The organism is Streptomyces sp. NPDC057963 (assembly GCF_042887155.1).
Classification (GTDB): Bacteria; Actinomycetota; Actinomycetes; order Streptomycetales; family Streptomycetaceae; genus Streptomyces.
Genome location: NZ_JBHVPX010000039.1, coordinates 1 through 41,338, shown reverse-complemented (window position 1 = coordinate 41,338; position 41,338 = coordinate 1). Strand labels below are relative to the sequence as shown.

The 41,338-nt window shown below is 71.6% G+C and carries 6 protein-coding genes and 3 pseudogenes; 5 read left to right on the top strand and 4 right to left on the bottom strand.

Annotated elements, in window-relative coordinates; genetic code table 11:
• The 4 genes from ACFVT1_RS38960 to ACFVT1_RS38945 form a co-directional block, all read left to right on the top strand.
• Positions 1 to 2,514, top strand: a 2,514-nt coding sequence (locus ACFVT1_RS38960) for an SDR family NAD(P)-dependent oxidoreductase (protein WP_389804987.1), incomplete at its 5' end; no start/stop codon positions are given.
• Between the two features lie 31 nt (positions 2,515 to 2,545).
• On the top strand, positions 2,546 to 19,666 hold the full coding sequence (locus ACFVT1_RS38955; RefSeq protein ID WP_389804994.1) for a type I polyketide synthase: 17,121 nt from the start codon (positions 2,546 to 2,548) through the stop codon (positions 19,664 to 19,666).
• Positions 19,667 to 19,684: 18 nt separating this feature from the next.
• On the top strand, positions 19,685 to 36,991 hold the full coding sequence (locus tag ACFVT1_RS38950; RefSeq protein ID WP_389804992.1) for an SDR family NAD(P)-dependent oxidoreductase: 17,307 nt from the start codon (positions 19,685 to 19,687) through the stop codon (positions 36,989 to 36,991).
• Between the two features lie 163 nt (positions 36,992 to 37,154).
• A complete protein-coding gene (locus ACFVT1_RS38945) occupies positions 37,155 to 37,685 on the top strand; it encodes a carboxymuconolactone decarboxylase family protein (protein WP_389804984.1) in 531 nt (176 codons plus the stop codon).
• Between the two features lie 64 nt (positions 37,686 to 37,749).
• Here the strand turns inward: ACFVT1_RS38945 and ACFVT1_RS38940 are convergent, their stop codons facing one another.
• The 3 genes and pseudogenes from ACFVT1_RS38940 to ACFVT1_RS38930 all read right to left on the bottom strand — a co-directional run.
• On the bottom strand, positions 37,750 to 38,937 hold the full coding sequence (locus tag ACFVT1_RS38940) for a LuxR C-terminal-related transcriptional regulator (RefSeq protein ID WP_389804982.1): 1,188 nt from the start codon (positions 38,935 to 38,937) through the stop codon (positions 37,750 to 37,752).
• An 856-nt stretch (positions 38,938 to 39,793) separates the two neighbouring features.
• Positions 39,794 to 40,125 (bottom strand): annotated as a pseudogene (locus ACFVT1_RS38935) (IS5/IS1182 family transposase); the annotation flags it as partial.
• Between the two features lie 37 nt (positions 40,126 to 40,162).
• Positions 40,163 to 40,501, bottom strand: a pseudogene (locus tag ACFVT1_RS38930) (transposase); the annotation flags it as partial.
• A 192-nt stretch (positions 40,502 to 40,693) separates the two neighbouring features.
• Here ACFVT1_RS38930 and ACFVT1_RS38925 point away from each other — a divergent pair.
• Positions 40,694 to 40,787: pseudogene (locus ACFVT1_RS38925) on the top strand (IS5/IS1182 family transposase); the annotation flags it as partial.
• Positions 40,788 to 40,956: 169 nt separating this feature from the next.
• Here ACFVT1_RS38925 and ACFVT1_RS38920 read toward each other — a convergent pair.
• Positions 40,957 to 41,127: a hypothetical protein gene (locus tag ACFVT1_RS38920; RefSeq protein ID WP_389804989.1), complete on the bottom strand. Its 171-nt coding sequence runs from the start codon at positions 41,125 to 41,127 to the stop codon at positions 40,957 to 40,959.
• Positions 41,128 to 41,338: the final 211 nt, after the last annotated feature.

Genomic DNA, 41,338 nt, shown 5'->3' with positions numbered 1-41,338 from the left:
GGCCGGGGTGTCCGGGCGCGGCGGATCGCGGTGGACTATGCGTCGCATTCGTCTGTGGTGGAGCGGGTCGAGGAGCGGTTGTTGACGGATTTGGTATCGATCGTTCCGCGGTCGTCGGCTGTTCCGGTGTTCTCTTCGGTGACGGGTGGCGTGATGGACACCGTGGAGTGGGATGCCGGGTACTGGTACCGGAACCTGCGGACGACGGTGCGGTTCGAGGAGGCGCTCACGGCGGCGTTGGATGCCGGTGACCGTGTGGTGCTGGAGGTGAGTCCGCATCCGGTCCTGGTGCCCGCGGTGCAGGACATCGTCGACGAGCGGGAAGGCGCGGTGCCCGTTGCGGGCACGCTGCGGCGCGGCGAAGGATCCCTGCACCGCATGGTCACCGCGGTCGCCCAGGCCTCCACCTGCGGCCTGGTGGTGGACTGGACCAAGGTGTTCGCGGGCCGGGACGCCGTGCGGGTGCCGCTGCCCACGTACGCGTTCCAGCACGAGCGCTACTGGCCCGATCCCGAACCGCTTGCCGCGCCGGTCGCGGTGGATCCGGCCGACGAGCGGTTCTGGGCCTCGGTGGAACAGCAGGACGTGCGGTCAGTGGCCGAGACGCTCGGGCTGGACAGCGGCGTGGTCGCGGCCATGGTGCCGGCGCTGGCGTCGTGGCGCGCCCGCCGCCGGGACGAGCACGCGGCCGACGGCTGGCGTTACCGGGAGACGTGGAAACCACTTGGTGGCAGCCACTTCCAGGTGACCTCCGGACGCCGGCTGGTCGTGGTCCCGGCCGGGAAGAGCGATGACGCCTGGGTGAGTGACGTGGTTGCCGTGCTCGGCGCGGACACTCTCGTGCTGGAGCACAGCGACGATGCGGCGTTGAGGGGCAGGCTGCGGGCCGCGCTCGACGCCGATGTCCCGGTGACCGCCGTGCTGTCCCTCACCGCAGCGCTGGAACCGGACACGACCACCGCGCTCGCGGGCACCATCGCCCTCCTGCGGGCACTGCGCGACACCGGTGCGCCGCCACTGTGGGTGGCGACTCGGGGCGCGGTGTCGGTCGGCGGCCAGGATCCGGTGACGGCTCCGGGGCAGGGCGCCGCGTGGGGCCTGGGCCGCGTTGCCGCGCTGGACCAGCCCGGTTTGTGGGGCGGTCTGATCGACCTGCCCGAGATTCTGGACACGCGCAGCGCGCGCCTGGTCACCGCGGTGATATCGGGCACCTCGGGTGAGGACCAGGTGGCCGTGCGCGCGTCGGGGTTGTTCGGCCGGCGGCTGGTCCACGCGCCGGCACCCCGGTCCCGCGCCGGGTCGTGGACGACCTCGGGGACGGCGCTGATCACCGGTGGCACCGGCGGGCTGGGCGCGTACGTGGCCCGGTGGCTGGTGGAGCGGGGCAGTGACCACGTCGTGCTGGTGAGCCGGCATGGCCCCGACGCCGAGGGCATGAAACAGCTGCGGCTGGAACTGGAGGCCGCCGGCGCCGACGTGACGGTGGTGGCGTGCGACGTGGCCGACCGGGCGGCGCTGGCCGACGTGCTCGCCGCCATTCCCGAAGACCGTCCATTGCGGACCGTCGTGCACGCCGCGGGTGTCGTGGGCGAAACGGCACCACTGCCGTCGATGACCCGGGACCAGCTCGAATGGCCGGTGCGGGTCAAGGTGGACGGCGCACGGCATCTGGACGAGCTGACCCGGGACCTGGACCTCGACGCGTTCGTGCTGTTTTCCTCCGGCGCGGCGGCGTGGGGCAGTGGAGGGCAGGCGGGTTACGCCGCAGGCAACGCCTTCCTCGACGCGCTGGCGCTGCACCGCCGTTCGCAGGGCCGGACCGCGACATCGGTCTCTTGGGGGGCATGGGACCAGGTCGGCATGCTGAGCGGTTCGGGTGTGGCACAACGGGACCAGCTGACCGCACTGGGCGTGGTGCCGATGCGCCCCGAGCTCGCGATCACCGAGTTGGAGCACGCCGTGCGGGAGGGCGAGACCTCGCTCGTGGTCACGGACATGGACTGGGCGCGGTTCGCGCCGGTGTTCACCGCGATGCGACCGAGTGCGCTCCTGTCGGACCTGCCGGAGGTCCGGGCGGCGCTGAACGGTAGCGGGCAGGACGCCGAAGCACCCGGCGGGTGGCGAGGCCGGCTGACCGGTCTGTCCGAGGCGGACCGTGAGCGGGCGGTGCTGGAGCTGGTTCGCGGTTCCGCCGCGGTCGTGCTCGGACACGGCTCGGGCACGCAGGTTCCGCGGGAGAAACCCTTCAGCGAGCTGGGTTTCGACTCGCTGACCGCGGTCGAGCTGCGGAACCTGCTGCAATCGGAATCGGGTGTCGCGCTGCCCGCCAGTGTGGCCTTCGATTATCCGACGGCGGCCCGGCTGGCCCATTACCTCAGCGGCGTCCTGGAGCTGGGTGCGGCTGTGGAAGCCGAAGTCGTCGCGGAGCCGCCGGCACTGCCGGACGAAGACGAGACGGCCCTGCTCGCCGCGAACGCGGACGACCTCATCGACCTCGCGCTGCGCGAAGACTGACCGGAACCGGGAGCTCACGATGACTGCGTCTGTGGACAGGCTGACGGAGGCCCTGCGCGCTTCACTGCTGGCCAACAAAAGGCTGAAGCAGGAGAACAAAGCCCTGACCGAGGCGGCGCACGACCCGGTCGTCCTCGTCGGGATGGCGTGCCGGTTCCCGGGCGGTGTGCGGGGGCCGGAGGACCTGTGGCGGCTGGTCGCGAACGGGGCCGAGGGCATCGGCCCGTTCCCCCTGGACCGAAGCTGGGACCTCGATGCCCTGCTGGGCACCGACGGCCCCGGTTCCGGGATCTCGGCGACGGGCGAGGGCGGGTTCCTCGAGGGGCCGGGTGACTTCGACGCGGCGTTCTTCCGGATGTCGCCGCGGGAGGCGCTGGCGACCGATCCGCAGCAGCGGCTGTTGCTGGAGGTCTCGTGGGAGGCGCTGGAACGCGCCGGGATCGATCCCTCGTCGCTGGCCGGGAGCCGGACCGGGGTGTTCGCCGGCGTCTACCAGTCCGGTTACAACGAGCTTCTCTCGCGTGCCGACGAGCAGTTGCGCGGTCACCAGATCACCGGTGGCGCGCCGAGCGTGATCTCCGGCCGGGTCTCCTACACCCTCGGACTGGAGGGCCCCGCGGTGAGTGTGGACACCGGCTGCTCCTCGTCCCTGGTCTCGATGCACCTGGCCGCCCAGGCACTGAGGGCGGGGGAGTGCACGCTGGCGCTGGCCGGCGGGGTCGCGGTGATGGCCGCGTCCGACGCGTTCGTCGGGTTCACGGCGCAGGGCGGCCTCGCCACCGACGGCCGGTGCAAGTCCTTCGCCGACGCCGCCGACGGCACGGGATGGTCGGAGGGTGTCGGGATCGTGGTGATGGAGCGGCTGTCCGCCGCCCGCCGCCATGGCCATGAGGTGCTGGCGGTGTTCCGTTCGAGCGCGATCAACCAGGACGGTGCCTCCAACGGCCTGACCGCGCCGAACGGGCCGTCGCAGCAACGCGTGATCCGGCAGGCGCTGACCGCCGCCGGTCTGTCCGCTTCGGACATCGACGCGGTGGAAGCCCACGGCACAGGGACGAGGCTGGGTGACCCGATCGAGGCGCAGGCGCTGCTGGCGACCTACGGTCAGGACCGCCCCGAGGGACGGCCGCTGTGGCTCGGCTCGCTGAAGTCCAACATCGGCCACACCCAGGCGGCCGCCGGTGTCGGTGGCGTGATCAAGATGGTCATGGCGCTGCGGCACGGAGTGCTGCCGAAAACGCTGCACGTGGACGCGCCGACCACGCAGGTCGACTGGGCGCAAGGCGACGTCCGGCTGCTGACGGAGTCGATGCCGTGGCCGGACACAGACCACCCTCGGCGGGCCGGGGTGTCCTCGTTCGGCGTCAGCGGCACCAATGCGCATGTGATCCTCGAAGCGCCCACCGACGCCGGCTCGCCCGCCGCGGCCCCGTCCGGCCCCGGTGTTTTCGGCGCCACAGGCGTGGTGCCGTGGATTCTGTCGGGGAAGACCGAAGACGCCGTGCGCGCTCAGGCGGCGAAATTGCTGGCGCATCTGGAAGCGGATCCGGCGCCGGGTCCGGTCGACGTGGGTTGGTCGCTGGTCACCACGCGGGCGATGTTCGAGCACCGCGCCGTGCTGCTGGGCACCGAGCGCGACGAACTGCTGACCGGGCTGAGGGCTGTAGCGTCCGGTGAATCCGCTCCGGGCACGACGCTGGGCGCAGCGGCCGAGGACAACCAACTGGGCGTGTTGTTGACGGGGCAGGGTGCGCAGCGGGTGGGGATGGCGCGTGGGCTCTATGGGGAGTCGCCGGTGTTCGCGGCGGCGTTGGACGGGGTTCTCGCGGAGTTGGATCCGTTGCTGAGTCGGCCGTTGCGTGAGGTGATGTGGGGCGACGACGTCGAGTTGATCCACGAGACGGGGTGGGCGCAGCCTGCGTTGTTCGCGGTCGAGGCGGCGTTGTTCGAGGTGCTGCGGGCGTTCGGGATGATCCCGGACTATCTGCTGGGACATTCGATCGGTGAGGTTACGGCGGCTTACGTCGCCGGGGTGTGGTCGTTGGCCGATGCGTGTCGGGTGGTGGCGGCGCGGGCGCGGTTGATGCAGGCGCTGCCTTCGGGCGGGGCGATGGCAGCGATTTCGTTGCCGGAGGCCGAAGTTGTCGAGTTGCTGCCGGAGAGCGTGTCGGTCGCGGCGGTCAACACCGCGGATTCGGTGGTGATCTCCGGTCCGCGCGAAGCCGTGGACGGTGTCGTCGAGGTCGTGTCCGGGCAGGGACATCGGGTGTCGCGGCTGCGGGTGTCGCACGCGTTCCATTCGTCGTTGATGGAGCCGATGCTGGCGGAGTTCCAGCAGGTTCTGGAGTCGGTGAGCTTCGCGCCGCCGCGGATTCCGGTGGTGTCGAACCTGACCGGGGTCCGGGCGACGGCTGAGCAGTTGTGCTCGCCGGAGTACTGGGTGCGGCAGGTGCGGTCGGCGGTGCGCTTCGCCGACGGCGTGCGGTGGCTGGGCGAACAGGGTGTGACGGCGCTGGTCGAGCTCGGGCCGGACGGTGTGCTGTCGGGCCTGGCGCGGCAGAGCTGCCCGCCGGAGACGGTCGTCGTGCCGTTGCTGCGCCGCGAACAGGGTGACGTGCCGACCCTGGCGTCGGCGTTGGCCCACCTGTGCGCGCAGGGCGTCGAAGTGGACTGGGCCACGCTGTTCGCCGGCCGTGACATCACGCGGGTGCCGCTGCCGACCTACGCCTTCCAGCACCAGCGGTACTGGCACACCTCCAGCGGTTCGGCCGACGTGTCGGCGGTCGGCCTGACGGCAGCGGAGCATCCGCTGCTGGGGGCGATGCTGCCGTTGCCACAGACGGACGGGCTCGTGTTCACCAGCCGGCTCTCGGTGCGCACCCACCCCTGGTTCGCGGATCACATGGTGCGTGGTGCCGTGGTGTTCCCCGGTGCCGGTCTCGTGGAGCTGGTCATCCGAGCCGGCGACAGCGCCGGCTGTGACCGGCTCGACGAGCTGGTGCTGGAGACTCCGCTCGTCCTGCCCGCGCAAGGCGGAGCTCAGCTTCAGGTCGTCGTCGGCGAGGACGATGCGCACCGGCGCGCTGTCGCGGTGTACGCCCGGCCGGACGGCGAAGAGACCTGGACCCGGCACGCCACAGGCACCGTGAGTTCGGCCGCGACCGGGCCCGCGGACGACGCTCTGTTCGACGTGCTCGGTCGGCAGTGGCCCCCGGCGGGCGCGGTGCCACTGGACACCGAGCGGTTCTATGAGCGGCTCGGCGGCGGTGAGTTCGCCTACGGACCGGCGTTCCGGGGTCTGCACGAGGCATGGCGGGACGGCGACCGGATCCTCGCCGAGATCGAGCTGCCCGAGCCCGGCCGCGGTTCGGCGGAGTCGTTCGGAATCCACCCCGCTCTGCTGGATGCGGCATTGCACGCGATGGCCTTCGCGGACCTGGAGTCGGCCGGGGTCGGCTGGCTGCCGTTCAGCTTCGCCGACGTCGTGCTGCGGGCCTCGGGCGCCTCGCGGTTGCGGGTGGCGCTGACCCGGACGGGTTCGGACGAGGTCACCATCGCGGTCGCGGACGACACCGGGGCGCCCGTGCTGTCCGTCGGGTCGCTCGCCGTGCGGCCGCTGGCCGCCGGCAGCCTCGCCGCCGGTGATGTCGGCACTCTGCTGAAGCCGGAGTGGACCGCGATCACCGGCACCGCCGCCGCGGTGGACGAGTGGCTGGTCGCGGATTCCGCCGACGTGACCGCCGTGGCGGCCGGAGCCGAGCCCCAGGCGGTGGTGCTGGCGGTTTCCGGCGACCCGGAGGCAGTGGTCGCTTCCACACACGAGCTGACGGGCCACGTGCTGCGGCAACTGCAGCAGTGGCTGTCGGACGACCGGTTCGCCTCGATCCCGCTGGTGGTCGCGACCTCGGGTGCGATCGCCGCGGAGCGGGAGCCGGTGCGCGACCTGGCCGCCGCGGCGGTGTGGGGCCTGGTGCGGTCGGCGCAGACGGAGCACCCCGGCCGCTTCGTCCTGCTCGACGCCGACTGCGCCGTGGACGCCGACGTGCTGGGTCAGGTCCTGGCCGCCGACGAGCCGCAGCTCGCGGTGCGGAAAGGGCAGCTCCTCGCGGCCCGGCTGACGAGAACCGGACCGGCCGACGAGCTGGCCGCGCCGCGGGACAGGCCGTGGCGGCTGGAGTCCACCGAGAAGGGCATGCTGGAGAACCTCGCGTTGCTGCCGTGCCCCGAAGCGGCTGAGCCGCTGGAGAGCGGGCAGGTCCGGATCCGGGTGCACGCGGCCGGCCTGAACTTTCGCGATGTGCTCAACGCGCTGGGGATGTACCCCGGCAAGGCGGGACCGCTGGGCGGCGAGGCGGCGGGCGTGGTCACCGAGATCGGCACCGGTGTGACCGGCCTGCGCGTGGGCGACCGCGTGATGGGCCTGGTCCCCGGCGGGTTCGGGCGCGTCGCGGTGACCGATCACCGGCTCCTGACGGTGGTGCCGGACGGATGGTCGTTCACCACGGCCGCCTCCGTGCCGATCGCGTTCCTCACGGCCTACTACGGCCTGGCCGATCTCGCGGGTCTTCGCACCGGAGAGTCGGTCCTGGTGCACGCGGGTGCCGGTGGTGTGGGTCTGGCGGCGATCCAGGTCGCGCGGCACCTCGGTGCGGAGGTCTACACCACTGCGAGCGAGGGCAAGTGGGACGTCCTGCGTGAGTGGGGTGTTCGGCCGGAACGCCTCGCGTCCTCGCGGGATCTGGGCTTTCGCGAGGCTTTCCGCACCGCCACCGCCGGACGGGGCGTCGACGTCGTGCTCAACTCCCTGGCGGGGGAGTTCGTGGACGCCTCGCTGGACGTGCTCGCGTCCGGCGGCCGGTTCGTGGAGATGGGCAAGACCGACGTCCGCTCGGCCGAGAGCCTCACGGACCGGTACCCCGGCCGGAGCTACCACGCCTTCGACCTGAGCGACGCCGGCGCCGAGCGCGTCCAGCGCATGCTGCGGGAACTCGTCGACCTGTTCGAAGCCGGCGTCCTGCGGCCGCTGCCGGTGACCACGTGGGACGTGCGGCAGGCGCCGGAGGCGTTCCGGTTCATGAGCCAGGCCAGGCACGTCGGCAAGTTGGTACTGACCGTGCCGCACGGGCCGGACGCCGCGGGCACCGTGGTGATCACTGGTGGCACCGGCGCTCTGGGCGCTGTGGTGGCGCGGCATCTGGTCGGCGAGCACGGTGTCCGGCACCTGATGCTGCTGAGCCGCCGTGGCCCGGATGCCCCGGGAGCAGCGGAGCTGGTGGCCGAGCTGGCCCGCCACGGCGCCGAGGTCACGGTGGCCGCGTGCGACGTGACGGATCGGCGGGCGTTGGCGGACGCGCTCGCGTCCGTCACCCCGGAGCATCCGCTGACCGGGGTGGTGCACACAGCGGGGGTGGTCGACGACGGGGTGCTCGGCTCCCTGTCACAGGACCAGGTGGACCGGGTCCTGTCGCCGAAGGTCGACGCGGCCTGGCACCTGCACGAGCTGACCCGGGACCTGGATCTGTCGCTGTTCCTGGTGTTCTCGTCGCTCAGCGGGGTGCTCGGCAGCGGCGGCCAGGCGAACTACGCGGCGGGCAACTCGTTCCTGGACGCACTGATGCAGCGGCGGCGGGACCTCGGGCTGCCCGGACTGTCGATGGCGTGGGGGCCGTGGACCACCGAGATCGGCATGGCCGGCGCCTTGTCGCGGACCGACCTCCAGCGGCTCGCGCGTTCGGCGATGCCACCACTGACCACGGAGCAGGGCATGGACCTGTTCGACCGGGCGGCGCGTTCCGCGCAGCCGGTACTGGGACTCGCCCGCCTGAATCTGCCGGCACTGCGCAAGCAGCAGGACCTGCCCGTGTGGCGCACGCTGGCGGGCGGGCGCAGGCGCGCCGCGAACCGCCGCTCCACCGGCAGGGGACTGGGCGGGCAGCTCGCGTCGATGTCCACAGCGGACCGTGAGCGGGCGCTGGCCGAGCTGGTCCGCGAGTCCACCGCCACGGTGCTGGGACACAGCTCGGGTGCCGGGATCGATCCGGCCCGGCTCTTCAGCGACCTGGGGTTCGACTCGCTGACCGCCGTCGAGCTGCGGAACCTGATCCAGGCCAGGACCGGGATCGCCCTGGTGGCCGGCGTGGTGTTCGACCACCCGACCGTCACCCGGCTCGCCGGGCACCTGGCGGACCGGTTCGGCGACTCGCGCACGACGGGGCCGACCGCCGTGCCGGAGCCGGTGTCCGGGTCCGCCGACCCGATCGTGCTGGTCGGGATGGCGTGCCGGCTCCCGGGCGGGGTCACGGGTCCGGACGACCTCTGGCGGCTCGTCAGTGAGGCGGGGGACGGGATCGGCCCGTTCCCGGTCGATCGCGGCTGGGACCTGAACGAGCTGGTGGGCCCGGACAGGACCGGTATGTCGGCCACCGGCGAGGGCGGCTTCCTCACGGGCGCCGACGAGTTCGACGCGCCGTTCTTCCGGATCTCGCCCCGCGAGGCGGTGGCGACGGACCCGCAGCAGCGGTTGCTGCTGGAGGTCTCGTGGGAGGCGCTCGAGCAGGCGGGCATCCTCCCGGAAACGCTGGCGGGCAGCCGGACGGGGGTGTTCACCGGCGCCTACCAGATGGGCTACGGCGAACTGGTCGCCCGTTCCGACGACCAGCTGCGGGGACACCAGATCACCGGCGGCGCGACAAGCGTGATCTCGGGCCGGGTCGCCTACACGCTCGGTCTTGAGGGGCCGGCGGTGAGCGTGGACACGGCGTGCTCCTCGTCACTGGTCGCCATGCACCTGGCGGCGCAGGCTCTGCGCGCCGGTGAGTGCTCACTCGCGCTCGCCGGTGGTGTCACGGTGATGGCCACGCCGGAGGCGTTCGTCGGGTTCACGATGCAGGGCGGGCTGTCCGCGGACGGTCGGTGCAGGTCCTTCGCCGAGACCGCGAACGGGACCGGCTGGTCCGAAGGCGTGGGCGTGGTGGTGATGGAGCGGCTGTCGGACGCCCGCCGCAACGGTCATGAGGTGCTCGCGGTTTTCCGTTCGAGCGCGGTGAATCAGGACGGTGCGTCGAACGGTTTGACGGCGCCGAACGGTCCGTCTCAGCAGCGGGTGATCCGGCAGGCGCTCGCCGCGGCCGGCCTGTCCGCTTCGGACGTGGACGTGGTCGAGGCGCACGGCACCGGGACGCGGCTGGGTGATCCGATCGAGGCCGACGCGCTGCTGGCGACGTACGGTCAGGATCGGCCGGAAGACCGTCCGTTGTGGCTGGGCTCGTTGAAGTCGAACATCGGGCACGCGCAGGCGGCCGCGGGTGTCGCGGGTGTGATCAAGATGGTGTTGGCGCTGCGCCACGGAGTGCTGCCGAAGACCCTGCACGCCGAGCGGCCGACCACGCAGGTGGACTGGGCGCGGGGCGACGTGCGGCTGCTGACCGACGCCGTCCCGTGGCAGGAGAACGGGCATCCGCGCCGGGCCGGGGTGTCGTCGTTCGGCGTCAGCGGCACGAACGCCCACGTCATCCTTGAGGCCCCGGCCGAAACCGGCGCGCCGCACGAGGCCGCGCCGGGTACCGGTGTGGTCGGTGCCGGCGGTGTGGTGCCGTGGGTGCTGTCGGGCCGGTCGGACGAGGCGGTGCGGGCGCAGGCCGCCCGGTTGCTGGAGTACGTGGAGGGCGCTCCCTCGGTGCGTCCCGTCGACGTGGGCTGGTCGCTGGTCACCTCGCGTACCGCGTTCGACCACCGGGCCGTGGTGGTGGGCGGCGACCGGGAGGAGCTGATCAGCGGAATGCGTGCGGTCGCCGGCGGTGCGCCCGGTGTCGTGCAGGGCACGGCTCGGAGCGGGCACCGGCTGGGTGCGCTGTTCACGGGGCAGGGTGCGCAGCGGGTCGGCATGGTGCGTGGGCTCTACGAGGAGTCGCCGGTGTTCGTAGCGGCGTTGGACGAGGTCTGTGCGGAGCTGGATCCGTTGTTGGACCGGCCGTTGTGTGAGGTGATGTGGGGCGAGGACGCGGAGCTGATCAACGAGACGGGGTGGGCGCAGCCGGCGTTGTTCGCGGTCGAGGCGGCGTTGTTCGAGGTGCTGCGCGCGTTCGGCGTGACCCCTGGCTATCTGCTGGGACATTCGATCGGTGAGGTCACGGCGGCTTACGTCGCCGGGGTGTGGTCGTTGGCCGATGCGTGCCGGGTGGTGGCGGCGCGGGCGCGGTTGATGCAGGCGCTGCCGTCCGGCGGGGCGATGGCCGCGGTCGGGATGTCCGAGGCGGAGATCGCCGGACTGCTGCCGGAGACAGTGTCGGTGGCGGCGGTCAACACCGCGGATTCGGTCGTGGTGTCGGGGCCGCAGGCCGATGTCGACCAGGTGCTGAGCCTGGCTGCGGAGTGCGATGCCCGGGTGTCGCGGCTGCGGGTGTCGCACGCGTTCCACTCGTCGTTGATGGATCCGATGCTGGACAAGTTCCGACGGGTTTTGGAGTCGGTGTGCTTCGAGTCACCGCGGATTCCGGTGGTGTCGAACGTGACGGGGGTGCGGGCGTCCGACGAAGAGCTGTGTTCGCCGGAGTACTGGGTGCGGCAGGTGCGGTCGGCGGTGCGCTTCGCCGACGGCGTGCGGTGGCTGGGCGAGCAGGGTGTCACCACGATGGTCGAGCTGGGCCCGGATGGTGCGCTCTCCGGGTTGGCGCAGGACAGTTCGGCTGTGGCCGCCGTGCCGATGCTGCGTCGGCAGAAGTTCGGCGGGCAGTGCGACTCGGGCCTGGTGCTGTCGGCGATCGGGCAGTTGTCTGCCCACGGTGTGGCAGTGGACTGGACTACGGCGTTCGCCGGTCGTGGCGCTGTCCGGGTTCCACTGCCGACGTACGCCTTTCAGCACCAGCGGTACTGGCCCGACACGGTGCGGGCCGCCCGGGAACCGTCCGAGGACCAGGCGGACCGGCGGTTCTGGGCGTCGGTCGAACACCAGGACGTGCAAGGCCTGGCCGCGACGCTGGGACTCGACGGCGGTGTCGTGGCGCCGGTCGTGCCCGCGCTGGCTTCGTGGCGGGCCCGCCGGCACGAACAGTCCCTTGTGAACGGCTGGCGCTACCGCGAGGTGTGGAAACGGCTGGCCGTCGCGGGAGCGCCGACGACCGGACAGTGGTTGGTCGTGGTCCCGGAAGGCGCGCGCGACGACGCCTGGGCGGCGGAGGTGGCGCACGCCCTGGGCGCGAGCACACTCGTGCTCGACCACAGCGGGGCCGAGCTGACCGAGCGGCTGAAGGAAGCCGGTGAGTCCGCTGCCGGAGTGACCGGTGTGGTGTCGTTGGCCGCCGTCCTGGAGCCGGGCATTACCGCCGGACTGGCGGCGACGACCTCGTTGCTGCGAGCCGTGCTGGACAGCGGCCTCGCCGCCCGGATCTGGGTGGTGACCCGCGGCGCGATGTCCGTCGGGCCCCACGACCCGGTGATCGCCCCGGCACAGGGCGGGGTGTGGGGCCTGGGCCGGGTCGCTGCACTTGAACTGCCCGCGCTGTGGGGCGGGCTGGCTGATCTGCCCGAGGTGCTCGACCCGCGCAGCGCGCGCTGGCTGGCCGCCGCACTGCCGGGGACGACCGGCGAGGACCAGATCGCGGTGCGTTCGGCAGGTGTGTTCGGTCGCCGGCTCGTTCACGCGCCGGTGGCCGGATCCGGTGCGCCGTCGTGGACGACGTCCGGGACGGCGCTGGTCACCGGGGGCACCGGTGAGCTGGGTGCGTACGCGGCGCGATGGCTGGTCGAGCGCGGCGCGGAGCACGTCGTGCTCGTGAGCCGCCGTGGTCTCGACGCCGAGGGCGCGGACGCGCTGCGGCTGGAGCTGGAGGTCGCCGGCGCCCGGGTCACCGTCGCCGCTTGCGACGTGACGGACCGGCAAGCGCTGGCCGAGGTGATGGCGGGCATCCCGGAGGAGTGGCCACTGCGGACTGTCGTGCACGCGGCCGGTGTCGTGAGCGAAGACTGTGCGCTCACCTCGGCGACCGCCGACGACCTCGACCAGCAGGTACGGGCCAAGGTCCACGGCGCGCACAACTTGGATGAGTTCACCCGCGAGCTGGAGCTCGACGCGTTCGTGCTGTTCTGCTCCGGTGCAGGCGTCTGGGGCAGCGGCGGGCAGGCCGGATTCGCGGCGGCCAACGCGTACCTGGACTCGCTGGCCCGCCACCGCAGGGCGGCGGGACGCACCGCAACCGCGATCGCGTGGGGTTCGTGGGACCAGGTCGGGGCGCTGAGCGATCCAGGTGCCGCGCAACGCGAGCAGCTCCGCCTGCTCGGGGTCGTGCCGATGCGGCCTGAGCTGGCAGTCGCCGCGTTGCAGCGTGCGGTGCACGACGACGAGACCGCGATCGTCATCGCGGACCTGGACTGGGCGCGGTTCGCGCCCGTGTTCACCGCGGCGCGGTCGAGCGCCTTGCTGTCCGGGCTCCCGGAGGCCGAAGCGGCACTGACCACAACGCGGGACGACACCGCGATCTCCGGAGAACTGCGGGACCGGCTCGCCGGACTGTCCGAGGCGGACCGCCGAGAGGTGCTGCTCGGCCTCGTCCGTGACTCGTCCGCGGCCGTGCTGGGCCACGGGTCGAGCGCGGAGATCGAGAGCGACCAGCCGTTCAGCGAGCTGGGCTTCGACTCGCTGACGGCGGTGGAGCTGCGCAACCGGTTGCAGGCGGCGACCGGGGTCGCGCTGCCCGCGAGCCTGGTGTTCGACTACCCCACAGCGAATCGCCTCGTGGACCACCTCGCCGGCCGGTTCGGCGTGACGGAATCGGCCCAACCGTCGGTCGTGCCGGCGTCGGTGCCGGTCGCCGACGATCCGATCGTGCTGGTGGGCATGGCGTGCCGGTTCCCGGGCGGGGTGTCGAGCCCGGATGCGCTCTGGCGGCTGGTGGCCGACGGGGCGGACGGCATCACGCCGTTCCCGGTCGACCGTGGCTGGGACCTGGACACGCTGGTGGGCACGGACAGTCCCGGCTCCGGGACGTCGGCGACGGGTGAGGGCGGATTCCTCGACGAGGTCGCCGACTTCGACGCGGCGTTCTTCCGGATCTCCCCGCGGGAGGCGCTGGCCACGGATCCGCAGCAGCGGCTGCTGCTCGAAGTGTCCTGGGAGGCGTTGGAGCAGGCGGGAATCGATCCGACCTCGCTGGCGGGCAGCCCGACCGGGGTGTTCGCCGGCGCCTACCAGTCCGGGTATCTCGAGCTGGTTTCCCGGGCCGACGAGCAGCTGCGGGGCCATGCGCTCACCGGTGGTGCGGGCAGTGTGATCTCCGGGCGGATCGCCTACACGCTGGGCTTGGAAGGTCCCGCGGTGAGTGTGGACACGGCGTGTTCCTCGTCGCTGGTGGCAATGCACCTGGCGGCGCAGGCATTGCGCGCCGGCGAGTGCTCACTGGCGTTGGCCGGCGGGGTGACGGTCATGGCGGCGGCGGACACCTTCGTCGGGTTCAGCATCCAGGGCGGCCTGGCCGTGGACGGCCGATGCAAGTCGTTCTCGGACGACGCGGACGGTACCGGGTGGTCCGAGGGTGTCGGTGTGGTGGTGCTGGAGCGGATGTCGGACGCGCGCCGTAACGGTCACGAGGTGCTGGCGGTGCTGCGGTCGAGTGCGGTGAATCAGGACGGTGCGTCGAACGGTTTGACGGCGCCGAACGGGCCGTCACAGCAACGCGTGATCCGCCAGGCGTTGGCTGCGGCCGGTCTGTCCGCTTCGGACGTGGACGTGGTCGAGGCGCACGGCACCGGGACGAAGCTGGGTGATCCGATCGAGGCGCAGGCGGTACTGGCGACCTACGGTCAGGACCGGCCAGAGGATCAGCCGTTGTGGCTGGGCTCGTTGAAGTCGAACATCGGGCACATGCAGGCCGCCGCAGGAGTGGGCGGTGTGATCAAGATGGTGCTGGCGCTGCGGCACGGCGTGTTGCCGAAGACGCTCCACCTCGCCGAGCCGACCAGCCAGGTGGACTGGTCCGAGGGCAACGTGCGGCTGCTCGCCGAGGCGATGCCGTGGCCGGAGCACGACCATCCGCGCCGGGCCGGGGTGTCCTCGTTCGGCGTGAGCGGGACCAACGCACACCTGATCCTCGAAGCCCCCGCCGACTCGCCCGCGCACCCGGCCGCCGCCGGCGCCGACGGGGTGGTGCCCTGGGTGCTCTCGGGCAGGACCGAGGAAGCGGTGCGGGCGCAGGTGGAGCGACTACTGGAGTTCGTCGAGGCGGATCCCGCACTGCGTCCGGTGGACGTCGGGCACTCGCTCGTCGGCTCGAGGGCCGCGTTCGACCATCGGGTCGTCGTGGTGGGCGGTGATCGGGACGAACTCGTCGCCGGGCTGCGCGCCGCTGCTGCCGGTGAGCCCGCGCCGGCCGTGGTGCGGGGGACCGCGCGGACCGGGAACCAGGCCGTGTTCGTGTTCCCCGGCCAAGGCGCGCAGTGGCTCGGCATGGCGCAGGACCTGTACACGGAGTCCCCGGTGTTCGCCGAGTCGATGTGGGAGTGCGCGAGGGCCTTGGATCCGTTCGTGGACTGGTCGCTGGAGCAGGCGCTCGGTGACGAGGCGGCGTTGGAGCGCGTGGATGTGGTGCAGCCGGTGCTGTGGGCGGTGATGGTGTCGCTGGCCGCGGTGTGGCGGTCGTTCGGCGTCGAGCCCGCGGCCGTGGTGGGCCACTCCCAGGGCGAGATCGCGGCGGCGTGTGTGGCTGGTGGTTTGTCGCTGGCGGATGGGGCGCGGGTGGTGGCGTTGCGCAGCCGGGCGATCGCGGACACACTCGCCGGGGGCGGCGGGATGGTGGCCCTGCCGTTGTCCGCTGCCCGTGCCGAGGAGCTGCTCGCGGAGCGGCCGGGAATCTCGGTGGCGGCGGTCAACGGGCCCGCGTCGGTCGTCGTCGCCGGAGGCGCGGAGGCCATGGACCGGCTGTTGGCCGACTGCCGGGACGAGGAGATCCAGGCGCGCAGGATCGCCGTCGACTACGCCTCGCACTCGTCGTCGGTGGAGCGGATCGAGCAGCGGTTGCTGACCGATCTCGCGCCGATCACGCCGGAGTCTTCCGCGATCCCGGTCTACTCCTCGGTGACCGGCGAGGTGACGGACACGGCCGGCTGGGACGCCGGGTACTGGTACCGGAACCTGCGCAACACCGTGCGGTTCGAGGAAGCGCTCTCCGCGGCGCTGGCGGCCGGGTACGGCGCGGTGATCGAGGTGAGTCCGCATCCGGTGCTGGTGCCCGCGGTGCAGGACATCGTCGACGAGCGCGGGGCCGCGGTGGCTGTGGTGGGCACGTTGCGCCGCGACGAAGGGACTCCACAGCGGATGGTGCTCGCGGTGGCGCAGGCATATGCGCACGGTGTGGCAGTGGACTGGACCCCTGCGTTCACCGGCCGGGGTGCGGCGCGGGTCGCGTTGCCGACGTACGCGTTCCAGCACCAGCGGTACTGGCCCGAGCTCGCGAGTGGCCCGGCCGACGTGTCGGCGGCGGGGCTGACCGCCGCGGAGCATCCGCTGCTGGGCGCGGTGGTGCCTTCGCCCGACTCGGACGCGGTGGTGTTCACCAGCCGCCTGTCGGTGCGGACGCACCCGTGGTTGGCTGATCACGCGGTGCGGGAGTCGGTGGTGTTCCCGGGAACCGGTTTTGTGGAGCTCGTCATCCGGGCCGGCGACAGCGTCGGGTGCGACCGCCTCGACGAGCTGGTCCTGGAGGCGCCGCTGGTGCTGCCCGCCCACGGCGGCGTGCAGATGCAGGTGGTGGTCGGCGACAGCGAGGACGAGGCGCTGCGGCGGAGTGTGGCCGTCTACGCGCGCCCCGACGGAGAAGATGCCTGGATCCGCCACGCCACCGGGTTCGTGGGCGCCGTCCCGCCGGGAGGCGGTGGACACGACCTGTTCGGCATCCTCGAGCGGACCTGGCCTCCGGCCGGCGTGACACACGTGGACACCGAGGGGTTCTACGAGCAGCTGCGCGAAGGCGGTTTCCTCCGGTACGGCCCCGTTTTCCAGGGGCTGCGCCGGGTCTGGCGGAGCGATGACCAGATCTTCGCCGAGGTCGAGCTGCCCGAGTCCGCACGCGATTCGGCCGAGTCGTTCGGGATCCACCCGGCGCTGCTCGACGCCGCGCAGCACGCCACGGCCTTCGCGGAGCTGGGCTCCGCCGGGACCGGCGGGCTGCCATTCAGCTTCGGCGGCGTCGTGCTCCGCGCCTCGGGTGCGGCACAGCTGCGGGTGGCGCTGACGCGGACGGGTCCGGACGAGGTCACGATCGCGGTCGCCGACAGCACCGGGGCGCCGGTGCTCTCGGTCGGCTCGATGACGGTGCGGCCGGTGTCGGCCGGCGAGCTCGGCGCCGGCACCGGTGACCGGACACTGCTGAGGACGGAGTGGGTCGACGCCACCCTCTCGGCCGGGGCTTCGCCGGCGCATTGGCTGGCCGTCGGTCGGACCGGCGAGGACCACACCGGAATGGAAGCGGCTGCCGCGGCTCTCGACGACGGCCTGCCGACGCCGGACGCGGTCGTGCTGGCCGTTTCCGGTGACGCGGACCGGGTGGTCGAGTCCACGCACGAGCTGAGCGGCTGGGTGCTGCGCCAGCTGCAGTACTGGCTGAGCCAGGACCGCTTCGAGTCGATCCCGCTGGTGGTGACGACGCGGGGCGCGATCGCCGCGCAGCCTGGCGAAACGGTGCCGGACCTGGCTGCCGCCGCGGCGTGGGGACTGGTGCGCTCGGCGCAGACCGAGAATCCCGGCCGGATCGTGCTGCTCGACACCGGCCCGGGCAGCACGCTCGACGCCGGGGTACTGGGCCGGGTCCTGGCGGCGGACGAGCCGCAACTGGCGCTGCGCGACGGGCAGCTCCTCGCGGGTCGGCTCACCAGGGTCGGCCCGGCCGACGAGCTCGCGATGCCGCCGGACACCCCGTGGCGGCTCGACTCGACGGGCAAGGGTGCGCTGGAGAACCTGGCCCTGCTGCCGTGCCCCGAGACCGAGGATCCCTTGGCCTCCGGGCAGGTTCGCATCCGGGTCCACGCGGCGGGCCTGAACTTCCGGGACGTGCTCAACGCGCTGGACATGGTGCACGACGCGCGTGCGGAGGGCCCGCTGGGCGGCGAGGTCGCGGGTGTGGTCACCGAGGTCGGCCCCGGTGTGTCCGATCTGCGGGCCGGCGACCGGGTCATGGGCCTCGTCTCGGGGGCGTTCGGCCCGATGGCCGTCACGGACCGGCGGTTCCTGGCCGAGGTGCCGACGGGCTGGTCGTTCGTGACCGCGGGGTCGGTGCCGATCGTGTTCCTGACCGCCTTCTACGGCCTGGTGGATCTTGCCGGGCTGGGCCCCGGTGAGTCGGTCCTGGTGCACGCCGGCGCCGGCGGTGTCGGCCTGGCGGCGATCCAGCTCGCACGGCACCGGGGGGCGGAGGTCTACGCCACGGCGAGTGAGGGCAAGTGGAGTGTCCTGCGGGAGTGGGGAGTCCCGGCCGAGCGGCTGGCCTCTTCGCGCGATCTCGGCTTCCGCGAGACCTTCCGGGACGCGGGTGTGAACGTCGTCCTGAACTCGCTCGCGGGGGAGTTCGTGGACGCGTCGCTCGACATTCTGGCTCCGGGTGGGCGGTTCCTGGAGATGGGCAAGACCGACATCCGATCGCCGGAGGACTTCCGCGACCGGCCGGTGAGTTACCACGCCTTCGACCTGATGGACGCGGGCGCCGACCGGATCCAGGAGATGCTGCGGGAGCTGGTGACACTGTTCGAGGCCGGCGCGTTGCGGCCGCTGCCGGTCACGGGCTGGGATGTGCGCCGGGCACCGGAAGCGTTCCGGTTCATGAGCCAGGCCAAACACGTCGGCAAGCTCGTCCTGACCGTCCCGCAGGACCTCGACGGCGCGGGCACCGTCCTGCTGACCGGCGGGACCGGTGGCCTGGGCGGTGTGCTCGCCCGCCACCTCGTTGCCGAGCGCGGCGTCCGGCACCTGCTGCTGCTCAGCCGCCGTGGCGCCAACGCCCCTGGGGCTGCGGACCTGGTCGAGGAGTTGACGGCGCAGGGCGCGGAGGTGACCGTCGCGGCGTGTGACGTGACCGATCGGCAGGCACTGGCCGGGGTGCTCGCCTCGGTGTCGCCGGAGCATCCGCTCACCGGTGTGGTGCACGCCGCCGGCGTCCTCGACGACGGGGTGCTCGGGGCGCAGTCGCAGGGCCGGCTGGACCGGGTGCTGGCGCCGAAGGTGGACGCGGCGTGGCACCTGCACGAACTGACCCGGGACCTGGATCTCTCGCTGTTCGCGGTGTTCTCCTCCGTCGCCGGGCAACTGGGCAACCCGGGACAGGCCAACTATGTCGCAGCCAACGTGTTCCTGGACGCCTTGATGCAGCGGCGCCGCCGCGAGGGCCTGCCCGGGCTCTCGATGGCCTGGGGCGCATGGACCACCGAGATCGGCATGGTCGGTTCGCTGTCGAGGACCGACCTGCGCCGCATCACGCGGTCGCCGATGCCGCCGTTGTCGGCTCCGCAGGGCATGGACCTGTTCGACCGGGCCGTCGCCACCGGTTTCCCCCTGCTGGTGTTGACCCGGCTGAACATGCGCGCTCTGCGTGCCCAGCACGACCTCGCGCCCCTGTGGCGGTCGCTGGCGGGCGGAGCGCTGCGGCGAGCCGCCGACAACACGCGCCACGGGCGGGACGAACTGCGGCAGCGGCTGGCGGCACTGCCCGGTGTGGACCGTGAGGAGCTGCTGACTGAGCTGGTCGGCGAAACCGCCGCGGCTGTGCTGGGCCACGGCTCGGGCGTGCGGATCGATGCGGAACGGCCCTTCAGCGAGCTGGGTTTCGACTCGCTGACGGCCGTCGAATTGCGCAACCTGCTGAAGGCCAAGACCGGTGCCGTGCTGCCCGCCAGCGTCGTTTTCGACTATCCGACCGTCGCGCGGCTGGCGCGCTACGTGGGCACGTTCTTCGGTGAGGCCGAGGTTCCCGAACCGGCGGAGGTGTCGGAGGCGGCGGTGCGCGCGGCGCTCGGCTCGATCCCGCTGGCGAAGCTGCGGAAGGCCCGGCTGCTGGACGCGTTGCTCGAACTGGCCCGCGACGGCGACGAACCTGCGGTCGACCGGCGAGAAGAGGAAGAACTCCTGCTCGCGGCGGATGTCGGCGACCTCGTCGACATCGCGCTGCGGGCCGAATGACCGGAGGTCACGATGACTGTGCCCGTGGACAAGTTGACGGAGGCGCTCCGTGTTTCGTTGCTGGCCAACAGCCGGCTGCGCGAAGAGAACCGGGCACTGGTGGAGGCCACGAACGAGCCGATCGCGCTCGTGGGAATGGCGTGCCGGTTCCCGGGCGGGGTGCGCGGGCCCGAGGATCTGTGGCGGCTGGTCGCCGACGGCGTGGACGGCGTCGGCCCGTTCCCCGCGGACCGAGGCTGGGACCTGGACACTCTGCTGGGCCCGGACGGCTCCGGTTCCGGGACCTCGGCGACCGGCGAGGGCGGGTTCCTGGACGAGCCGGGCGAGTTCGACGCCGCGTTCTTCCGGATCTCGCCGAGAGAGGCGGTGGCCACCGACCCGCAGCAGCGGTTGCTGCTGGAGGTGTCGTGGGAAGCCCTCGAACACGCGGGCATCGACCCGAGTTCGCTGGCCGGAAGCCGGACTGGCGTGTTCACCGGCGCCTACCAGTCCGGCTACGCCGAGCTGGTCGCCCGGGGCGGCGAGCAGTTGCGGGCCCACCAGATCACCGGCGGCGCGGGCAGCGTGATCTCGGGACGGATCGCCTACACGCTCGGGCTCGAGGGCCCGGCGGTGAGTGTGGACACGGCGTGTTCGTCGTCGCTGGTGGCGATGCACCTGGCCGCGCAGGCGCTGCGGGCCGGGGACTGCACGCTGGCTCTCGCCGGTGGGGTCACGGTGATGGCCTCACCCGGCATGTTCCTGGGTTTCACCGCACAGGGCGGGCTCGCCGCGGACGGCCGGTGCAAGTCCTTCTCCGACGGCGCCGACGGCACCGGGTGGGCGGAGGGCGCCGGCGTGGTGGTGCTGGAGCGGTTGTCGGATGCGCGTCGGCACGGCCATGAGGTGCTGGCGGTGCTGCGGTCGAGTGCGGTGAATCAGGACGGTGCGTCGAACGGTTTGACGGCGCCGAATGGTCCGTCGCAGCAGCGCGTGATCCGCCAGGCGTTGGCTGCGGCCGGTCTGTCCGCTGCGGACGTCGATGTGGTCGAGGCGCACGGCACCGGGACGAGGCTCGGTGATCCGATCGAGGCGCAGGCGGTGCTGGCGACCTATGGTCAGGACCGGCCCGAGGGCCGGCCGTTGTGGCTGGGGTCGTTGAAGTCGAACATCGGACACGCCCAGGCTGCCGCCGGCATCGGTGGTGTGATCAAGACGGTGCTGGCGCTGCGGCACGGGATACTGCCGAAGACGCTGCACGTGGACGAACCGTCGAGGCAGGTGGACTGGTCCCAGGGCGACGTACGCCTGCTCACGGAGGCGATGCCGTGGCCGGAGACCGGCCGCCCCCGCCGGGCCGGGGTGTCGTCGTTCGGCGTCAGCGGCACGAATGCCCACGTGATCCTCGAAGCCGCAGGCGAAGCCGCTGTCGGTCCCGCCGGACCGCCTTCCGGGCCGCCTGCCGTCGAGGGCATGGTGCCGTGGGTGGTGTCGGGCAAGTCGGCCGACGCCGTGCGGGCCCAAGCGGCCCGATTGCTCGAACGGCTCCAGGCGGAGCCGGCGCTGAGCCCGTCCGACGTGGGCTGGTCGTTGCTCACCTCACGCGCGGCTTTTGACCACCGCGCCGTGGTGGTGGGCGGCGACCGGACCGAGCTGATGGCGGGCCTGCGCGCCACGGCGGACGGCGAGCCCGCCGCGAACGTGGTGCTGGGTACTGCCCGGAGCGGGGCCAAACTCGGTGTCCTGTTCACGGGCCAGGGTGCGCAGCGGGTGGGGATGGCGCGTGGGCTCTATGGGGAGTCGCCGGTGTTCGCGGCGGCGTTGGACGGGGTTCTCGCGGAGTTGGATCCGTTGCTGAGTCGACCGTTGTGTGAGGTGATGTGGGGCGAGGACGCGGAGCTGATCAACGAGACGGGGTGGGCGCAGCCGGCGTTGTTCGCGGTCGAGGCGGCTCTGTTCGAGGTGCTGCGCGCGTTCGGCGTGACCCCGGCCCATCTCCTGGGGCATTCGATCGGCGAGGTCACGGCCGCGTACGTGGCCGGGGTGTGGTCGCTCGGTGACGCGTGCCGGGTGGTGGCGGCGCGGGCGCGGTTGATGCAGGCGTTGCCGTCCGGCGGAGCGATGGCCGCCGTCGGGCTGCCCGAGGCGGAGATCGCCGGACTGCTGCCCGAAACCGTGTCGATCGCCGCGGTCAACACCGCGGATTCGGTGGTGGTCTCGGGGCCGCGAGAAGCCGTGGACTCAGTCGTCGCGGTCGTGTCCGCTCGTGGTGCCAAGGTGACGCGGTTGCGGGTGTCGCACGCGTTCCACTCGTCGTTGACGCATCCGATGCTGGAGGACTTCCGGCAGGTTCTGGGATCGGTGCGGTTTGCGCCGCCGCGGATTCCCGTGGTGTCCAATCTGACCGGGGAGCGGGCGTCCGACGAGGAGTTGTGTTCGCCGGAGTACTGGGTGCGGCAGGTGCGGTCGGCGGTGCGGTTCGCCGACGGTGTGCGGTGGCTGGCCGGCCACGGCGTCGCGGCGATGGTCGAGCTGGGCCCGGACGGGGTCCTGTCGGGCCTGGCGCGGCAGAGCTGCGCGTCCGTCGCGGTGCCGATGCTGCGCCGGCAGGGAACCTCCGAACGCAGCGAGGCCGCGACGGTGGTGGCGGCCCTCGCGCAGCTGCACGCGCAGGGCGTGCCGGTGGACTGGAGCACTCTCTTCGCCGGGCAGGCCGCCGCGCGGATTCCGTTGCCGCCGTACGCGTTCCGGCATGAGCGCTACTGGCTCGACGGCTCGAACCGGGCGGCCGACGTGTCCTCGGCCGGGCTGACCGCCGCGGAGCACCCGTTGCTGGGTGCGATGCTGTCGCTTCCGCAGACGGACGGGTTCGTGTTCACCAGCCGTCTGTCCCGGCGCACGTATCCGTGGCCGGCCGAGCACCCGGTGGGAGGCTCGGCGGTTCTGCCGGCCACCGCCTACGTCGAGATGGCCGTGCGCGCCGGTGACAGCGCCGGGTGCGACCGGCTGGACGAGCTGGTGGTGGAGACTCCGCTGGCGCTGCCCGCTCGCGGCGGTGTTCAGCTGCAGGTTGTGGTCGGCGACCGCGTGGATGGGCGCCGCGAGGTGGCGGTGTACGCCCGGCCGGACGGTGAGGAGACCTGGACCCGGCATGCCACGGGGACGCTGAGCACCGGATCGTCCGATGCAGACGGTGACGACCCGGTTGCCGCATTGGGGAGGGAATGGCCGGTGCCCGGTGCGACGGCCGTGGACCTCGGCGACACCTCTGGGCGCGGCCCGCTCGTCCCCGACGTGACCGGGGTCTGGACCCGCGGCGACCAGGTGTTCGCCGAAGTCGAGCTGCCGGAGTCCGAGCACGATCTGGCAGCGTCCTTCGGTATCCACCCGGCGCTGCTGGACGCGGCTCTGCGGACGGCGGCCTTCGCGCAGCCGGCGCAGAGCGCGGCGGTCCCGGCCGCCTTCGGCGACGTGGTGTTGCGCGCGTCCGGCGCGGCGCGGCTCCGCGTGGCCTTGACCCGGACCGGCCCGGACGAGATCTCGGTCGCCGTGGCGGACGGCGCGGGACTGCCGGTGTTGTCGATCGGGTCGGTGATCGCGCGGCGGATGGACAGTGCGACCCCCAGCACGGGCGACCGGTCCGTCCTCGCCGTGGAGTGGGCCGGGATCACTCCGGCGGCCGGCGCGGATCTGCGTGACTGGCTGCTGGCCGGCCCGGACGACGCTCGCTTCGCGGACCTGACCGCGCCCGGCGAGGAGAGGCCGGTACCGCAGGCGGTGGTGCTGGCCGTGTCCGGTGCCGCGGACGCGGTGGTGGAGTCGACCCACGAGCTGACCGGACGCGTCCTGCGGCTGCTGCAGCACTGGTTGGCCAGCGGCCGGTTTTCGGCTGTCCCGCTGGTGGTCCTGACTTCGGGAGCCGTCGCCGCCGGGCCGGATGAAGGGGTGCGGGACCTGGCCGCGGCCGCGGTGTGGGGCCTGGTGAGGTCGGCCCAGACGGAGAATCCTGGCCGGTTCGTGCTGCTCGACTCGGACGCCGAGCCGGACACCGCGACCGTGAGCCGGGTCCTGGCCTCGGGCGAACCGCAGGTGGTGATCCGCGAAGGCCGGATGCACGCGGCCCGGCTCGTCCGCACCGAGCCCGGCGAGCACGCCTTCGCGCCGCCCGAGCCGGGCACCGTGGTGATCACCGGTGGGACCGGCGCTCTGGGCGGTGTCGTGGCCCGGCACCTCGTCAGTGCGCGCGGAGTCCGGCACCTGTTGCTGCTCAGCCGTCGGGGAATGGCCGCCGCGGGAGCCGCGGACCTGGTCGGGGAGTTGGCGGCGCAGGGAGCGGAGGCGACCGTCGCGGCGTGCGACGTGACGGACCGGCAGGCCCTCGCGGAGGTGCTGGGGGCGGTTCCGCCGGAGCGGCCGGTGACCGGTGTCGTCCACACGGCCGGTGTGGTCGACGACGGCGTGCTCGGTTCCTTGTCACAGGAGCAGGTCGACCGGGTGCTGGCGCCGAAGGTGGACGCGGCGTGGCACCTGCACGAACTGACCCGGGACCTCGATCTCTCGCTGTTCGCGGTGTTCTCCTCCATCGGCGGCTCGCTCGGCAGCGGCGGGCAGGCGAACTACGCGGCGGGCAACGTGTTCCTGGACGCGTTGATGCAGCAGCGTCGGCACGCCGGGCTGCCGGGGCTGTCGATGGCGTGGGGTCCGTGGACCACGGAGATCGGCATGACCGGCACGTTGTCCGACGGGGACCGTCGGCGCATCGCCCGCTCGGCGATCCCGCCGCTGACGCCCGCGCAGGGCATGGAGCTGTTCGAGCGTGCACTGGTCACCGATCGGCCCGTGCTGGTGCTGACCCGGTTGAACCTGTCCGCGTTGCGCGCTCAGACGGAGGTCGCGCCCGTGTGGCGTTCGCTCGCCGGTGGCGTGCGCCGCCGGCGGGCGGACGACGGGACCGGCGGCCAGGACGGCCTGCGACAGCGGCTCGCCGGACTGTCCGAAGCTGACGGACTGCGGCTGCTGATCGGTCTCGTCCGGGACAGCGCCGCAGCCGTGCTCGGTCACGCGCCGGAGGCGCGGATCGAGGCGGACCAGCCGTTCAGCGAGCTGGGCTTCGACTCGCTGACCGCGGTCGAGCTGCGGAATCTGGTGCAGGCCAGGACCGGGCTGGCGATGCCCGCGAGCCTGGTGTTCGACTACCCGACCGTCGGCCACGTCGCGCGTTACCTGGCGGCCGAGTTCGGCGACGTGCGCCCGGAGGTGCCGTCCGCCGTGCGGGAGTTGGTGTCGGTCGCCGACGATCCCGTTGTGCTGGTGGGGATGGCGTGCCGGTTCCCGGGTGGGGTGTCGGGTCCGGAGGAGCTGTGGCGCCTGGTCGCCGATGGCGCCGACGGAATTACCCCGTTCCCGGCCAATCGCGGCTGGAACCTGGACGTGTTGCTGGGACTCGACGGCTCCGGATCGTCCGCGACCGGGGAAGGCGGGTTCATCGACGAGGTCGGCGACTTCGACGCGGCCTTCTTCCGGATCTCGCCGCGGGAGGCGCTGGCCACCGACCCGCAGCAGCGGTTGCTGCTGGAGGTGTCGTGGGAAGCCTTGGAACAGGCCGGGATCAAGCCCGCGTCCCTGGCCGGCAGCTCGACCGGCGTGTACGTCGGCGCGTACCAGTCCGGGTACGCCGAGCTGGTTTCCCGCTCCGACGGACAGCTGCTGGGCCACGCCCTCACCGGCGGCGCAGGCAGTGTGATTTCCGGCCGGATCGCCTACACACTGGGCTTGGAAGGCCCTGCGGTGAGCGTGGACACGGCCTGTTCGTCGTCGTTGGTGGCCATGCACTTGGCGGCTCAGGCATTGCGGGCGGGGGAGTGCTCGCTCGCGCTGGCCGGTGGTGTCACGCTCATGGCTTCACCGGACACATTCGTCGGCTTCAGCGTGCAGGGTGGCCTGGCCGCCGACGGGCGGTGCAAGTCGTTCGCGGATGCGGCCGACGGCACCGGCTGGGCCGAGGGCGTCGGCGTGGTGGTGCTGGAGCGGCTCTCCGATGCCCGGCGGAACGATCATGAAGTTCTGGCTGTGCTGCGCTCGAGCGCGGTGAACCAGGACGGTGCGTCGAACGGGTTGACGGCGCCGAACGGTCCTTCGCAGCAACGGGTGATCCGGCAAGCACTGGCCGCGGCAGGACTGTCTGCTTCGGACATCGATGCCGTGGAAGCCCACGGTACGGGTACGAAGCTCGGTGATCCGATCGAGGCGCAGGCGTTGCTGGCGACCTACGGCCAGGATCGGCCCGCGGAGCGGCCGTTGTGGCTGGGCTCGTTGAAGTCGAACATCGGCCACACGCAAGCGGCGGCCGGTGTCGGTGGTGTGATCAAGATGGTCATGGCGTTGCGGCGAGGTGTGTTGCCGAAAACGCTGCACGTGGACGTGCCGTCGACGCAGGTGGATTGGGCGCAAGGCGACGTCCGGCTGCTGACGGAGTCGGTGCCGTGGCCGGAAACAGATCACCCTCGGCGGGCCGGGGTGTCCTCGTTCGGCGTCAGCGGCACCAATGCGCACGTCATCCTCGAAGCGGCCGCCACCGCCGCCGCCTCACCCGGCGTCGACCCCGGCGGTGTCGTGCCGTGGGTGCTGTCCGGCAAGACGGAAGAGGCGCTGCGGGCGCAGGCAGCGCGCTTGCTGGCGCACCTCGAATCCGATGCGCCGTGGCGTCCGGTGGATGTGGGCTGGTCGCTGATCGACTCGCGGACGGTGTTCGAGCACCGGGCTGTTGTCGTGGGCACCGGTCAGGACGAGCTGCTGACCGGAGCGCGCGCTGTCGCCGCCGGCGAACCCGCCGCGGGTCTCACCGAAGGCGTCGCCCGGGCCGGTGACGGAGTGGTGTTCGTGTTCCCGGGCCAGGGCGCCCAATGGGTGGGGATGGCTCAGGACCTGCTGGCCGAGTCGCCGGTGTTCGCCGAGTCGATGCGCGAGTGTGCGGAGGCGTTGGCGCCGTTCGTCGACTGGTCGCTGGAGCAGATGCTCGGTGACGAGGCCGCGTTGGCGCGAGCCGACGTCGTGCAGCCGGTGCTGTGGGCGGTGATGGTGTCGTTGGCGGCGGTGTGGCGGTCGTTCGGGGTCGAGCCGGCCGCGGTGGTGGGGCACTCGCAGGGTGAGATCGCGGCCGCGTGTGTGGCCGGTGCTCTGTCCTTGTCGGACGGTGCTCGTGTTGTGGTGCTCCGCAGCCGGGCGATCGCCGACACCCTGGCCGGTGGTGGGGGCATGGTGGCCTTGCCGATGGCGGTCACCGAGGTCGGGGAACTGATCTCGCAACGGCCGGCGGTTTCGGTGGCCGCGATCAACGGCCCGGCATCCGTGGTGGTCGCCGGGGAGCCGGGCGCCCTCGACCGGTTGCTGGCCGACTGCGAAGGCGACGGGATCCAGGCGCGCCGGATCGCGGTGGACTACGCCTCGCACTCGCCGTCGGTGGAGCGGATCGAGGATCGGCTGCTGGCGGACCTGGCCCCGGTCAGCCCCCGCTCGTCGACGGTTCCGGTGTACTCGTCGGTGACCGGGCAGCTCGCGGACACCGCGTCGTGGGACGCTCGGTACTGGTACGACAACCTGCGCAACCCGGTCCTGTTCGAAACGGCGCTCGGGGCCGCTCTCGACGCTGGTCCCGACCTGGTGATCGAGGTCGGTCCGCATCCGGTGCTGGTCCCCGCGGTGCAGGACATCGCGCAGCAGCGAGGGAAACCCGTGGCCGCGGTGGGAACACTCCGCCGCGACTCAGGAACCCTGCGGCGAGTGGTCTTGTCGGTGGCCCACGCGTGTGCTCTGGGCGCCGAGGTGGACTGGGCGCGAGTGTTCGCCGACCGCGGTGCGCGGCGGGTCCCGTTGCCGACGTACGCCTTCCAACGCCGGAGGTTCTGGCCGGACACGACCGGCGGCCGGGTCGATGTGTCCGCGGCCGGGCTGACGGCCGCGGACCACCCGCTGCTGGGGGCGATGCTGCCGCTGCCGCAGACCGACGGGGTGGTGTTCACCAGCCGGCTTTCCCTGCGGACGCACCCGTGGCTGGCGGATCACGCGGTGCGGGACGCGGTGGTCTTCCCCGGCACCGGGTACGTGGAGCTGGCGATCCGGGCAGGCGACAGCGTCGGGTGTGACCGCGTCGACGAGCTCGTGCTGGAGGCGCCGCTCGTCCTGCCCGCGCACGCCGGGGTTCAGCTGCAGGTGGTCGTGGGGGCCCTCGATGCGCCTGCCGCGGCCGAAGCGCGCAGCGTCGCGGTGTATGCGCGAGTGGACGGCGAAGAGTCCTGGACCCGCCATGCCACGGGCGTGGTGAGCGCAGGCTCGGGTGAGGCAGGCGGCACCGAGCTGTTCGACCCGGTGAGCCGCGACTGGCCCGGGCCGGGCGCGACGGCACTCGACACCGACTACTTCTACGACAGGCTCGCCGACGAGGGTTTCCTCCGGTACGGCCCGGTGTTCCGGGGGCTCACCCGGGCCTGGCAGTACGGGGACCGGGTTCTGGCCGAGGTCGAGCTGCCGGAGTCCGGGCGTGGTCCGGCCGAGTCGTTCGGGATCCATCCGGCGCTGCTGGACGCGGCGTTGCACGCCTCGGTCTTCGCGGGGCTGGAAGCGCGAGGAGCGTTGCCGTTCAGCTTCACCGGCGTGGTATTGCGCGCCTCGGGTGCGTCCCGGCTCCGGGTGGCGTTGACCCGGACCGGACCCGACGAGGTCGGCGTCGTGGTGGCCGACAGCAGCGGCTCACCGGTGTTGTCGATCGGCTCGCTGGCTGTGCGGGCCGCGTCGACCGGCAGCCTCGCCGTCGTCCCGGGTGACGGTGCTCTGCTGAAGGTCGGCTGGATCGCCGCCGAGGGTCCGGTGGTGCCAGTGCCGGTGGCGGACTGGCTCCTGGTCGATCGCGCGAGTTCGACCGGCACCGCGTACGCCGACCTCGCCGAGGTCAGTGCCGCACCGGCGGACGGTGCTCGTCCGCAGGCGGTGGTACTGGCTGTGGCCGGCGACCGGGACGCGGTGGTGGACTCCGTTCACGAACTGACCGCCTGGGTGCTGGGGCAGCTGCAGCACTGGCTGGCCGAGGATCGCTTCGCCTCGATCCCGCTGGTGGTGGCGACTCGGGGCGCGGTCACGGTCGAGGTCGGCGAGCCGGTGCGGGATCTGGCCGCAGTGGCGGTGTGGGGGCTGGTGCGCTCGGCGCAGACCGAGAACCCCGGCCGGATCGTCCTGCTCGACACCGACACCGAGCTGGACCACGATGCCCTGGGCCGGGTTCTGAGCACCGACGAGCCGCAGCTCGCGTTGCGCGGCACGCAACTGCACGCTGCCCGTCTGACGAGGGTCCGGCCGGCGGACGACCTGGTCGCACCGGAGACGGAAGCCTGGCGGCTGGAGTCCGTGGAGAAGGGCACGCTGGAGAATCTCGCGTTGGTGCCGTGTCCCGAGGTGACGAATCCCCTGCGGCCCGGGCAGGTCCGGATCGAGGTGCGCGTGGCCGGCCTGAACTTCCGCGACGTGCTCAACGCCCTCGGCATGTACCGCGGTCAGGCCGGCCCCTTGGGCAGTGAGGTCGCCGGGGTGGTCACCGAGGTCGGCCCGGAGGTGACCGGGCTGGCGATCGGCGACCGGGTGATGGGCCTGGCCTTCGGCGGCTTCGGCCCGGTGGCCGTGACCGACCGGCGGTTGCTGACGGTGATCCCGGCCGGCTGGTCGTTCGCCGTCGCCGCCTCGGTTCCGATCGTGTTCCTGACGGCGTACTACGGCTTGGTGGATCTCGCGGGTCTGCGGGCGGGTGAGTCGCTGCTCGTGCACGCCGGTGCCGGTGGCGTGGGCCTGGCGGCCATCCAGCTCGGCCGGCACCTCGGCGCGGAGGTCTACGCAACCGCGAGCGAAGGCAAATGGGGTGTCCTGCACGAGTGGGGTGTCGACGAAAGCCGGGTGGCTTCGTCGCGGACCTTGGACTTCCGGGAGCGCTTCCGCGCTGCCACGGACGGGCGCGGCGTCGATGTGGTGCTCAACTCGCTGGCTGGCGAGTTCGTGGACGCCTCGCTGGACCTGCTCGTGCCGTCCGGCCGCTTCGTCGAGATGGGCAAGTCCGACATCCGCTCGGCCGAGGACCTGCGGGACCGTTGCGCCGACTTGAACTACCAGGCGTTCGAACTGACCGACGCCGGGTTCGAACGCATCCAGCAGATGCTGCGGGAACTGGTGAGCTTGTTCGAGGCCGGTGTGCTGCGGCCGTTGCCGGTGCGCAGCTGGGACGTGCGCCAGGCCCAGGACGCCTTCCGGTTCATGAGCCAGGCCAAGCACGTCGGCAAGCTGGTGCTCACCGTCCCACGGGCACCGGACTCTTCGGGCACGGTCGTGATCACCGGCGCCGGCGGCCTGGGCGGTGCCCTGGCCCGCCACCTGGCCGACGAGCACGGTGTCCGGCACCTGCTGCTCGTCAGTCGGCGCGGCTCGGCCGCGCCGGGTGCTCCAGCGCTGGTCACCGAGTTGGCGGCGCAGGGCGCGACGGTGACGTTCGCGGCGTGCGACCTGACGGATCGGGAAGCCCTGGCCGCGGTGCTGGCCGGGGTTCCGGCGGAGCGACCGGTGACCGGGGTGGTGCACACCGCCGCGATCCTCGAGGACGGCGTACTCGGCTCGCTCTCGCCGGATCAGCTCGATCGCGTGCTGGCGCCGAAGGTCGACGCGGCGTGGCACCTCCACGAGCTGACGCGGGATCTGGACCTGTCGTTCTTCGTGGTGTTTTCTTCTCTCGCCGGGCTTCTGGGCAGCGGCGGCCAGGCCAACTACGCCGCGGGCAACGTGTTCCTCGACGGTTTGGTGCAGCACCGTCGTGAGCAGGGGCTGCCGGGCTCGTCGATGGCCTGGGGCGCCTGGACGACCGAGGTCGGGCTGGTGGGCACCTTGTCCTCGGCGGACCTTCGCCGCATCGAACGGTCGGCCCTGCCGCCGTTTTCGGTGGCGCAGGGCATGGACCTGTTCGACCGGGCGATGCGCTCCAGCCGGCCGGTGCTCGGACTGGCCCGGCTGAACGCACGGGCGTTGCGGGCTCAGCAGGACGTGCCGGCCCTGTGGCGGTCGCTCGTCGGCGCCGTGCCGCGCCGCACTGCCGACAACACCCGTGACGGTCGGGGCGGGCTGGGGCAGCGGTTGGCGGAACTGTCGGTGGGGGAGCGTGAGCAGGCGCTGGCGGAGCTGGTCCGGGAGTCCGCCGCGGCGGTGCTGGGCCACGGCTCGGGGGCACAGATCGACGCGGACCGACCGTTCCGGGAGCTGGGCTTCGACTCGCTGACGTCGGTGGAGCTGCGGAATCTGCTGCGGGCCAAGACGGGTGCGGTGCTGGCGGCGAGCGTGGTGTTCGACTATCCGACGGTCACGCGGCTGGCGAGACACCTGGCTGCCGGGTTCGGTGCCGAGCAGCCGGCGGAGCCGACCGCGGTGCCAGCGGCGGTGTCGGTTTCCGACGATCCGATCGTGCTGGTCGGGATGGGCTGCCGGTTCCCGGGTGGTGTCGCGGGTCCGGACGACTTGTGGCGGCTGGTCGCCGATGGCGCCGACGGCGTCACCCCCTTCCCGGCCGATCGCGGCTGGAACCTGGACACCCTGATCGGGCGTGAGGGGCCTGGTTCCGGAACCTCAGCGACGGGTGAGGGCGGGTTCCTCGCCAGTGTCGACGAGTTCGACGCGGCGTTCTTCCGGATCTCGCCGAGAGAGGCGCTCGCCACGGATCCGCAGCAGCGGTTGCTGCTGGAGGTGTCGTGGGAGGCCCTGGAGCAGGCGGGAATCGATCCGACCTCGCTGGCGGGCAGCTCGACCGGCGTGTTCGCCGGCGCGTACCAGTCCGGATACGGCGAAATGGTCGCCCGCAGCAGCGACCAGCTGCTGGGCCACCAGATGACGGGTGGCGCGACCAGCGTGATTTCCGGCCGGGTGTCCTACACGCTCGGTCTGGAGGGCCCGGCGGTGAGTGTGGACACGGCGTGTTCGTCGTCGTTGGTGGCGATGCACCTGGCGGCGCAGGCGTTGCGGGCGGGCGAGTGCTCGCTGGCGCTGGCCGGAGGGGTGACCGTGATGGCCTCGCCGGACACGTTCGTCGGCTTCACCGTGCAGGGCGGAATGGCCGCGGACGGCCGCTGCAAGTCCTTCTCCGACGCCGCCGACGGCGCCGGCTGGGCCGAGGGCGTCGGTGTCGTCGTGATGGAACGGCTGTCCGAGGCCCGCCGAAACGGGCACGAGGTCCTAGCTGTTTTCCGGTCGAGCGCGGTGAACCAGGACGGTGCGTCGAACGGGTTGACGGCTCCGAATGGTCCGTCGCAGCAACGGGTGATCCGCCAGGCGCTCGCGGCGGCCGGACTGTCCACTGCGGACATCGACACCGTGGAAGCCCACGGCACGGGCACCCGGCTCGGCGACCCGATCGAGGCGCAGGCGGTGCTGGCCACGTACGGTCAGGACCGGCCCGAGGGCCGGCCGTTGTGGCTGGGGTCGTTGAAGTCGAACATCGGCCACGCGCAGGCGGCCGCGGGCGTCGGCGGCGTGATCAAGATGGTGATGGCGCTGCGCCACGGAGTGCTGCCCAGGACGTTGCACGTGGACCGGCCCTCCACCCAGGTCGACTGGACCCAGGGTGACGTGCGGCTGCTGACCGAAGCGGTACCGTGGCCCGAAACCGGCCGTCCGCGTCGGGCCGGCGTGTCCTCGTTCGGGATCAGCGGCACCAACGCGCACGTGATCCTCGAGGCTCCCGCCCGCACCGACGTTGTCCCGGCCGCCGACACCGGCGCTGTGGTGCCGTGGGTGCTGTCCGGCAAGTCGGCTGAGGCGGTGCGGGCTCAGGCGTCCAGGTTGCTGGGGTTCGTGGCGGCGGACCCGACCTTGCGTCCGGTGGATGTGGGCTGGTCGCTGGTCGGTTCGCGGGCGGTGTTCGACCACTGCGCCGTGGTCGTGGGCGGCGAGCGGGCCGAGCTATTGGCGGGCCTGCGTGCGGTCGCGGCCGGTGAATCCGTGCCCGGTACGGTTCGGCCGGGCACTCGGCTGGGTGTGCTGTTCACGGGGCAGGGTGCTCAGCGGGTGGGGATGGCCCGGGGCTTGTTCGACCAGTCCCCGGTTTTCGCCGCCGCGGTGGAGGAGATCCTCGCGGAGCTGGATCCGTTGCTGGATCGGCCGTTGCGTGAGGTGATGTGGGGCGAGGACGCGGAGCTGATCAATGAGACAGGGTGGGCGCAGCCGGCTCTGTTCGTGGTGGAAGCCGCGTTGTTCGAGGTGCTGCGAGCCTTCGGCGTGACCCCGGATTACCTGCTGGGGCATTCGATCGGTGAGGTGACCGCGGCGTACGTGTCAGGTGTGTGGTCGCTGGCTGACGCGTGTCGGGTGGTGGCCGCGCGGGCGCGGTTGATGCAGGCGTTGCCATCCGGCGGCGTGATGGCCGCACTGGAGATTTCCGAGGCCGAGATCGCGGACCTGCTGCCGGACGGCGTGTCGGTGGCCGCGGTGAACACCGACGATTCGGTGGTGGTCTCGGGTCCTCGGGCCGAGGTGGACCGGGTGGTGGCGGCTGTGGGCGAGCGTGGCCGCCGGGTGTCGCGGTTGCGGGTGTCGCACGCGTTCCATTCGGCGTTGCTGGACCCGATGCTGGGCGAGTTCATGCGGGTGTTGGAGTCGGTGCGGTTCGCGGAGCCGCGGATTCCGGTGGTGTCCGATGTGACCGGTCGGGTGGCGACGGCCGAGCAGTTGTGCTCGCCGGAGTACTGGGCCCGCCAGGTCCGAGTGCCGGTGCGGTTCGCCGACGGTGTGCGGTGGCTGGCCGAGCAGGGTGTGACGGCGATGGTCGAGCTGGGTCCGGACTGCGTGCTGTCCGCGCTGGCGCAGCGCAGCTGTGCTCCGGGGACGGTGGTGACGCCGGTCCTACGGCGCGAGCACAGCGACACATCGACGCTGTTGTCGGCGATCGGACAGCTGTACACGCGAGGCGTGGCCGTGGACTGGACCACGGCGTTCGCCGGTCGAGGAGGCACCCGGATCAGCCTGCCGACCTACGCCTTCCAACGGCAGCGCTTCTGGCCCAACGCGGCCGGCGGCCGGACCGAGGCCTCCGCCGGATTGCGGTCCGCGGACCACCCGTTGCTCGGGGCGGTGCTGTCGTTGCCGCAGTTCGACGGTGTGGTCTTCACCAGCCGCCTGTCCCTGCGGACCCACCCGTGGCTCGCCGATCACGCGGTGCTTGACGAGGTGGTGTTGCCCGGTGCGGCGTACGTCGAGCTGGCGATCCGCGCCGGCGACAGCGTGGGCTGCGGTCGGCTGGACGAGCTGGTGCTGGAAGCGCCGCTGGTGCTGCCCGTTCGAGGCGGCATGGAACTTCAGGTCGTGGTCGGCGGTGCCGATGCCCCCGAACCCGAAGGGCGGCGGAGCGTCACGATCCACGCTCGCCCGGACGGTGCAGAGACCTGGACCCGGCACGCCACCGGCGTGGTGAGCGCGGCTTCGCTGCCGACTCGGGCGGACGGGTTGTTCCAAGCCGTCAGCGGGACCTGGCCGGTGCCCGGCGCGACGCCGGCGGATGTCGAGCGGGTCTACGACCGGCTCGCCGACCTAGGGCTCGAATATGGGCCGGTGTTCCGGGGCCTGACCGAAGCCTGGGAGAGCGGGGACCGGATCTTCGCCGAGGTGGATCTGCCCGAGTCCGCCCGCGGGATGGCGGGTTCTTTCGGGATCCATCCGGCTTTGCTGGACGCCGCTTCACATCCGGTCGCTGTCGCGGGCGCGGACTCGGTCGGTTCCGGCCGGTTGCCGTTCCGGTTCACCGACGTGGTGTTGCGAGCCTCGGGTGCGGCTCGGCTTCGGGTGGCGCTGATGCGTCTCGGGCCGGACCAGGTGGCGATGGCCGCCGCGGACAACACCGGCATGCCGGTGCTGTCGATCGGTTCGCTGGCCGTGCGGGCCCCGGTGGCAGGCAGCCGCACCGCCGGCGACGAGGCGCTGCTGCGGATGGAGTGGCTCGAGACCACCGGCACCGCGGCTCCGGTGAGCGAGTGGCTGACGGTCGAAGCCGCTTTCGAGCGAGAGACGGCACCGCAGGCGGTCGTGCTCAACGTGTCCGGTGACCCGGACGCCATCGTGGTGTCCACCCACGACATGACCGGCCGGGTCAGGGGCCAGCTGCGGCACTGGCTGGACGAGGACCGGTTCACCGCCGTCCCGCTGGTGGTGCTCACGCGGGGTGCCGTCGCGGTCGAGCCCTGTGAGCCGGTGAGCGACGTGGCCGCGGCCGCCGTGTGGGGTCTGGTGCGTTCGGTGCAGGCCGAGAACCCGGGCCGGCTCATCCTGCTCGACACGGATGCCGACCTCGACGCCGACGCGCTGGGGCGAGTCGTGGCCGCCGACGAGCCGCAGCTGGCCCTGCGCCGGGGCCGGCTCCACGCCGCCCGGCTCACCCGGACCGGCGACACCGACGGACCGGTCACGTCACTGGTGTCGGGCACGGTCGTGATCACCGATGGTGAGCGGGCCCGCGTGGTCGCGCGGCATCTGGTCGCCGAGCACGGTGTCCGGCGTTTGCTGCTGCTCGGTCGACGCGGTCCGGACGAGCCGGAAACGGCGGAGCTGGTGGCGGAATTGGCTCAGCAGGGCGCCGAAGTCACGGTCACCGCGTGCGACGTGACCGATCGGCGCGCCTTGGCCGAGGTGCTGGCCTCGGGTCCCGCGGATCAGCCGCTCATCGGCGTCGTGCACACCGCCGAGGCTCGCTCGTTGCCCGAGGAGGGTTCGGACCCGGTGCCGGGGCCGACGGTCGACGCGGCTTGGCATCTGCACGAACTGACCCGGGATCAGAATCTGGCACTGTTCGTGATGTTCTCGTCGTTCGCCGGCCTTGAGGGCAGCGGCGGGCACGGCGGCGACGCCGCGTTTCTGGCCGCGCTGGCGCGGCACCGCCGTGATCAAGGCTTGCCGGGCCTGTCGATCGCCTGGGACGACCGGGCGGGCGAGCCGGAGTTGACCGCGGCGCGGGAGATGGCGCTCTTCGACCGGGCGCTGGGCACCGGCGAAGCGGTTCTGGCAGCGACCCGGCTGGATGCGCGGGCGATGCGGGCTCGGCCGGAAAGCCCGGCGGTGTGGCGGTCTCCGGCCGGTGGTCCACGCCGGCGGGCGGCCGACAACAGCCAGCCCGATCGCGAGGGGCTGAGGCAGCGGCTCGCCGGGCTGTCCGAAGTGGACCGCGAGGAGGTGCTGATCGACGTGGTCCGCGAGGCAGTGGCGGCGGTGCTGGGCCACACCTCGGGTGTGTCGATCGATCCGGACCGGCTCTTCGGCGAACTGGGTTTCGACTCGTTGACGGCGGTCGAACTGCGCAACTCACTACAGGCCAAAACCGGCGTGGAGCTGGCCGCGACCCTGGTGTTCGACCACCCGGACCTGCGCAGCCTGGCCACGGAGCTGGACACGGTGTTGTCCGAGCTGCCGCGGGCCGGCGACGGCGGTGGTCCGCTATTGGAACACCACGACCTGTTCGGTGAGCTCTACCTCCAGGCGATCGAGAACGGCCGGCCGGAGCTCGGCGAAGAACTCATGATCAAGGCCGCGCGGTTGCGCGAGAAATTTGACGACCCGGCGCAGGTGAAGGCGAAGCCGGCCGTGGTCCGCATCTCCCCCGCGGGGGAGGGACCACACCTGATCTGCGTGTGCCCGACCGTCATGACCACCGGGCCACAGGTCTACCTCCGGTTCGCGGCGGAGCTCACGGGCCGAGGAAACCAGGTGTCGGCCCTGGTGCCTCCGGGGTTCGCCGCCGGCGAGCTCCTGCCCGCGACCCGGGCCGCGTTGGTGACCAGTTTGGCCGACACGGTCGAGGAATTCGTGGGTGAGACGCAGTTCTCCCTGGCCGGGCACTCCTCCGGTGGGGTGGTGGCGTACGAGCTCGCCCGGGAACTGCACGCTCGTGGCCGGGCTCCCGCCGGCCTCGTGCTGCTCGACACCTACACCTTGAATCTCAAGGGCGAGCGGGGCGTGTTCGACGACGAGGACCTGCAGCACGCGTTGAGCACCAGGCTGGTCGAGTACGTGCGCCGGATGGGCTTCGACACGCTGTCCGAACGGATCACCGCTCAGCTGTGGAACCTCGATCTGCTCAGGGGCTGGCGGCCTGCGGGGATTTCGGTGCCGTCGCTGTACATCCGCTCGACGCAGGCCCTCGCGCACGGGGCAGGGGACGAATGGCGTGATGAAGTGGCCGCCGCGGCGGACTCGGTCGTCGAAGTGCCTGGTGACCACTTCACCATGCTGGAAGCCGAGCAGGTGAGCTCGACCGCCAGGGCCGTCGGTGAATGGCTGGGGAACGTGCGGTGAAAGCGGCTGCGGCGCGGGTATCCGTAGGCCGGGGTTGCCGTGGGTGCCCGCATTTCCGGCGGCAGAAAAGGGTGGCGTTTCGGGGCCGGCGAGTGCGGGTCGGGAAGAATCGGGGAACTAGTTTTTCTTTACCCGCGACCGAATTTCCTTTACCATTTGAGATATGGCGCGCATTCCCTATCTCACTTCCTCCACCGCTTCCGAAACCATCGCCGAACCGCTGTCGAAACTGCCGTCGCTCCACATTTTCGGATTGATGGCCCACGCCGAGACCGTGTTCCGGCCGTGGCTGCGCTTCAGCGGAGCGCTGCTCAACCACCTCGCCCTGGACCCGGTGCTGCGCGAGCTGGCGATTCTGCGGGTCGGGCAGCTCACCGCCCGCTACGAGTGGGACCAGCACGTGCCCCTCGCACTGGCGGTGGGTGCGACTCAGCAGCAGATCGACGCGCTGGATCGGGGTGACCTCGACGCGCTGGAGCCGTTGCCGCGCGCCGTGGTCGACTTCGTGACGGGTGTAGTGCGCGACGAGGTCGACGACGCGACCTACTCGTCGGTCAGCGCGTTCCTGGACGACCGGGAAGTCGTGGAACTCACGCTCGTCGCGGGCCACTACCTGATGGTGGCCCGGATGATGACGACCCTGCGCATCGACCCCGACCCGGCGGCCGGAGCGGACGCGCTGTTGCTCGGCTGATCCGGACCTCGATCGCGGGCACGGCCTGAGCCGGACCCGCGTTCGGGGCTCTGCTGGGCGGCCGTCAGCCGACGGTTCGCTGATCCGAGGTGACGTCAACCCACGTGCGGGCCAGCTCCACCCGCGAAGAGACCTCCATCTTGCGGAAGATCTTCTTCAGATGGAACGCCACGGTGTGCGCGGAGATGTAGAGCTGGCGGCCGACCTGCGCGTTCGTCAGGCCCTGGCTCACCAGGTTGGCCACCGCGAACTCGGTGTCCGTGAGGGAGCCGGTGCGGTGTCCGTCGCAGCGCATCGGCCGCCGCACGCGGCCCGATCGCACGCCGAGCTCACGAAGCTTGCTCGCGACCCGAGCGAGGTCGCGGGCCGCACCGGCCCGCTCGTAACCGGCGGCTGCGCGTTTCAACTGTTCGGCGGCGCGATCCCGGCCCAGGCGCAGCGAGGACCACGTCTGGGCCAGGTCTTCGGCGGCCGACGCCGACGCCCAGCCGTCCGGATACAGTTCGCAAGCGGCGCGCAGTTTGTCAGGATTCTTTTCGAACAGCCCTTTGGCGTGCAATGCCGCCGCGTAGGGCGAACGAAAACCCCACGACTTCACGATGAACGACTCGGCTCGCACCACACACTTGAAGGCGAGTCGCTCGTCTCCCATGCTTCGCGCGAGGCGGACGAGCCACGCCGCGGCGGCGGGCTGGGACGCGAGGAGTTCCTGCGTCAGCTGGTCGTCGGAGATCAGGCGCTCGACGAGGTGACTGACGCAGGCCGGACCGCCATCGGCCTCGAACGCCTGAGCGACGGCCCACACGCACTGCCCGCGCATGTGCGCAGTGCGGCCGAGCAGAGCGTCATCGCCCAGGTTGCGCGCGAATCGCAGGCCGGTCGATGTGGCGGACTGCCGGACGGCGCTCAGCGCCAGGACGACGTGCAGGTCCGGCAGCAAGGCGTAGGCGCCGGCCCCTTCGGCCAGCCCGAGGCCGACGTTCGCCTCGGCGAACGCGCTGCCGGCGTCACCCGACGCGAGCGCGAACTCGGCGCGGCAGGTGGTCAACGCGGCTGAAACACCCGCGTCGTCGGTGACGTCGTACGAGGTGCTCAACTCGTCGAGCACCCGCGTGGCTTCCGGAAGTTCGCGGACACGGGTCAGGAGCCGGGCGTGCCAGATCTTGGCGAGCCTCGGGTCGTTCTCGTCGTCGCCGGGTGTGGCGGCCAGTTCGATGGCCCGGCGGACCTCACCGGCGAGCCAGGCGGACAAGGAGCGTGCGAGCGGGTTGTCTCGCTGGTCGTCGGCCGAGGTGGCGGTAGGACCTTCAGACGGTGTTTGGGGTAGCTGGGTGTGCAGCTGGCACCGGTTATAACGCATTACGCCCATTTGCCTTTCTCTGAAACTTCGGTGCCGTGCGCGTGAGTGCTTCGAGCGGTCGCTTTATACTCACCTGAAATTTCCGATCCACGGTTCTCTGCAATCGCTACGTTGCGTCAGGCGCCATTGTCGGACTAGGCCGGCCACGATTTCCGGCGGGTGGTCCTGTCAGCGCATCTGCTCACGAGTCTTGGTGCCTAGCTACGACGGACGCCGTCTGAACACAGAGGGTAGGTGAGGGATGGGCGACGTCGAGGCCATCCTCCTCCTGCGCACCGTCATCAACAACGGCGACTTCGAGAACTACTGGCGCTTTCTCACCTCTTGTTGTTGGCGTATGCACTTACGTCCTCGGCTTCGTGCGGATGAAAGGGGATAGATTTCGGCCTCGATCCTTCAGTCGCTCGTGCTCGTTGGCTGGATCGACTATTCGCCCGCTATGTCCCCTCTGTCGTTGGGGCGGGCATGATGCGTGCTCGGATCTTGGACGAGGGCAGGGGGACGTCGAAGGGTGCGGCCCGTCATGATCACGTGATTCCACGATCAACTCGGCGTCGTGTTCGGGAGTCCTGCACGCCCGCGCCCCCCTCGCTCCTGGAGGCGGTCGGTGCCGTGCCCGACCCGCGTTCTCCGCACCTGGTCACGTACGCCCTCCGGATGCTGCTCGGCCGGGTGGCCTGTGCCCTGCTCGATGCGGCGTGGGTCGGCACCTTCGTGCAGACCCACGCCGCAGACCCACTGAGGTCTTTCAGCGTTGCCGCTCCAGGGCGAGGACCGCTGCGGCGATTGACGTCATTCGATTCGGGCTGCACCGCGCCCTACGGAAGATGCGCCAGGACTTCAGGCGGGCGACTCCGCGCTCGACCGAGGCCTGCGCCCTGGACAGCGCCCGGTTGACGGTCGTAGTCGGCCCGGCCCTCGCCGAGGCGGTCGCATTCGGCCAGGGTGCCGTCGAGCAGGACGAGCCCGGGGGCTGCCTCGCGCAGAGCGCGCAGCGGACCGGGCCGCGGGCGCCTGGAGATCGATGACCTTGATGGTGTAGGCGTGTGCGGTTCCGATGGAGATTGTCGGCCCTGGTGCCTCCGGGCTTCGCCGCCGGCGAGCCCCTGCCCTCAGGAATTCTGTTCAGATAGCTGGCGAGGCGTTCGAGGATCTCGTCTGCGGTCTTGGTCCAGACGTAGGGCCTGGAGTCGGTGTTCCATGCGGCGATCCAGGTCCGGATGTCCTTCTCCAGGGCCTGGACAGATCTGTGGACGCCTCGCCGTATCTGCTTGTTCGTCAGCTCGGCGAACCATCGCTCCACCAGGTTGAGCCGGGACGATCCAGTGGGTGTGAAGTGCAGGTGGAACCGTGGGTGTGCCAGCGACCAGGTCTTGATGGCCGGGGTCTTGTGGGTGGCGTAGTTGTCCAGTACCAGGTGGACCTCGAGGCCGGCCGGGACTTCCTTGTCGAGCTTGCTTGGATGCGTTCTGTGCGGTCGCCCTGCCTAAAACCGTAGAGGTTGCCGGCCATTGCTGTGGTGTCTGCGTCTGGTGGCGACAGCCGGGGGTCCGTTTAGGTCCCTTTGCTCCTGTCTGATCCCAACACGCCCCCGGTCATGCCTGTTTGCGCCCTGTGGCAGGACCGCTGGCATCGGTACTACCGAAACATGCCTCGCCGACAGCGGTCGTATCCGAGTGACCTGTCCGATGCCCGGTGGGAACTGCTGGAGCCGACTCTGACAGCCTGGCGGGCCGAACGGAGAGGAAAGAGCCTGGAAATCGGCCGACCACCTGAGCACGATCTGCGCCGGATCAGTACTGGTGGGCCGTCGGCGAGGTGCCCGCGGAGCGGGTCCTTTTCCGGCGACCCCCAGCCCAAACGACGCATGCGGCTTTCACCGCACGTCGCTTTCCCGTGACTACCCCGTGATCATCGAGATCGGCTGTGGATGCCCTCGTGACAGGGCTTGCACGCCACGAGGGTCTTGCGGCGCCGCCTCACCATGAGATCCGCCCATTCGGGGCGATCTCTTCCCGGCTTTTCGAGGTCGGCGAGCTTGGAGACGTGATGGACTTCCATCGCGCCCGTCCGCGCGCACAACTCGCACCGCCCAGCCAGGAGCCGGATAACCAACTGCCTGCGCTTGACGGTGACCGGGGGTGTTTGGCGATCGGTCAGCGTCGCTCTTACGAGCTGGTGCGTGATTGCATTGGAGACGTGAGGGCCTGAGCTGGGGGTTTGTGTCAGCCGGTGGTGTTGCGGTCGGAGACGAGGCCAGCGATGGCCCGGTAGGTGACGGGCAGGGTCTCCC

What these genes read in the sequence shown, in the direction of transcription:
- ACFVT1_RS38945 (WP_389804984.1), top strand. Translation starts at nt 37,155, where the DNA reads ATGGCGCGCATTCCCTATCTCACTTCCTCCACCGCTTCCGAAACCATC.